Source organism: Nocardia sp. PLKS1-43 (genome assembly GCF_059510335.1).
The window spans coordinates 115343-173013 of record NZ_JCAJZQ010000013.1; the positions used below are offsets into that span (position 1 = coordinate 115343).

The window sequence follows — 57671 nt, forward strand, 5'->3', positions numbered from 1 at the left end:
TCCCGCCGACTCGCTGCGATGGCCATCACCTTGCGCCAGCAGCAACTCCCGGACCCGGCCCCCGACGAGGCCACCACCGAATTCGCCGCCCGCGATCTCGACGAGGAACTCGGGCAATTGCGGGACCTGCGCGCCGACCTGACGTACGGCGACTTGATACCCGCCGACTAACCCCGGCTCGACCGCCGCCACCGCCCCCGCGCGGTGGCGGCTCGTGTTTCGGTATTCGAGTAATTCCAGGATAAGGCGAGTCGAGTCGAATTCGCCTCGCACAATGAATTGCGGCGACCGCAACGGCGAGAGGAATTCCCGTCGCATATTTTTCTCCACGCACCGCTTGACATTGTTACCGGTATCGAGCGTTCATAGGTGTGGGAACACCGCCGCCATCACCCGGACCGGGTGATACGGCGGGGTTTTCCGTCCCGGCCGGGACATGACCCGAACACCCACGAATTCCCCACTTCTCAGGGAGAAAACTGTCATGTCCGCACGAAACAAAACCACCACCAAACGCCCCACGAAAACCACCACCACGCGCGGTGCGAAAACCACCACCAAGCGCCCGGCGAAAAACGCCACCCCGCCAACTCCCGAACCGGCCGCCGATGCGCCCGTGCTGCGCACCGACAGCGAAAAAGCGTTGTGGACCGCGCTGGGGAACCATCCCGGCTTCACCGCCGCCGAACTGGCGGGTGCGGCGGGGCTCAGCGGGTCCACCGCGCGGCGCATCCTGTCCGGCTGGGCCACCAGCGGGGTAGCGCGCCGCGACCGCGACCCGGACAACCCCCGCGCCGCCGAACGCTGGTCACCCACTCCCGCCGACACGGCCACCTCGGCCGACGCGGTGACCGAGCCCGAGACCACACAGCCGGATCCGAGCGACAACGCCAGCACCGCAACCGAATCCGATGACACCGCGCCCGGCGACGCCGCGCCCGCTACAGGCACACCGGCACCGCCGGAACCGGCCACAGCGCGCCGCACGCGCGCCGAAACCACCGCCCCGGCAACCGATACGCCCGACAGCGGGCCCGAACCCGCAGCGGCGCAGCAGGAGTCACCCGAGAAGCTGGCCCCGGGCGCGTTGCGTGGGCAGGTGGAGGACCACCTGCGTGATGCGCCCGAGAAGGAGTTCACCCCGCACGAGATCGGGAAAGCGCTGGGCCGCTCGAGCGGCGCTGTCCACAACGCCCTGGTACGGCTGACCACGCTGGGCACCGCCCGCAAGGTCAGTGACCGGCCCAAGAAATTCGCCCTGGCCGCGGGCCAGTGACCTTCCCGGCGGTGCGCCGGACCGGCAACGACTCCGGACGGCGCACCGCCATGCACCACCGAGTTCGTTTTCGTTTCTCTCACATTTCGAGAAAGGCCCTGATCGTCATGAATGACATCACTCCCACTGCCAGCCTGGCTGCCGTCGCTGTCGCGTTGCATGAGGTGTTCGATGCCTCCGCGCACGCGCCGGACAGTTTCGAGTTGTGGGTGGTCCTGGCCGATGCGGCCGCGCGGCACCTGAGCGCCCACAGCGCGCCGCCGCAATGGCTGCCGGTGTTCACCGTGTACCGCAAACTGCGCACCGAGGCCCGCTTCCACCCCGGCACCGGCCGGGTGGAAATCACCAGCGGCCAGCTGGCAGGCACCACCTATCTGGACTTCGACCGCGCCGCCCGCGCGGTCGTCACCCACCACCCCCTCGCCCAGCACGTGTCCGCCGTGGTCGCGGACCTGCCGACATGGCGGCTCAACAGCGTCCACCACACTCCGGGCCCGCGCGCCCGCGTACGCCACGCCGCCAGCTGACCAACGCCACCATGCGCATCACCGGTGGGGCCGAGAAGAAAATTCTTCTCGGCCCCATCGGCCGCATGTTCCGGACGGGATTTACCGCTATCCGTCCGCCCCGTGTTTTTCGAGTACCCGGCCCGCCTCCCGCGCACCGCGCATCCCCCGGCCCGTGCGGTGCCGCCGCCCGTCGCACGCACCGTCTGGGCGCGGTCCCGAACCACACCGGCCCGACTGCGCCCGCGCGGTGCCACCGTCGCGACCCCGCTGACCTGCTGTGGGGGAATTCCGCACAGTGCCAACCGGTTCCGGATACGCCCCGGTGGTCATCAGTGCGCATCGCCCCCGGTCCTCCGGGGGGTGGGTCGGGTGAATCAGCATGCAACAGTCGAACCAACACCCCAGGAGGGAAAGATCCATGAAACTGCACGGATGGTGCGAGAAATGCCGTAAAGGCAAGCGGGTCACCACTTCCGGCCGCATCACCGCGCAGCCGATCATCGGTCTCTGCGACGAGTGCAGCGAAATCACCACTGACACCTCCGCCCCCGCGCACGTTGAGAGACCGCACCGGCCCGACTCCCCGAAGTAGTAGTCCGGTGCCGAGCTGGACACATCATCGAATAGGCCCGGGGGTGATGGCACAGGGTGGCACCGGCACATGCACTGACCACCACGCCCCGACAATCGACATCCTCGGGCCTGGCACTGCGCGACCGCCACCTGTGGGCCGGAATTCCGACTCGGCCGGGCAGGTGCCGACCGCGTAGGTGGTCGGTTTTGTGGTCGTTGTCGATGACGTATACCCCGAGCACATCAGGGTGGGCACCGGAGCTCGGGAAGGCGTTTCAGGGGCAGGTCTCGGGCCAGCGGGAACATCTTTTCTTTGGGGCAGTTGGCGGGCGAAGTACGCTGTCGCGCAACGCAGAACGTCTTTGCTTCCCTGCTTCTGTGTCGGACGCTTTTGCTACCGTCACTACTACGCTGACAGCGAGCGCGTACTGGGGAGGGGTGATCTGGTGCCGATAGTCGTGGGAATCGTGGGACTGTTTGTCGTTGCGGTGATCGTGCTGGTCGTCGAGTGGGCGGTCTCGAACTGGATAGCGATCGCACTGGTCGCTGCTGTCGTGTTCGGTACGTGGGGCCTGGTGCTGCTGATCCGGCACATCCGCATGAGGCGGTACTTCGCGAGCGAGGAGTTTCTGGCCCACAGGGCCGCGATCGCTTCGTTCGTCGCTGAGCACAACGAGCTTGCCCAGTACGTCGGTGAGATAAGCGGGCGAGGCACGTTCGCGGTCGGTGGGTCGGTCAGTGGCGCGCAGGCACACCTGGCGACTTTCCAGAACACCAGCCGTCACAAGTACCGGCGCGACCGCAATGTCGCCACGTATCAGACGCCGTTCGTGCACAACTGCTCGTTGCAGGTTGTCCGTAACGCGAGCGCCGACCCGATCAAGTACGTCATGAAGTACTTCAACATCAAGGCCACCGAGACCGACTTGGCCGAGGTGGAGAAGCTGGGTGATGGCATCGTTCGCCTCGAGGACGCGATCGCCAACCTCGCGCAGCGCGAGGTCAGCATCACTGCGTCGGTCGACCCGCCGACGTTCATCAGGAAGCGCTACGTCGGCGAGTTCATGAAGCACGTCGGGGTCGAGTTGTCGCCGATCACGGTGCCGTACCCGGTGTACATGTTCGAGTACGTCAGTGCTGGTGGGAACAGCTCGCAGCGTACGACTCTCACGCTCAATCGCGAGACGATCGACGCGATGATCGAGACGATGTCGCAGAAGATCAAGTTCCGCAAAAGCGTGGCGGGGCAGCGGGCGCTGATGACCTCACACCTGCGGACGATGATCAAAGCGCGTGACAACCACACCTGCCGGTACTGCTCGGTCTCGCTCGCGGCTGAGCCTCACCTGCTGCTCGAGGTTGACCACATCATGCCGGTGTCCAGGGGCGGGCTGACCGTGCCTGAGAACCTTCAGACCTTGTGCTGGCGGTGCAACCGCACCAAGTCGAACAAGGTCATCACCGGCTGATCATCGACTGATGACCACGCTCTGCGGCGTTGGTTCTCGGGCGACACCTCCGTCCCGCACCCAGCCGTACCCGGCCGATGGCGACGTCGCTACAGATTCTCATCACTCTTTCGGATCCGAAGATCAGACGAAGAATCCGCGAGAATCCGAAATCTCTCGTGAGAACCTCCACGCAGCGGCTGCTCAGTGCGTCTGGTCGATTCTGCTGTCGAGCCAGTTCAGGATTTGCTGGGCGGTGGTGGTGTAGCCGTTCTGGTGCACGCCCGAGGTAGCGAACCGGGCCGCGTCGCTACTCTGGCGGGCCAGATCCCCGAGCGCGGTGCTGGTGCCGGGTGTGGTGGTGGCGGTGAAGGTGTGGGCGAGCCCGGCCAGGTGAGCACCGGCGTCTCCGGTCAACGCCGAAGCCGCGGTGGCCGCGAGGTCCCCGGCGACAGGGATGACGCCGGACAACCCGAGCGCGGCACCGACGGGGTCGCCGGTGGCGAGTTCCTGGACTGCGCCCCAGGCGATTTCCTGAGCTTGGCCGATATCGGTCGCGATACGCCCGATATCGAGATTCGCCACGATACCCACGATCTGCGAGGCGATCCCGATCCACCCGGAGGTGTCCAGGGGCGCGGCGAGGGCGAGGGCTTGGGAGACCAGGTGCAGGTCGATCTGGGCGGCCATCTGCACCAGCGGCGCGAACTGATTGTTCAAGTCCCCTGAGACTTGGTGCAGGCCGGGCAGATTCCCGCTTGCGATCAACCCCGGCAGCTGGGCGAGGTCGTTCACGATCGCGGGCACATCAGCGGCGAACCCCGCCAGCCCACCCAGGACAGTGACCACCTGCTCCACAACCTCGGACGGGTCGAGCCCGCCGAGCGACCCCGGTGGGACCGGAGTCGAGTCCGGGCTCGCCTGCGAGCTGGCCGCCGGATCCGTTGTCGGGCTGAGGGTGAGCGCCGAGCTCGGCGCGGCGGTGGTGGTGTTGCTGGTGGGTGGGGCGGTGTTGCCGGTGAAGGCGTGGCCGACCGCGGCGAGGGCGGGGGAGGCTTGTGGGGAGGTGGCGCAGTAGATGTCACCGCTGGCGCAGACCGTTCGGACGCGGCCGGCGAGGGCGCCGAAGTCCTCGCCGCGGGGGCCGGCGATGCCCTCGCCCGGCGAGGGCTGCCCGAGTTGCGGGGTGCTCGGGTTGCGGTGCGGGTCGGAGAGCAACGCGACCGCCACCACCCGCGAGGCAGGCAGCGGGCCCTGATTGTGCCCGATCTTCGTAGCCACGTCCCCGGCGACGTCCGCGCCCTGGGAGTATCCGGCCAGCACGACCCGCGTCGACGTGCACAACCCGGCAAGGGTCGTCGAGAGTGCCTGCATGCCTTCAGCTTCCGAGGTGTTGTACGGGGTCGCCGAGGCGAGGTAGGTGAGGGTCCGTACGGAGATGTTCGCCCCGTACCGCTGACGCAGACCCAGGCCGATCGGGCCGAGCATCCCCGTGGACTGCCCCGGCGTCGTGGGCTGGGTCTCCCAGGTGCCCGGCACCAGCACTGCGGTCCACCGGGGACAATTCGTCCCGTTCGATGCGGGGTCGGCAGCGGCCGTGCCGGTGCCGGTGCCCAGCACGGCCACAGCGGCCACCACGGCCACGACGATGCCGATCATGGCACGGATGGCCCGGTGGGCGCGGGCGGCGCGGTGTGCGGGAGAAGGAGTGTGCGTCACGGTGGGGCCTCCAAAGGTGTCGGGAGTTCGGAGCAGGTGCGCTCGCGCCCGGGGTGAGGGCTGCGGGCAGGAGAAGATGGTGAGCGAGGGCGGCGCTGTGCCTGTCGCCGTTCGGAATTCCGTGGCGTGGCCGCGATACCGCGGGAAGGCCGGGGTGTGCGAAGTGGTGCTCCGGTCACTCATCGGCACCACCCCGCACAGTGGGAGCCACCCGCACAGAAGGGCGAGTCGCCCCGAAATAATCCGGCAGAGACCGGTACCCACTCACTTGGACGGGTTGATGCTCGTCGGGTGCGTGGACCATTTGTCCCGCGCCCAGGTAGAGACCAACGTGATGCACGTTCGTGGTGGTGCCGTAGAAGACCAGGTCGCCGGGCTGGAGTTGGTTCTCGGGGATACGGGCGCCGGTGTGGATTTGGTCGTAGGTGGTGCGGGGCAGGGTGATTCCGGCGGTGGCGTAGGCGGCTTTGGTCAGGCCGGAGCAGTCCCAGCCGCCGTTGACGGTGGGTCCGTTGCCGCCCCACACGTACGGTTGCCCGAGCTGGGAGCAGGCGAACGAGATCGCCTTCGCCGCAGCAGGATTCACTGTCTGGACGGTGCGGCAGTCGCCGTTGCCGGGGGCCGGTGTGCTGCGGTAGCGGGCGGCCTGGGCCAGGACCTGGGCGACGTAGTCTTCGGAGTTGTTGTAGGTGAAGATCGCCTTGTGCAGGTCTTGGGGTGCGCCGGAGTCGCACAGGTAGTAGGCGGCGGCGTGGATCGCGTCGCTGGGGTCGTACCGCGAGGGCGGGCTCGCCCCGCCGGCCGGGAGCCGGTGCCGGGTGGTGACGGCTGCGAAGGTCGGTTGCAGGAATTGCATGAGACCAGCAGCGCCCGCGAAGTTCTCACCGGTCTGGACGCCGGGCAGGGTGGAGCGGCCGTGGTCGGTTTCGATCTTCCCGATCCCGGCCAGCACCGACCAGTCCAGGCCGGGGCAGTCCCCGGCCGCGCGTTGATACAGCACCAGCAGGTTCGGGGGGATGTCGGCGCGGGCTTGCGGGCTCGGTGTGCTGCCCTCCCCCGGTGAGCTGCTGGTGCCGGGCACAGGTTGGTTGAGGACCAGGGCGGTGGTGACCACAGCGGCGATGACCACGCAGAGGAACACCACGATCGTCGAGCCTGCGCCGAGGGCTTTGATGAGCATCGCGCGATCGCCTACCGGTGCGGGAAGATCGGTGGGGGCGCGGGGAGCATGACCTGCCCGCTCAGAACAGCGGCGGGAGTGTGCCCGGTGTCGGTGGTGTCGGGTGGTGGGGTGCGGCGCGGCCAGATGGTGGCGAGGTCGTGCAGTGGGAGACGGCCGGCGGGGGTCGAGTCCAGGGGTAGCCAGATCCGGTCGGCTGGGCTCGGCCGGGCGGGCGGGGTGGTGGTCAGGAGGTCGGCGGCGGCGGTGGCGACGGGGACCGCGCCGGGGTCGGGCAGTGATCCAGCGGCGTCGCGTAGGGCGCGGCGGGCGGCGGTCTCTCGGGATGTGGTGGGTACCCAGAGCAGGATCGGGGTGATGACGCCGGTGGAGCGCGCCAGTTCCGCGTAGCCCAGGAGCTTGCCCGCGACGCGGGTCAGGCTGGTGGTGCCCAGGTCGTATTCGAGGAAGAAGTCCAGCCGGGTGTCGGTGTGGGTGTAGCGGGCGAAGCTGTCGGGGCGGGCGAGGTCTCCCCAGAGGCGGCGGCATCGTGTTTCGGACCACCACTGGCTCACCGTCGCGTCGTATGTCTCGGCGGTGGTGGTGAGGGTGGTGAACCAGTCGTTGATGCCGATGGTGTGGGCGAGGTGCAGGCTGTGGGCGATGTCGAGGGGACGGTGGTGCTGGTAGCCCAGCTCGCGGACGTGGACGCCGGTTTCGGCGGCGAGCACCGCGATGCCGGCGGGCGCGAGGACCCAGTGTGCGGGTGCGCTGCCTCGGGTGCGGATGGGCCGGAATCGGTCCACGACGCGGTAGCGGTGCAGCAACGCCAGGCGGTGGCGGGCGATGTCGGGGATGGAGAAGGCGAGCGCGGCGAGTTGGGTGGTGGTCAGGACACGGTGTTCGTGCAGCATGCGCAGGATCCAGCGGTCGCGGTCGGTCAGCCGTGCCACCAGCCGCGTGGTCGGGGTGCCCGGGGCGGGGCGCGGTGCGCGGGAATCGGTTTGCCGGGCGGGGCGGGCAATCATCATGGGAGTCAGGACCTTTCGTGCACACGGGGCAACGGGCCGGGCCTGCTCGCGGACGGGTGTCCGCGAGCGGGGGTGGCTTCACGTCGTGCGGGGGTCGCCGGTGCTGGGGGTGGTGTCGTCCTCGCCGTCGGCAGACGGTGAGGGGGTGTCAGCGGGGGTGCGGGCGGCGTTGGCGGTGTCGGCGATTTCCCGGGCGCGGCCGGGTATCGGTGGCGGTAGGGGTTGGGTGGTGAGGGTGAACGGGCGCGCTTGTTGGCCGTGCACGAGCAGCCGCGCGGCGGCGTGGAACGCGTCGAGGTGGGTCAGGTCGTGCTCGGACAACCACGGGCTGGTGTGGCGAGCCAGCTCGCGCGCGTCGTCCGGAGAGCACGCGAAGATGATTTTGTTGCGGGCGTTCGCGGAGATGCCGTCCCGCAGGTCTCTGGGTAGCTGGCCGAGGTTCTGATGCGCCAACAACAAGGACAGGTGCAGGCCGCGGGCTTCGGCGAGCATGTCCTCCACCGGCGTACTCAGGTTGAGGAAGTTGTGTGCCTCGTCCAGCACCAAACTGGCGTCCGCACGCTCGGCGGCGGGCTGGCGGGCCCGCGCGGTCGCCGCTTGCCAAGTGCGGGCGACGAGCAGGGAGCCGACCAGGCGGCTGGTCTCTTCCCCGAGCGAGCCTTTCGGGAGCCGGGCCAGGCAGATCCCGCCGTGATCGAGGACGTCGGCGAACTCGAGGGTGGAGGGTCCGGCCGCGATCGCGGCGCGCACGAACGGGCGCAGCAGGAACGCGCGCAGCTTGTTCAACAAGGGCCCGATGACCTGGGCGCGTGCGGCGTCGGAGAGTTGCTCGTACCCCTCCCAGAACCCGCGCAGGACGGGGTCGGGGGTGGTGCTGGTGACCCGGGCCCGGAAGCTAGGTTCGGTGAGCAGCCGAGGCAGGTCTGCGAGGGTGGGGGTGCCGGTGTAGGCGCACAGGGTCAGCAGGCTCGCGCGCATGACGTCGTCGGTGCGTGGCCCCCACCATTGGGCGAACACCCGGTGGAACACGGTGACGAGGTTGTCCACGGCCAGGTCCAGTCCGGCCCGGCCGATCCGACCGATGTCCAGGGGATTGACGCACGGCGGCAAGGCAGTGGAGTCGGCGTCGAACAGCACCACGCGGTCGGCGAAGCGGCGCGGCAGCCGGGACAGCACATCGGTGACCAGGTCGCCTTTCGGGTCGATGACGATCATCCCGCGTTCGGCCTCGGCGTCGGCCAGGATGCTGTTCGCCAGGAGGGTGGATTTCCCGACCCCGGTCGGGCCGAGGATGTGCAGGTGGTGACGGGCATCGGCAACCCGGACCGCGACCGGGCGGCGACTCGCGGTATCGGCCACACCGAGCGGCTTGGTGTGTGGGCCGGGTGTAGGTATCTCCGGCGCCGGAGCCAGCGCACGAGCCCCAGCGCGCTGCAAGCCGGGGAGCCCGTCCTCGGTCGGGAGGTGCGCGAGGGTGGCCAGTTCGGGCACCGAGAGCACATCCCCGCGCCCCAGTCGGCGCGTACCGAGGGCTCGGGCGAGCCGCCACTGGTGTCGCCGCCGGTAGAAGTTGTGATCCGCGCAGGCCCCGAACACCGTCGCCAGGGCATCCGCGCGGCCCCGCGCCACTGCCCGTGCCCCGCGCGCACCCCCCGGGCCGACCGCATCGGGCACCGGGATCGAGACCGCGTACCGGATGAGGGTTTCCCAGTGCGGGCCACGCGCTTTCACCGCGGCGGCCCGCGCGGCCGAGTTGTACTCCATCGCGGTCTGCCGGTCCGACGGGGTAGCGCTCGCGCGGGGCGAGCGAGCAACAGGGCCGGGGGCGAGCAGATCCAGAACCTCCCGGGCCAGCGCCACAACCAGGCCGCCTCGGGCGCTGTCGGTGCGGGTGGCACGCGCGACGCGGCGGCCGGTGACCGGGCGAGCCAGGATCTGCACACACGCGCCCTGCCCCGGCCCGAGATCATCAGCGGCGGTGATCAAATCGCGCACCAGGTCTCCGCTGTGCTCGGTGCGGATGGGGAGCGCTTCGCGGCGGCCCAGCCGCAACTCCCCACCGGTCAGCACGCGCCGCGTTCCGGTGGCCGGGGCGGGCAACGGTGGGGCGGGGGTGTCGTCGGTGTCGGTGTGTGCGCCGGGCCAGGCCGAGGCGATCGCCCGCTCCACCAGACCGGGCGGGATACTGCCGGGCACCCACATCCGGATCGCGGCCCCGTCTTCAGGGGTGATGGTGTACTCGAACCCCAGGTGCGGCTGCCCGAACAGGGCGCGCCGCCACGCGGGCCGCAGTTGCCCGATCAGGTGCGCCCACAACGCGGTCGCGGCTTTCGGATCGACCTCGGGCGGGGGCATGATCGTGATCGCGCGAGCCCGCGCCCTCAGCCGGCCCCGCCGCACTCCCGCCAGGACCCGCACCACCGCGAGCCCCCCGATCACCGCCAGCGCCGAAGGGATCGCCAGCGGCGAGATCAGCACGTGCCCGACGCCCCCGGCAAGGGCGTGCAGGGCCGCGCCGGGGGTGAGAAGGAACCGGGCCAGCCACCCGTGGGGTGAGGTCTGCGTGGTCATGCCGCCCGCCCGTGCTCGGTGAATGCTCCTGCGTCTGGTTCCGCGAACGGGTCTGATGTAGGCTCGGGTTTGCACTGAAAAGTATTGAGGTTCAACGCTTTTCCGGCGTCATCGCGTTTCTCCAGGACGATGACATCCTCGTGCGCGATCAAATGCATCGGCAGCCCGGCGCGGCGTTGTTTGATGATGAAGTCGCGCTGGAAGAACGAGCTTCTGGCGACGAGGTCCCCGTCGGTGAGCCGTCCGAGCAGGGCGACGCAGCGTTCGACGGGAGTGAGTCCGGCCAGGGTGCCGCAGGTGATCAAATGCGCGGGCAGGTTGATCAATTCGGCGTGCTGCCGCCACGGGCGCGCGGTGATCACCACATGCCCACCCGGGGCGAGGAATTCGGCCGCGCCGGACAGGATGCGAGTGAATCCGGACAGCAACCGGCCCAGGCCCACGTTGGCGAGGTTGCCGCGGTCCAGGACCGAGCCGTAGCGGTGGTCGGTCTTGTGGACGCCTTGTCCGGCGCGGACGCGGACGTGGCCGTGGGTGGAGTCGCCGTAGGGCGGGGAGGTGATCACCAGATCCACCCGGCCGCGTAGATGTTCGGGGAGCAGGGTGGGGAGTTTGCGGGCGTCGCCGGTGTAGACGGCGGCCTCGGCGGTGATCCCGGCCTCGCGAGCCAGCGCGAGGTTGGTGCGGGCCAGCTCGGCCCAGCGGGCCTCGTATTCGACGCCGACCGCGCGGCGGCCCAGATGCACCGATTCGACGAGGGTGGTGCCGATCCCGCACATCGGATCCAGCACGAGGTCCCCGGGGCGGGTGTATGCCTGCACCGCGTGCTGGACGATCGCGGGCAGCATCTTGGCCGGGTGCTTCACGCTGTCCGGGTGATACCGGCCGCGCACGCGCTGGGTGGCGGGGGCGGCTTGGGCGGTCGCCCACACCGACACCGGAGCGGGCCTGGTACCGGTGGCAGTGCTGTCGTTGCTGTGACTGGAGTCGTGGTCGTGGTCGCTCATCAAAGGTGTCCTTTGCACAGGGAGAGGGGCGAACGGGAAACAGGGATCGGCCCGACGGCGCGTGCCGGTCGCGGAATGCTCATCAGCACTGCGGGGCGGCCGGGTTGAGGAACACGAACACATCCGTGTGCGCCAGCGCGTGCGTGCCGTGCTCGGGTGCGGGGGTCTCGGGGTGGGCGATGGTGGTGCCGGTGATGGGTGTGGCGATGATGTGCTGGAGGTAGAGCAGATCGGCGGCTTGCGCGGCGGCCACGACCGCCCCGGCGGGATCGTCCAGGACACCGGATCGGCTGTGGCCGCAGCGAGCGAGCACGAGCAGCAGCCCGCCCTCGGCGAGGCGCTGCGTGGCCAGATCGATGACCCGGCCCGGCAGCGAAGGACGGTCCGGGTCGTCAGCCAAGAGACTCACCAGGACGAGTTCGGCGGTGGTGTGCGCGCCGTGCTGGGGGTCGGTGCCCGATTCGATGCGGGGGCGGCGACCCAGCTCCTCGACGGCGGCCAGGGCGGGGCCGGTGCCCGCCGGGATCGCCTGCAACGGGCCCCGCCGGGCGGTGGCGGGCCACCCGATCAGCAGAACCCGGTCGGCGGGCGCGGAGAACTCCCGCACCGCACGCGCGAGGATCGGGGCGGGCCAGCGATCGGCGGGATCGATCGGGGTCACTCCGGTGGCCCATACGGTCGAGGGCACGGCCACCACCCCGGTGGTGCGGGTGGCGTGGCCGCGGTGAGGGCGGGGGGAAGGAGACGACGAGTACGCAGTCATAGCAAGGGTGCTCCAGACGGGATGGGAGAGAACGGTTGTCTATGAGATAAAGGTCGAAAAAACAGCCATTCTTGGACAACGCCGATCCAGAAATTTCCCAGCAAATATCGCGAGGGTTGACATCGTCCTCCGAGCCTCGGTTACTCCGGCCTCTTCTGATGAATCGTTCGAGCATCAGGAACGCCTGGCGCAATGCGTCGGGAAAATTTTTCTGAAATTCTTTTTGGGATGGTTGCCGGTGGCGTTTCAGGTCACACCCAAACCACACCCGGACAACACCCAACTCACACCCATTCACACGTAACCACTGCTAGGTACTGTCTCATCGGGAAGATGAACCGCCCCGGTGGCGTGGTCGCCAAATAGTTGCTCTGCCGGGTTGGGTGTGTTTTCGGTGTTGTTTCGGTGTGGCGCGGGTGTTGTTTCGGTGTGCTGCGGGTGTGGTTTGGGTGTGCGTCGACGCTGTACTTGCCCGGTCGAATCTTTTTCCGTTGTCGATCGAGCAGGGAGTAAATGGTGACGAGTTCGGAATACCGGAATTCTGCACAGCGACGGCCCATTGTTTCGGGGTCGCCTTTGACGGTGGTGTGGTCGGCATTCGACCGGGTCGCCGAGGACCCCGTGCCCACCGATCCGCGACCGGTGCCAGCACCACTGGAGGTCCCGGCCGGGACGTGGGGGCAGGTGCGGGATCTGCTGCTGGATCCCTCGGCAGGTACCGAGACCGTCGACGAGATCTGGCGGTGGCTGATCGAGCGCGCCCGCTCGCACGGGGCCGACGCGATGCTGGTGTGCGCGGGCCTGGCCGCGCCGATGCTGGCCCGCATCGCGGACAAGTTCGCCGACCCGCACAGCACCCACCGGCACGACATCGAGTCCGAGGTCCTGACCACGCTGCTGACCCAGCTGCACCGGATCGACCTGGATCGCCCGCTGCTGTGGCGGCAGCTGCGGTGGGCAGCCCTGCACGCCGGATGGTGCTGGGCCCAGGAACACAAGGTGCTCATACCGGTCGACGACCCCCAGGAGTGGGGCGAGCTCGGCGGGTTGGTGACACCGGAAGGGCACCCGGAGTTGGTGCTGGCCGCCGCGGTCGCCGAGGGAGTGATCACCGCCGAGGCCGCGGAGCTGATCGCGCTGACCCGGTGGGAGCAGCGCCCGATGAACGAGGTCGCCGAAAACCTGCGCGGCACGTACTCGCACTGGAAAGTCCGCAAACAACGCCAGCGCGCCGAAATCGCCCTCATCCCCTGGCTGACCGCACGGATCGCAGACCCGCATCCCGGCCCGGCCGGCGTAGTGAACGCCTCCTGGTCCGGGCGACTACCGGAGTCCACGACCCCGCCGACATCCGGCACCAGCCGCCCCGCCCAGACAGCTTCGGCAGCCGAACACCAGGAGGCACGGCGATGCGCATAACCCGACTCCCCGAAACCCTCACTACCCTCGCTGGCCGGGAACGGCTCGGCAGAATCCGGCGTCGGACGTTCTTGATCCTGGCGACACTCGCGACGCTGACGCTGATGCTTGCGTCGGCGGGTCCGGCGGCGGCGCACACGGTGTCGGTGCTGGCGATCGTGACCTCGCTGGATCAGGTGATCGACAACGCCCGCACCTGGCTGATCGGCATCCTGGCCGGGGTGGCGACGGTCTGCCTGACCGTCGCGGGTGTGCGGTACGTGATCGCCTCGGGTGATCCGGCCGAGATCGAGAAAGCCAAAGCCGCCCTGCGCGCAGCCTGTCTGGGTTATGTGCTGGCGATGCTGGCCCCGGTCGTGGTCTCGGTCCTCAAATCCATCGTGGGAGCCTGACCATGGCAACCCCGACACGTCCCCGAACCACGCGAGCTGCCCGCCGGTCGCAACGGGTGCGGGCCGCGGTGGCGGTGATCGTGCTCGCAGCGACGCTGATCGCCGCCGTCGGCACCACGACTGCGGTGGCGCAACCACCGACCACGCCGCCGCCGACCACGCCCTCGGCCCCCTCGACGCCCGCGCCGCACTGGCACGTCGAACCCCCGACGCCGACACCTGTGTCCCCCACCTCACCGGACCCGCAGCCTCCGACCGACCCGGGCATCCAGACTCCGGACAGCACCTCCGGCGGGCAGGCGGATTGCGGGGTCAGCAACATCTCCGGATGTGTCGGAGAGGCGATCGACGGGTTCTTCCAGCATCTGGTCACCTTGGCCCTGAACCCGATGCTCAAGCTGATCTCCCACACCCTGCTCACCACACCAGACCTGACCGGCCTGCCACACGTGCGCGAATTGTGGACGTCCTCATGGCAGCTGGTGCTGGCCTTGTACGGGCTGGTCGTGATGGCCGCCGGGGTCCTGGTGATGGCGCACCAGACCGTGCAGACCCGGTGGGCGCTGCGGGAGCTGGCTCCCCGGGTCGTGCTCGGATTCCTCGCCGGAGCCTTCAGCATGCTCCTGGCGACCGGCGCGATCCGGGTCGCCAACGCGCTGGCCCGAGCACTGTCGAGTAACGGTGTGGACGCCGATTCGGCCGGTGCCGCATTGGCGCAACTCGCCACGCAAGGCACCCAGGGCGGGACCTTCGCGATCCTGCTGGAACTCGCCCTCGTGGTGATGATCGTGCTGCTGATCCTCTCGTACGTAGTGCGCGTTGCGGTCACCGTGATCCTGGTGGTCGCCGCGCCGCTGGCGTTGATGTGCCACGCCCTGCCGGGGATCGAGGCGATCGCGGCGTGGTGGTGGCGTTCGTTCGCCGCGTGCCTTGCGGTCCAGGTGGTGCAGTCCCTGGTGCTGGTCACCTGCCTGCGGGTGTTCCTGGCTCCGGGCGGGTGGGGATTCTTCGGCCCGAACGCTGACGGGCTGGTCGATGTCATGGTGGCCCTGGCGTTGATGGGGGTGCTGGTCAAAACCCCGTTCTGGCTGCTGTCGGCGATGAAGATCGGGCACGGTCGCACCTTCGCGGGCTCGATCGTGCGCAGCTACCTCACCTACAAAACCCTCGGCCTGCTCAAAGGAGCCACCACACCCGCACGCACCGCCACCCGCACGAAACCCGCCCCGGCGCGTCGCGCACCCAAGCCCGCCGACCCGTACGCGAGGGTGCGCGCCACCCGGGACGGGCAGCTGATGCTTCCGCTGGAAGGCGTGCACCGGGTCAAACGCAAACCCAATCCTGCTGCCGCGCAACCCGCCTCGGCACCCAAGCCGACGACGGCTCGTGCCCCCCGGGGCAAACAGCTTGCGTTCGACTTCACTCCACCGGACCCGTACCGGGGGATCCGGCCCGGCCGGGGCGGGCAGTACCCGCTCCCGATCCCGGTGACGAGGGTGCCGCGCGCCCCGGTACCGCGCGCCCCGGTACCGCCCGAACCAGCACCCCCGCCCGCGAAACGGGCAGCCACACGCGCTGCTCGCAGCAAGCAGCTCACGTTCGATTTCAACCCACCCACGCCGCGTGATCCCTACGACCGGGTCCGCCCACTGCGCAGCGGGCAGTACCCGCTGCCCATCCCGGTGAACAGGGTACGGCCCGCCCCCGCCCCGGCATCACCCGTTCCACCACAACCCCCAGCGGCGGGGGCGAAGAAGTCCTCGGGGCGGCAACTGCATCTGCCGCTGCCGGACCTGCCCGTCCGCCGCCGCGCACCCCGCACTCCTGGAAGGAGGCAGCCATGAATGCCGTGCGTATTCCCGCTGATGTCGAACGGCGTGATCGTTTGATCGGCCCGTTCACCGCGCGTCAGCTCGCTATCCTCGCCGTCACCGCCGTGCTGCTGTACCTCACCTGGATCAGCACACGCACGATGCTCGCGCCGCTGGTGTTCCTGGCCGGTGCCGCCCCGATCGGCGTGATCGTCACGGTCGTCATCTCCACCACTCGCGACGGCTTGCCCGTCGACCGGCTCCTGCTCGCCGCGATCGGTCACCGCGTTCGGCCCCGCCACTTCGTGCGCAACCCCGGCCGCGTCGCGGGGGTGCCGCGCTGGGTCACCGACCGCACCGTGCCGGGACCTCGCCCGCCGGTCCCGGCCGCGTTGTCGGCGCAGACCCTGCGGTTGCCACAGGCGGTGACCAGCAGCACCGGCGGGGTCGGTGTGGTGGACCTCGGCGCCGACGGGCTCGCGGTCATTGCCGCGGCGAGCAGCGTGAACCTCGCGCTGCGTACCCCGGCCGAGCAGGACAGCCTGGTCGCGCAGTTGGGTGGCTGGCTGCACACGCTGCGCCAGCCGGTGCAGATCCTGATCCGCTCCGCACGCCTGGACATGACCGCACACCTGGTCGGCCTGGACGCCGCCACCGACGACATGTCCCCGGAGCTGGCCACCGCCGCACGCGATCACGCCGATCACCTCGCCGACCTGGCCGCCACCGAAGACTTGATCCAGCACCAGGTCCTGCTGGTCTGGCGCGAACGCATCCAACCCCCGACCGCCCCCGCTGCGTCGACGGCGCTGTCGTGGCTGTTCCCGGGCCATCGACGCGCACGCGGACGAGCCTCAGCCGCGGCGCATCGGGCTGCGGAGTCCCGGCTTGTGCGTCGCCTCGGGGAAGCCACCGAGCTGCTGGCCCCGCTCGGGGTGAGCGTGACCGCCCTGGACCAGGACCAGGCCACCGCCGTGCTGGACAGCTGCTGCAACCCCGGCAGCCTCGTCGCGGGCTCGGCCGAAACCGCCGGCCCCGGCGAAATCATCACCACCGGCCACAGCGAGTACACGGGCGCGGTCGACCTCGACATCGTCGAGGACGGCGAATCGGGGGGAGAGGCATCGGGTTTCGGGCCGGAGTCGCTGGCGATCCGGACCCGGCACCTGGAAGTCGGGTCGGATTGGGTCGCCACGCTCGCGGTGACCGGGTTCCCCCGCGAAGTCACCTCCGGGTGGCTCACCCCACTGCTGTCGCACCCCGGACGGCTCGATATCTCCGTGCACGTGGACCCGATCGACCCGGTCACCGCCGCCGGGCGGCTACGCCGCCAACTCGCCCGCCTGGAATCCTCCCGCCTGCACGACACCAACCGGGGCCGGTTCGCCGACCCCCAGGTGGATGTCGCGGTCGAAGACGCCGCCGACCTGTCCGCGCGGGTGGCCCGCGCGGAGGCCCGCCTGTTCCGTGTCGGGGTGTATCTGACGGTGCACGCGGAGTCGGAAGCCGAGCTGGCCGACGAGGTCGCCGCGGTGCGCGCGCTGGCCGCCAGCCTGCTGGTGGACACCAGTCCGATGAGTTTCCGTGCCGCGCAAGCCTGGGTCACCACCCTGCCGGTCGGCCTGGATTTGATCGGGATCCACCGCACCTTCGACACCACCGCGCTGGCCGCGGCGTTCCCGTTCGACTCCCCACAACTCCCGGCATCCGATCCGATCGCTGCCACCCAGCCGCGCGGGGTGCTCTACGGTCGGGACGCCGCATCGGGGTTGGTGTTCGTGGACCGCTTCGCCCCCGAGGCGCACAACCACAACATGGTCGTGCTCGGCCGCAGTGGCGCGGGCAAGTCGTATCTGGTCAAAACCGAGATCCTGCGCTCGCTCTACCGCGGCATCGAACAAATCATCATCGACCCCGAAGACGAGTACCGCCGCCTGGCCGACGCGGTCGGCGGCGCGCACCTGCGCCTCGGTGCGCCCGGGGTACGGCTCAACCCGTTCGACCTGGAAATCCGTACCCGCCACGACGGCCGCCGCACCGCCCCCACGGATGCGCTTACTCGCCGGAAGCTGTTCCTGCACACCCTCATCCAGGTCCTGCTCGGTGAACAGACCCCAACCCAGCGAGCAATCCTGGATACCGCCCTCACCGCGGCCTACGCCGCGGCCGGCATCACCGACGAGCCCGCCACCTGGACTCGGCCCGCACCCACTTTGAGCACGCTGCGCGAGCAGCTGGCCGCGCTCGACACCCCAGCTGCGCACGAGCTGGCTGCCGGGCTGCACCCGTATGTCGGCGGGGGTGCGTATGCCGGGCTGCTGGACGGTCCGACCACGACCGAACCCGGCGGCGGGCTGGTGGTGTTCTCGCTGCGGGATTTGCCCGAAGAGCTCAAGACGATCGGGATGCTGCTGGTCCTGGATGCGACGTGGCGGCGGGTGTCCGACCCGGCCACCCGGCGGCCCCGGATGGTCACCGTGGACGAGGCGTGGCTGATCATGCGCCAACCCGCCGGGGCGGAGTTCCTGTTCAAGGCGGCCAAGAGTTTTCGTAAACACTGGGCCGGACTCACCGTCGCCACCCAGGACAGCGCGGATGTGCTGTCCACCGAACTGGGACGCGCGATCGTGTCCAATGCCGCCACTCAAATTCTGCTGCGCCAAGCTCCCCAAGCGATCGACGAGGTCGGGGCCGCGTTCAAGCTTTCCGATGGCGAGAAGCAATTCCTGCTGTCGGCCGCGCGGGGAAGCGGCCTCCTGGCTATCAGTGGCACCGATCGTGCCGTATTCGGATCCCTGGCCTCACCGGCCGAACATGCCCTGATCACGACAAGCCCGGAATACGACCTTCTGCACGAGCCCGGCGACATCGACGACGAGAACGACACCGATATCGATATCGAGCAGGAGATGGAATCGGTGAGTGAGAGGTGGTCCGATGCTGAATTTGTTCCAACCCAGGAGATGAACAGTGATATTCGATAAATATCAAGAGTCGACTGCTGCGCTACCTTTACCTCGCTTCAAAGATGGTGGTGAATCGGACTCCCCGGCAGTTCATTTCGCGGTATCGACGATGGATGATTGCGGTAAGGTCGGGGACCGCTCTGCGCTCCGCCATCTCGGCTGGCGTTGCGGGCAGGCTGTCGGTTTCTCCATCGTCGACGGCACAATCTCTATCTCGGCGCGTCAATGCAGTCGATACGTATTGGAACAGCGGGATTATCTACGAATTCCTGCGGATGTCAGGACTTGTGCGCGGATCGACCGTGATGATCGTCTGCTCTTGGTAGCTGTCCGTGAGTTCAGCGCTCTGTTGATATTTCCACCGGTCCAGGCAGTCGCCGCCCTGAAGGCGATTTCCCCGGTTGTTTGGCGGCAGCGATGACCACAGGCGAGATCGAGGCAGCGCGGCTACTGCTGAGCCGGCTTGGGTTGCGAGCGGAAGATCTTCTCAGCGGCGCGGGAGATCAGAACCGTCCAACACCAACATTCGCGGACTACATTGGACGCCTACAAACCGCCTGCCCTTCAGGAACGTTACGAACATACGCCCCCTACTGGCGACGTATCACAGATTCCTGGGGTGACCGTCCTGTCACCGAACCCTCTGCCCTCGAGATCCGCGAAATGATCGAACAGTGCAAACGGGATGCAATCGTCCGGCGGAACTCGCGAGGCGGTCGTTCGGCAGCAGAGCATATGGTGGGCGCGCTTCGCGCGCTGTATCATCAAGCGCAAGCTGATGGTTACCTCAATGCCGTCAATAATCCTGCCAACCATATCGTGAAGCCGCGCAGGTTGCCCAGCAACCGTCACGCTCTTTCTAACAGCCGTCTGGCCGAAATCACTCGGGTCGTTACTACAACTGGAAACGATCCTGATCTCGATACCCTGATTCTCCGTCTGCATATCGAAACGGCCTGCCGCCGTGGTGGTGCGCTTTCGCTACGTCCATGCGACCTCGACCGCGAACAGTGTCTGGTAAAACTCCGAGAAAAAGGTGACACCGTTCGTTGGCAGCCGGTGTCACCCTCGTTGATGCAAGCGCTTCTTCGTCACTGCGAGCGCGGTTCTGCACGCGATCAGCAACTGCTGCGATACCGCAACGGACGACCCATAACCAGCCGTCGCTACGACTACATCTGGAACAGGGTCGGCAAACACCTGCCGTGGGCGGCAACTCAACAGATCACCGCCCATTGGCTTCGACACACCACTCTCACGTGGGTCGAACGTAATCGTGGGTACGCGGTTGCCCGAGCTTTCGCTGGTCATAACGATGGCGGCGCAGGCAATGCCGGTGCCACACTTACCTATGTCAGGGCGTCGCTCCACGAGGTCGCCGAAGCACTCACCGCGATGACCGGCGAGCCGCATCCTCTTGTTACTGAACGCAACTCGGGGATCGGATCTGTGGCCGCGTGATCATCGCCGCTTCAGGCCTCCGCCACCAGAGGATGCGGCTCGCCGGTCAGGATGGCCAGTGCTGCGGCAACTTCGTGAATATTGGCTTTGACGTACGTGGCGGTCGTGCCGCCGGTCTTGCCTGAGTGCCCGGCGTATTCGCGGGCTACGGCGTAGCTGAAGGTGCGCTCGACCCAAGTCAAGGTTGTGTGGCGGAGCCAATGCGTGGTGACGCCCTGAGTGGCCACCCAGGGGAGTTCTTGGCCGATGCGGTGCCAGAGGTGGTCGTAGCGCCGTCTGGTGATGGGTTTGCCGTTGCGGTAGCGCAGGAGTTGTTCGGATTGTGGGCTGTGGCGTTCGTGGCCATGAGCGACGAGGTGGCTCATCAGGGTGGGGGAGACCGGCTGCCAGCGGTCGGTTCCATCTTTCTCTCGGAGGTAGATCAGGCACTGGGTGGTATCGAGATCGTGCGGACGTAGTGAGAGGGCTCCGCTTCGGCGGCAGGCTGTTTCGAGGTGCAGGCGCAGGAGCAGGGCGTCCAGGTCGGGGTCGTCACCGGTAGTCGCGGCGACGTGGCAGATCTGGGTGAGTTGGTCCGAGGGGATGGCGTAGCGGTGCGATTTGCGGCGTGCGGGAAAGGTGAGTTTGCGGGCGGGGTTGTCGCTGGGGCGAATCCAGCCTCTGTCTTCGGCGTGCCGGTAGACGCAGCGGACGGCGGAAATGAAGTGTTCGACGGCGCTGGTGCCTCCGCGGGATGCGCGGTTGGTGCGGGCGTTCGAGCGGATGGTGTGTGCCATTGCATCGAGTTCGGCTTTGGTGACATCGTCCAATCTCCGGTCACCCCACTGCTGTTCGAGATGGTTGAGGTGGGTGCCGTACGTGCGTCGGGTACCGGCTTCCAGAGTCGCGCGCACCACCGGGACGATTTCGCCGAAGGTGGGTACGGCCGAGACTGGGCTGACGAGATCGGCGGGTGATAGGCCCATCTGGCTGAGTAGCAGGCGCGCGGCGGCGACTGTGTCGCTGGTAGTGGCGGCGGAATGTGGAGTGGGCATGGGTTCACCGATCCAGGAGTGTCAGGCGCGCGGCCAGGAGCTTGCCGAGCGCGGCCGGTGGATGGACCAGAAGCTGTCCGCGACTGCGGCGTCCGGTCAGCAGAACGCGGTGGCCGATGAGAAGACCGACTCGGCGTCGCTGGCGGAAAGGGACACGAAAGTAGCCATCGGGGGTGACACACACCGGGCCATCCGGGGACGGACCGACGAGTAGGACGTCATCCAGGGCCTGGATCTGCAGCTGCGTCCCGGGTGTCCAATCGAGCGCCGCCATCACATACCGGTCGAGGACTCTGCCGGCCTCTCCGAGCGTCGAAACGCCGTACAGGATGTCGTCATCGGGTACGGGGATGGGTTCCGGCGGACCGGGCAGTGAACCCCGGATCAGCTGTTCCAGTGGTGCCTGCGGGGGAATGAGCGGGGGAATCACGGGCGGCCCCGTTCCCGTCCGGTGTCCGGTCCGCTGGGGCCGTCGGTCGCCGATCTTGGCGGATCTGTCAGAAGTTGTCGCAGGTGGGTGCGCATTTCCCAGGTCACCTCCGTGTGTTCGAGTGCGCTCGAACACACGGCACGCAAACCCGGCGAATCTGCCGGGAATCTGTGCGCGAGAGGGGACTTGAACCCCTACGTCCGTCAGGACACTGGAACCTAAATCCAGCGCGTCTGCCATTTTCGCCACTCGCGCGTGCTGGTACGACCGTCCAAACTCTACCGGGCGGGGCGGCTGGAGCGAAGTGCTGGATCGGCGTTTCGTACTCGCGGGTAACACCACCTGGAGTTATAACGATTGTATAACGGTCAATATGAGGGGTCCTCAACTTTTCTGAACGGGGGTTACTGCCGCCACCAGCGGGTTCAAACGTGAGGGAGGGTCATGTTTGGCGGCATTCTTGTACGCGTGTACCTGAATACTCGGCGGTAGTCGTGGGGGTACGGGGCAAACGTGAGGATTTCCTCATGATTTTGTGCCATCCTCGCCAGTGATCAGTCCTCAGGGCCGAGGAGTGCGGTGTGCACACCAGGTGCGGCTCCGAGTGCGGGGCGAGCCACCACGAGTAGGAAGTCGAACGTCTTGACGATCAACGAGAGCACCGGGACCGGATCTACCGCCAAGGTTTCCGGGGGGGTTCCCGATACGGGTATCAAGTCGTCGCTTGTGGACCGACTGCTGGCGGGGGAGGCCTATGCGCTGGCTTTCGGCGGTCAGGGTGCGCAGTGGCTGGGTGAGCTCGAGGAGATCGGGCGTGACAGTGCCCTGGAGCCCGAGCTGACCGCGCTGGTGAACGAGTCGGCGGCGCTGCTGGAACCGGTGGCTTCCCAGCTGCTGGTGGTCCGGCCGGTCGGATTCGACCCGGTGGCCTGGATGCTCGAGGACGAGCTGGCCGACGAGGACTCCGAGCAGGCCTCCGGCGCGCCCTCGCCGCAACTGCTGCGCTCGGCCGCGGTCTCCATGCCGGGCGTGTTCCTGAGTCAGGTCGCCGCGCTGCGGGCGCTGCGGCTGCAGGGCCTGGATGCGGCCGGGCACGCGCCGGTCGCGGTGGTCGGCCACTCGCAGGGCCTGCTCGCGGCGAAGGCCGCGCAGGAGCACGGCGCGCGTGATGCAGAACTGCTCGCCATGGCCCAGTTGATCGGTGCGGCGGCGACTCTCGTGGCGCGCCGTCGCGGCCTGATTCCGGTGGGCGAGAAGTCGCCGATGGTCGCGGTGTCCAACGTCGATCCCGAACAGCTGCAGGCGATCGTCGCCGAGGTGGCCGAGGGCGTGGATCCGGCGGTGGCCGCGGTGCTGTCGATTCGCAACGGTCGCCGCCGCGTGGTGCTGTCCGGCACTGTCGCCCAGTTGGACCGGGTGCGGCAGCGTTGCGCGGAGATCAACGACGAGCAGACCCGCGATCGCGACGCCAAGAAGCGCGGCGGTGCGGTGTTCGCCCCGGTGTTCGAGGACGTCGAGGTCGAGATCGGCTTCCACCACCCGGCGCTGGCCGAGACCGTGGAGCTGGTGTCCGGCTGGGCTGCCCAGTGCGGTATCGACGCCGACCTGGCCGGTGAACTCGCGCGGCAGATCCTGGTGGATCCGGTGGACTGGGTGTCCATCGTCGAGAGCGCGGTTTCCGAAGGCGCGCAGTGGATTCTGGATCTGGGCCCGGGTGACCTGCTGACCCGTCTGACCCAGGGATCGCTCAAGGGCACCGGCGTCGGCATCGTCGCCGCGGCGACCAGGCCCGGCCAGCGCGCACTGTTCACCCCCGGTGCGGCGCCCGCGGTCGCCGCGGCCTGGAAGACGTTCGCGCCCAAGCCGATTCGGCTGCCCAACGGGCGGGTCGTGGTGGAAACCTCGTTCACCCGGCTCACCGGCCGCTCGCCGATTCTGCTGGCGGGCATGACGCCGACCACGGTCGACGCGAAAATCGTCGCGGCGGCGGCGAATGCGGGCCACTGGGCCGAACTCGCCGGTGGCGGCCAGGTGACCGAGCAGATCTTCGCCGATCGCGTCGCCGAACTGAAGACCCTGCTGCACCCGGGACGTGCGGTGCAGTTCAACTCGCTGTTCCTGGACCCGTACCTGTGGAAACTGCAACTGGGCGGAAAACGCCTGGTGCAGAAGGCTCGTGCGGCCGGCGCCCCGTTCGACGGCGTCATCGTCACCGCCGGAATCCCGGAACTCGACGAGGCCGTCGCGCTGATCGAGGAACTCACCGAGGTCGGCATCAGCCACGTCGCGTTCAAGCCGGGCACCGTCGCGCAGATCCGCGCCGTGCTGCGGATCGCCGACGCGGTGCCGGACTACCCGGTGATCATGCACATCGAGGGCGGGCGCGCCGGTGGCCACCACTCCTGGGAGGATCTGGACGATCTGCTCCTGGACACCTACGCCGAACTGCGCAACCGCGCCAACGTCGTGGTGTGCGTCGGCGGCGGGATCGGCACCCCCGAGCGCGCCACCGAATACCTGACCGGTCAGTGGTCGCGGGCGCACGGTTACCCGGAGATGCCGCTGGACGGCGTGCTGGTCGGCACCGCCGCCATGGCGACCCTGGAGGCCACCACCGCACCCGAGGTCAAGCAGCTGCTGGTGGACACCCCCGGCACCCCGGAATGGGTCGGCGCGGGCACCGCGACCGGCGGAATGGCCTCGGGCCGTAGCCAATTGGGTGCGGACATCCACGAGATCGACAACGCCGCCTCGCGCACCGGCCGTCTGCTGGACGAGGTCGCCGGTGACGCCGACGCGGTCGCCGAGCGCCGCGAGGAGATCATCGCCGCGCTGAACGGCACCGCCAAGCCGTACTTCGGCGACGTCGCCACGATGACCTATCTGGAATGGCTGGAGCGCTACGTCGAGCTGGCGGTGGGCCTGGATCGGCGCAAGGACTTCGACTGCGGAACGGACCTGGGCGAGGCGATCACCGACGCGACCAGTTCGGTCTGGCTGGACATCACCTGGCGGGACCGGTTCGCGGAGATGGTGCGCCGCACCGAATCCCGGCTCAATCCCGCCGACCGCGGCGAGATCGCAACGCTATTCGCGAGCGATGACGCGTTCGAGACTCCGGTGCAGGCGATCTGCACGCTGAAGGAGCAGTACCCGGCTGTCGCCGAGGCGGTGCTGCACCCCGCCGACGTGCCGTTCTTCGTCGCGCTGTGCAAGACCCCGGGTAAGCCGGTCAACTTCGTGCCCGTCGTGGACGGCGACGTGCGCCGCTGGTGGCGCTCGGACTCGCTGTGGCAGGCGCACGATCCGCGGTATTCGGCCGATCAGGTGTGCATCATCCCCGGCACGGTCGCGGTCGCGGGCATCACCCGGGTGGACGAGCCGGTCGGCGAACTGCTCGACCGTTTCGAACAGGACACCGCGTATTCCCTGCTGCGCGAAGGGATTACACCTCGGGCCGTGGACGGTCGCCGTCGCGCCGAGGTCGTCGCCGGTGTCATCGATCTGGTCCTGGCGGCCCCCGACGTGCAGTGGGCCGGTCGCACCACCCCGAACCCGGTGCACCGGCTCGGCGATCCGGGTGAGTGGACCGTCGACGAGCAGGGCGTGTACCACCGCTCCACCGGCGCGGCGCTGACCGCGGTCGAGGGGCCCGACGCCGACAACGCGTACGTCGAGCTGAGCGTGCCGCTGGCCCGGCTGACCGGTAGCGCGGCGAATTCCGGTGCGAGCGTGCGGATTCGGCTGACCGTGCCCGCCTCGGCCTACAACGGCGGTGCGCCGGTCGTGTCCGAGGACGACGCCGAGGCCGCGATGTCCGCGCTGCTGGCCGTCGCCGCCGGACAGGCGCTGCCGGAGGTCAAGTCGGCCGACGGCACGCATGTCGCACACGTCAACCTGGCCTGGTCGCCGGATCTGATCGCGGACCACGCCGGCGTCACCGGCTCGGGTCTGCCCGCGACGCTCAGCACCATCGGCCGGACCGTGCCGGACGTGCTCGTGGGCGCCTGCTGGCCCGCGGTCTTCGCGGTGCTGGGCGCGACCCGCACCGCACAGGGCGGCAGCGTGATCGAGGGCATGCTGGATCTGGTGCATCTCGATCACCGGATCGAACTGATCGGTGAACTCCCGGACGAGCACGCCGTGCTGGCCGTGCGCGCGGAGTCCGGTGCGGTGCTCGACACCGACCTGGGCCGCGTGGTCGAGGTGAGTGTCACCGTCGGCGTGATGCGCGATCACGGACTGGACACCCCGGTCGCGGCAAAGCTGGTGGAGCGCTTCGCGATTCGCGGCCGCAACGGCAGCGGTGAGCTCACCGATCCGCCGCGTGCGGCAGGGACGGTCTCGGACGACGCGACCGACACCCCGCGCCGCCGTCGCCGCGACGTGACGATCCTGGCTCCGCGCGCGATGGCCGCCTTCGCCGCGGTCTCCGGCGACCACAACCCCATCCACACCTCCGACAACGCCGCCAAGCTGGCCGGTCTGGGCAGCCCGATCGTGCACGGCATGTGGCTTTCGGCCGCCGCGCAGCACGCGGTGTCGGCGATCGATCCCTCCTCCCCGCTGCCGCCGCGCAGCATCACCGCCTGGACCACCCGATTCCTGGGCATGGTGCGGCCGGGCGCGGAGATCGACGTGCGCGTCGAGCGCGTCGCGGTGGACGCGGGCAGCGAGATCGTCGAGGTGTCCTGCCGTATCGACGGCGATCTGGTGATGACGGGCACGGGCCGGCTGGCCGCGCCGAAGACCGTCTACGCCTTCCCCGGACAGGGTATTCAGGCCAAGGGGATGGGCCTGGATGCCCGGTCGCGTTCCAAGGCGGCCAAGCAGATCTGGGAGCGCGCCGACAAGCACACCCGCGAGGCGCTGGGCTTCTCGATCCTGGCCGTGGTGCGGGACAACCCCACCTACCTCAAGGCGCGCGGGGTGGAGTACCGGCACCCGCAGGGAGTCCTGCATCTGACGCAGTTCACCCAGGTCGCGATGGCCACCCTCGGGGTGGCGCAGGTGGCCGAGCTGCGTGAGGCGGGCGCGTTCGTCGAGGGTGCGATGCTGGCCGGGCATTCGGTCGGCGAGTACAACGCCCTGGCCGCCGTCGCGGGCGTCCTGCCGCTCGAGGCGGTGCTCGAGGTGGTGTTCCAGCGCGGTTCGGCCATGCACGAGCTGGTGCCGCGGGATGCCCAGGGCCGCAGCGATTATCGGATGGCCGCCATCCGCCCCTCGCAGATCGGGCTGCCCGACGCCGAGGTGATCGACTGGGTCGCGGAGATCGGCGAGAAGGCCGGGGAATTCCTCGAGGTCGTCAACCTGAACCTGCGCGGCGCGCAGTACGCGATCGCGGGCACGGTCAAGGGGCTGGAGCGGCTCGAGGACGAAATCGAGCGCCGCCGTGCGGAATTCGGCGGTAAGCGGGCGTTCATCCTGGTGCCCGGCATCGACGTGCCGTTCCACTCGACCGTGCTGCGCAAGGGCGTTCCGGAGTTCCGCGGCAAGCTCGAGGAGCTGCTGCCGCAGGAACTGCATCCGGAGGTGCTGATCGGGCGCTACATCCCCAATCTGGTGCCCCGGCCGTTCTCGCTGGATCGCGAATTCATCGCCGAGATCGCCGATTACGTGCCGTCCGAGCCGCTCGCGGCAGTGCTGGCGGACTGGGAGAGCTGGTCCGCGCGGCCGTCCGAGCTGTGCCGGGTCGTGCTGGTCGAGCTGCTGGCCTGGCAGTTCGCCAGCCCGGTGCGCTGGATCGAGACCCAGGATCTGCTGTTCGGCGATCCCGGCCAGGGTGGCCTGGGTGTCGAGCGGTTCGTCGAAATCGGTTTGGCCGCAACGCCGACCGTGGCGAACCTGGCGACCAACACCCTGAAGCTGCCGCAGTTCGGCACCGCGAAGGTCGAGGTGCTCAACATCGAGCGCGAGGCCGGTGTGGTGTACTCCACCGACACCGATCCGGCGCCGGTCGACGAGCCGGAAGAGGTCGCGGCACCGGCCGAAACCGCTTCCGCCGCAGCGGCTCCCGCAGCTCCGGCGGCCGCCCCGGCAGCTTCGTCCGGCGGTCCGCGTCCGGATGACATCGCCTTCACCGCCGCCGACGCCACCCGCGTGCTCATCGCGCTGTGGACCAAGCTGCGGATGGATCAGATCGGTCCGGTGGACACCATCGAGGGCCTGTGCGACGGCGTGTCCTCGCGCCGCAACCAGCTGCTGGTCGACCTGGGTTCGGAACTGTCCCTCGGCGCGATCGACGGCGCCGCGGACGCCGATATGGGCGCGTTGTCGGCCACGGTGGACCGCCTTGCCCGCACCTACAAGCCGTTCGGTTCGGTGCTGTCCGACGCGATCGGCGACCACCTGCGCAAGGTGTTCGGGCCGTCCGGTAAGCGGCCCGCCGCGATCGCCGAACGGGTGAAGAAGGTCTGGGAGCTCGGCGACGGCTGGGCCCACCACGTGACCGCCGAGGTGTCCCTGGGCACCCGCGAAGGCACGTCCATCCGCGGTGGCGACCTGGGCGGGCTGGTCTCCGGCGCACTGGGCGACGGCGCCGCCGTCGACGCCGCGATCGACGCGGCTGTGCAGGCCGTGGCCGCGCGTCGCGGTGTGGCGGTCTCGCTGCCCGCGGCCGGTGGTGGCGGCGGCGCGACCGTCGACGCGGCCGCCCTGGGCGAGTTCACCGAGCAGATCACCGGACGCGACGGCGTGCTCGCGACCGCGGCCCGGGTGGTGCTGGATCAGCTCGGCCTCACCGATCGGGTCTCCGCGCCCGAGGCGTCGGATGAGTCGCTGGTGGATCTCGTTGCCGCGGAACTGGGTTCGGACTGGCCGCGGCTGGTCGCCCCGGCCTTCGACGGCCGCCGCGCGGTACTGATCGACGACCGCTGGGCGACCGCTCGTGAGGATCTGGCCCGGCTGTGGCTGGGCGGCTCCGGCGAGGACGATGTCACGGGCTTCGTCGGCGCGGGTGAAGCCGTTGCCGCGCAAGCGAACTGGTGGCGCAAGCGCGCGATGGGCGAGGCCCGCTCGGTGCTGGCCGCGCAGTACGAGCGCATCGCCGAGGCCGCGCTGAACACCGCAGAGCCGGGCGCGTGGTCCTCGGAGGTCGCCGTGATCACCGGCGCCAGTAAGGGTTCCATCGCCGCGGCCACGGCCGCGCGGCTGCTCGCCGGCGGCGCGACCGTCATCGTGACCACCTCGAAGCTGGACGACGCTCGCCTGGGCTTCTACAAGCAGCTCTACCGCGACAACGCCCGGCACGGCGCGTCGCTGTGGGTGGTGCCCGCGAATATGGCCGCCTACGCCGACGTCGACGCCCTGATCGAGTGGGTCGGCAACGAGCAGATCGACAATGCCGGTGGCGCGAAGGTTCTCGTCAAACCGGCGATGACCCCGACGCTGCTGCTGCCGTTCGCCGCGCCACGCGTGGCCGGTGACCTCTCCGACGCCGGCGCCCGCGCCGAGATGGAGATGCGGGTGCTGCTGTGGTCGGTGGAGCGGCTGATCGCCGGGCTGTCCGCGATCGGCGCGGATCACGACGTGGACGCGAAACTGCATGTGGTGCTTCCGGGTTCGCCCAACCGCGGCATGTTCGGCGGGGACGGCGCGTACGGCGAGGCCAAGGCCGCCCTGGACGCGGTGGTCGCCAAGTGGCGTGTGGAGAAGTCCTGGTCGCAGCGGGTCACCCTGGTGCACGCGCTGATCGGCTGGGTGCGCGGCACCGGTCTGATGGGCGGTAACGACCCGCTGGTCGAGGCCGTGGAACAGGCCGGTGTGCAGACCTGGTCGACCGAGGAGATGGCCGAGCAGCTGTTGCGGTGGTGCACCGGACAGGCCCGCGTGGTCAGCGAATCCGGCCCGCAGCAGGTCGACCTGACCGGCGGTCTGGCCCGCGCCGAGCTGGATCTGCCCGAGCTGGCCAAGCAGGCGCGCGCGCAGGCCGAAGCCGAATCCGCCGCACAGGAACAGGATTCGGCTCCCACGATCGCGGCGCTGCCCTGCCCGCCGACGCTCAGCTCTGCGCTGCCGACGCCCGAATGGGGTTCGGTCACAGCGGATCTCAGCGATATGGTCGTTATCGTCGGTGCGGGCGAGCTGGGCCCGTACGGTTCCGCGCGCACCCGCTTCGAATTCGAGGTCTCCGAGGAACTCTCGGCGGCGGGCGTGCTGGAGCTGGCCTGGACCACCGGTCTGGTCACCTGGGAGAACGACCCGAAGCCGGGCTGGTACGACACCGAATCCGGTGAGTACGTGGACGAATCGGAGATCGCCGAGCGCTACCACGACACCGTGGTCGAGCGCTGCGGCATCCGCCGCTACGGCGACGACGGCGCCATGGCCGAGAACACCGCGCCGCTGCTGACCTCGGTGTTCCTGGACAAGGATCTGACCTTCGTGGTCAACGGCGAGGCCGAGGCGCGCGCGTTCTACGCCGCGGATCCGGAGCACACCGTGATCACGCCGGTCGCGGATTCGGGTGACTGGCAGGTGATCCGCCAGGCGGGCACCGAGATTCGGGTGCCGCGCCGGGCCAAGCTCTCGCGCACGGTCGGCGGGCAGATCCCGACCGGCTGGGATCCCACCAAGTGGGGCATCTCCGCCGATATGGCCGCCTCGATCGACCGGGTCGCGCTGTGGAACATCGTGTGCACGGTGGACGCGTTCCTGTCCTCGGGCTTCAGCCCGGCCGAGCTGATGAGCTGGGTGCACCCGTCGCTGGTGGCCAACACCCAGGGCACCGGTATGGGCGGGATGTCCTCGATGCGCTCGCTGTACATCGACAACCTGCTCGGCGAGCCGCGGGCCAACGACATCCTGCAGGAAGCCCTGCCGAATGTCGCTCTGGCGCACGTGGTTCAGTCCTACGTCGGCAGTTACGGCGGGATGATCCACCCGGTCGCGGCGTGTGCGACCGCGGCGGTCTCGGTCGAGGAGGGCGTGGACAAGATCCGCCTGGGCAAGGCCGATCTGGTGGTCGCCGGTGGTTACGACGATCTCGGTATCGAGGGCATCGTCGGCTTCGGTGACATGTCCGCCACCGCGGACTCGGCGGCCATGAGCGCCAAGGGAATCAGCGATCGCTACTTCTCCCGCGCCAACGACCGTCGCCGTGGCGGATTCGTCGAATCGCAGGGCGGCGGAACGGTTCTGCTGGCCCGCGGTGACGTCGCGCTGGAGATCGGGCTGCCGGTGCTCGGTGTGGTCGCCTACGCGCAGTCCTTCGCCGACGGTGTGCACACCTCGATTCCCGCGCCCGGACTCGGTGCGCTGGGCGCGGGGCGGGGCGGCCCGGAGTCCCGGCTGGCGGCCGCGCTGCGCAAGCTGGGCGTCACCCCGGACGAGGTCGCGGTGGTCTCCAAGCACGACACCTCCACGGGCGCAAACGATCCCAACGAGTCCGAACTGCACGAGCGTCTGGCCACGGCGATCGGACGATCGGAGGGCGCACCGCTGTTCGTGGTGTCGCAGAAGTCGCTGACCGGTCACGCCAAGGGCGGCGCGGCGGCGTTCCAGCTGATCGGCCTGTGCCAGGTGCTCGAACAGGGCGTCGTCCCGCCGAACCGCAGCCTGGACTGCGTCGACGAGAAGATGAGCGAGTATCCGCACCTGGTGTGGGCGCGGGAGCCGCTGCACTTCGGAGACCGGTTCGCGCTCAAGGCCGGTCTGGTCACCTCGCTGGGCTTCGGGCACGTCTCGGGTCTGCTGGCGATCGTGCATCCGCAGGCCTTCCTCGAGGCGATCGACCCCGAGCGTCGCGAGGACTACCAGCAGCGGGCGCAGCAGCGTCGGCTGAACGGACGTCAGCGGTTCGCCGAGGCGATGTGCGGCGGTGCGCCGATGTACGAGCGTCCGGCCGACCGGCGGCTCGGCGGCGACGGCACACCGGCCAAGCAGTCCCGTCAGCTCGAGGCCGACGTGCTGCTGTCCGAACAGGCGCGCCTGGGGTCGGACGGGCTGTACCTGGCCCAGGGCGGTTGCGGCACGGGCGCACTCGCACAATAGCGACAACCGGCTCGGCGTCGTCCGTCTCACGAGGCGGATGACGCCGAGCCGCAACGCATATCGACTCGTTTCCGCCGCGACGGCGCGCCGATACCGTAAGGTCGGCGGGTGGTCGCGGCGGAAACGCTCGCAGCGCGATCGGTATCACGTCGCCCGCATCTCACCCCGTACTACTACGAGGAGTTCGTACGCCTTGACGATCCTGGGTATCGGCTTGGACCTGGTCACCATCTCCGAATTCGCCGAACAACTCGAGCGCGCCGGAACCACCATGCTCCGGGAGAGTTTCACCGCCGGTGAGCGGCGCTACTGCCAGAGCAAGGGCACCGATCCCGCGCGCAGTTACGCCGCGCGCTGGGCCGCGAAGGAGGCGGTGCTCAAGGCGTGGGCCACCTCTCGCTTCGCCCGCAGCCCGCAGATCGGCGACAATCCCTATCCGCTGATCGAGGTCGTCAACGACGCCTGGGGCCGGCCCAGCATCAAATTGCACGGCCTGGCAGCGGAATTCCTGCCCCGGGTCCGGGTGCACCTGTCACTGACCCACGACGGCGACACCGCCGCGGCGATGGTGGTGCTCGAGGATCCGGGCGAGCTGGCCGATCTCATCGAGCGTTCCTAGCCTCGGCTCCGGAGCCCAGCCCGGCGCTTTCGGGTCGCTGTCGTGATCCGCAGCGCCGCGGCCATGCCGGGCTCGCGCATCGGAAGCGGTCGCGGCCGGCGGCGTCTCAGGACTCCGCTTGCCGTTGCCCGCCGGTGCGGGATTCCTTCTCCGCCACCAGAAGATAGGCGACCATCAGGCGCTTGAGTTCGCCGACGGCGTCCTCGTGCCGCAGGCCGTCCTGCACGGAGAAGTTGAGCATCGAATAGACCACGTGCACGAGTACCTGCGCCATCATCGAGCGGCGGGCGCGGGGAGTGCGCGGCATCAGCGGGCGCAGCATCTGCTGCACGACTTCCGCGAACTCCTTCTCGTGAATGGTGCCCGTGGCGCGGGTGGAGGGGGTGGACTGCATGGCCAGCCACACCTCGCGCCGGGACGGGTCGGTCATCCACAGATCGGCCATGTGGTCCACGAATTTGTTCATGTGCCGCAGCCAGTCCATCGAGGGGATCTCGCCGTTGAAATCGGACAGCTCGCGGGTCACCGCGACCAGGTCCTGTCGATTCAGCTCGCACACGATGACGTATTTGTTGGCGAAGAACTGATACAGCGTGCCGATCGGCACCTCCGCGCGCGCGGCCACTTCCTCACAGGTGAACGATTCGAATCCGACCTCTACCAGCAGCTCCCGCGACGATTGCAGCAGGGCGTCGAACTTGCGTTTGCTGCGCTCCTGAGTGGGGCGGCGCCGGGGCATGAGTTCCTGTGGATCGTCCTGCAACTCCAACGCAGGGTCCGGGCGTCGGTTGGACCTCGTTGCCGTGCGCGCTTCCACCACGTCCACCAGGCTAGCGGTAGCGACACGCGGATGACACGCGGCTGCGCCATTGGATTCCGGTTTCGTTGCGGCTCACGACCCATCCGGGCCGGATGTCGTGACGAAGACATACCGAGTACGCGTGCATCTCGCGACTCCTCCGCTCTGCATCCCGCGTTCGCGTCCCGCACCTCGGCGCGCGGTGGGCAGAGCGCGTATCGCAGGAACCCGGCTTCACCGGCACGTCGAAAGGCATGATCTGTGGTAGCACGATCTGTGGTCACCTTCGGTGTTTGCACCGAGCGCGGCGCGGTCCACGCGGTAGCCCTGGCCGATGGGGACGGCGCGTTGTCCGATCGGCTGCTGATCCAGCGCACCTTCACCATCGGCGACGGCCGGAGCGATCTGGCCCGGGCGGTCGAGGCCGCGCTCGAGGCCTTGGCCGAGGAGACCGACGCCGATCAGCGGGTCGCGGGGGCGGCGGTCACCTATCGTGATTCGGCCGAGCGGCGCGCGATCGTGACGGGCCTGGCCGCCGGTCCGTGGCACAGCGCGTCCATGGTCTCGGCCAAATCCGCCCATCTGGCCCTGGCGCGGGCGATGCCCTGGACCGACGAATTCGACCATCTGCTGATCTGCGAGGTGATCCGGGGATACCAGTGCTTCTCGCTGATATCGCCGGGCCGGGACCGGGTGGTGGCTTCGATCGCGGCCTCGGGATCCGCGCTGAGCGAGGAGTCCCTGCGCCCGGCGGTGACCGCTGCGTGGGATCAGTTCGATGCGGCGGGGGTGCGGCCCGATGCGGTGGTGCCGATCGGTTCGGGCGCGCGTACCTCGGTGGTGCAGGGCAGCTTGGCCAGGGGATTCGGGGTGCCGGTCGTTTCCAGCCGGAGGGGATCGGCCGCCGCGGCGGTGGGGGCCGCGCTGGCCGTGCAGCCCGAACCCGAGGTGGTGGTCCGCCGCCCGCGGGTGACCCGCGGCGCCGCGCTGCTGGTCACCACGGCCAGCGTGGTCGCCGGTGGGTTGATCGCGGGCGGTGTGTACGAGGTGACCTCGGATTCGCGCACGAGTGCCGCTCCCGAGCTGGCCGATGCCTCGAACGCGACCCAGCAGCCGCATCGCGCGGTTCCGCCGCCGCAGCCCGCCGCGGGGCCCGCTCCCGCCGCTCCCGCGAAATCGCCGCGCCCGCAGCCGCTTTCGGGCCACTCCGTACCGAGCGCCGATGCGCCCGGCGGAACTCCGATCGATCCGGCGCGAATGCTGTGGGGTCCATCCGGGGGCCACCGGACGGACCAGCAGCAGCCGTCACCCGAGCTGATGAAGGTGACCCCGGGTCCGGCCGACGCCGGTCCCTCGACCGAGTTCCCCCCGCTGCCCGAGCCGAATTCACCGGTGGTCGGACCCAATCAGCAACTGTTGTTCCCGGGCGAGGCGCCGCCGCCTCCGCTCACCTCAGCGGAATTCGCCTCGTGGTGGAACAACCACTGGCGCCTGATGCTGGCCTGGGCCGCCCAACTGATGCCACACCCGACGCCGCACTCCGCCCCGCCCCCGAGCCCTGCTCCGGCGCAGCGCATGTGAGTCCGCGGCCGTGAAATACGTGGATGCCTCGTGGACGACGCATCCGCGAACAACGGTGCGGCCCGGATGTTTCCGGCGTCCGGGCCGCACCGCTTCGATCTGGAGCCAGGCTCCGCGCCGCATCCTCGGAAGCAATACCCGCCGGCGCTGTTGTCCGCAGTAACCGGCTGGGCTGTCTCACTTCTCGGGCGTGTACTCGGCGTATCCGTTCAACTTCGGGAACGTAACGGCTGTGATCTCGTGAGACGTCCGGTCGCGAGCCGCGTGAGCCGTACCGGTGCCTACCGTGAGTGCTGGGCTTACGCCGACGAGGACAGTCGCCAGCACTGCACCTAATCACATATTCACTTGTCCCCCAGGGCATTTCGTATAGCGGTTACCTGTTGGAGCGCGTCACGGAACCGGGTGATCACCTCAACCGGCAACGGCTGTGCCGCGGCTCCGGAGTCATGCACGTTCCCGGTTCACTACGTTGGTCGAGCATCGTCGCGGGCTCCCGTCACCGTTTTCGTGGCCAGAGCAGCAGGGCGAAGAATGCCACCAACGGCACGGCGAACGCGACGACCAGGCCGGTCATGCCACACCGGGCCCTTGCGAATCGCTGTCCAGAAGATCGAACGCCGGACCGTCGTCATCGGACTGTCGGGGTTGGTGGAATTCCAGGTAAATCCCGGTGCCCGGCACGTCGTCGGGGCTCTCCGCTATCTCGAACACACCGCCGGGAAACACATAAAGCCTTGTGCCCCTGCACGGTTGGTCTTCTTCCGTGCTCATCGCAATCCCCGTCGTGAGTCGTGGCGCCGCAAGCGAGAACAGCCATGTGGACGTTTTGTCCGCTGATTTGGGTAGGCACCCCGTAGCCGGTACGGCGCGACGCCATCCGCGGAGCTGATCGGCTCCGGCGGAGCCGCCGCACCCGCGTCATGCCACGGGGGCCACCACCGAAGCTACGAACTCGCCGCCAGCACGTCCATTGTCATGCTCAAATATGCTCAAATCGATAAGTACCTAGCGGATGGGGGCAAGCCTGATGGATAATCGAAGATTATCAAGCATGTACCAGCATGGCCTGAATGGAGGATCAACCATGTTGTTGACGTTTCTCGGCAAGGGTGGCAGCGAAGGCGGGGGATGCCCGAGTCTGTACGCCACCGACAGTGGTACATATGCCGTCCAGGCGTGGAGGACCGACACGCCAGAGGTTTTCGAGATCCCACACCTGCTGCTCGGGTTTGCTGAACCGAATACGTTCATCGGTGCCACGTTGACCGACACCGGCCGGGGAACGTTCCGGCTCACCGGCCGACCGATCAACGATACCGAAACACTCGCACAACTCGATTTAGCCGAGGACGAGGCGGCGATCGAGGTGCCGAAGCTGAAAAGGAGTTTCTACGGCAATGCTGCTAGTGCAGGGTGAGGCGTTCAACGAATTATTCCGAGAGGCAAAACGGGAGGCGTTTCACCTCGAGGTCAGAGACGACTACTACCCGACCGGGTATCCGCCTCTTGTTCGGTTCCTGAACAACGAACCCGAAGACTACGCGTGGTTCCGGCCTTGGCTCGATCTCGTTGCAGATACGGTGAGCCGGGGTGTAGCAGTCAACCGTGCCCGAGTCGTCACGGAACCGCACAACGATTACACCAGGTATGCGAAACACGTTGCCCGCCTCAATGTGGAGGCGGGTGAAGATGTCCGGTACCTGCCGCGCCACCGGATGAATGCCGGTGAACTGACCGCGGACGACTGGTGGATATTCGATGACTCGACCGTGGCGTTCAACGTTTTCGAACCAGGCGACAACGGTAAGTGGCTCGGCGGCAGTATGACGACGGATCCGTGGATAGTCGATTACATCCGCACGGTCAAGGAGCGGGTGTGGTCCATGGCTACCCCGTTGGCCGAATACAATGAGCCGTGACTGGTTCACTGGAACAAGCCAAAGAAGCTCTCGGAGCTCGTCTCCGAGAGCTTCGTCTCGACGCCGGGCTCTCCGGTACCGAGCTTGCCCGCCGCGCGGGCTGGCATCAAACCAAGGTGTCGAAAATCGAGTACGGCAAGACCAAGCCGACCGATGCCGATATACACGTCTGGTGTGTCCATACGGGTGCGGAAATCCAGCTGCCCGATCTTGTTGCCACCCTTCGGAATATCGAGGCAGCCTGGCTCGAATGGAGACGGGTTCTCGGAACCGGGACCAAGCGGAGGCAGCAAGCTTCTATCAAGCTCGAAGCCGAGACGGAGATCATGCGGGTGTACCACCCGTTTCTGATTCCGGGTCTACTCCAGACCGCAGAATACGCCGGGAGCGTGTTGCGCAGCGTTGTCGAGTTCCAGCAGGTTCCGAACGATGTGGACGAAGGCGTGACCAAACGGATGGAACGGCAACAGATTCTGTACCGGAGGGAACACCGGTTTCATTTCGTCATCGCTGAACAGGCGTTACTGACCACGGTCGGCACCGATCAGATAATGATCGGCCAATTGGACCGACTGTTGGCTGTCCAAGGCATGCCGAGGGTGACGGTGGGGATTGTTCCGGCCGGGGCACCGTATCGGGTATCTATGACGAACTTCGCTATTTTCGACGACACGCGCGTGATGGTCGAGACCGTGACGGCCGAGCTGACGATTACACAGCCGAGAGAGATAAACCAGTACGGCCGGGCGTTCGATGTGCTGGCTGGGCAGTCGGTCACCGGGGATGCTGCCCGGAAGTTGATTCGAAGGGCTATCGACTCTCGGCGGCAGGAATGACCGTCGAGTCTGCGTAGGCTCGGAAAACGGGTTGGACGGCAGGCTGACGCGCCGGTCTCATGTCGCAGTTCTGAGACACCTCCGGCGGGCGCCGCGTTGACGTTTCGTCTACGACACATCCGCGAACAACGGTGTGGCCCGGCCGTTTCCGGGTCCGGACCACACCGCTTCGAGCAGCGCGCTATACCGACAGATCGCGCCGCAGCTTGGCGACGTGTCCGGTGGCTCGCACGTTGTACTGCGCCAGTTCTATCTTGCCGTCCTCGTCGACCAGGAAGGTGGAGCGGATCACGCCGGTGATCTTCTTGCCGTACATGGTCTTCTCGCCGAAGGCGCCCCATGCGCTGAGCACCTCACGGTCCGGATCGGACAGCAGTGGGAAGGTGAGTTTCTCGTTGTCGCGGAATTTGGCGAGCTTGGCCGGTTTGTCCGGCGAGATGCCCACCACGTCGATGCCCGCGCCGCCGAGTTCGGCCAAATTGTCGCGGAAGTCGCAGGCCTGCTTCGTGCACCCCGGGGTGCTGGCCGCCGGGTAGAAGTAGACGATCACCTTGCGGCCGCGATAGTCGGCCAGGGACACCGGCTTACCGTCGGCGTCCGGGAGGGTGAAGCCGGGCGCGATGTCGCCCGGAGCGAGCCGGGAATTCTCGGTCATGCCACAGCACGGTAGCTCACTCGTACACCGCTCGGGACCGCAGGCGGTGACGGATACTTCGGCGCTCGGAGTGTCGGCGGATAGACTCCACGGCAGCGACGCACGCCCACCGGACGAATCACAGGAGATATAACGTGGCGAAGGATACCGAGAGCATCGAGCGGGAGATCGAAGCCGCGCGCAACCGGCTCGCGAACACACTCGATGAACTCGCGGTTCGGGCCGACCCGCAGCGGATCGCCGACAAGACCAAGCACGCGGTGCTCGCGAAGTTGAACGAGCCCAAGGTGAAATACGGCCTCATCGGTGCGGGCGCGGTGGTCGTCGCGGTGACGCTGGTGAAGATCTTCCGGCGCTGAGGCCGACGATCTGCGCCGCCCAGGCGAATCGGGCCCGAACGACGAACACCCGGTGTGGCATTGCGCCACACCGGGTGTCGTGTATCCGGGGTCGGATTACTGCGTGGGGCAGGCCATTCCGGTGCCGTCCGGGTCCAGGTACGGGGCGTAGCCCGGTTCGCCGCGGAACAGCGGCGCCTTGCCCGCCTTGCGGACCTCGGCGCAGTTCTTGTACACCGGGCCGCCCGCGGAGCCGGTCTGGGTCAAGCCCGCGGATCCGGTGGAGCCGATCAGGTCGTCGATGCTCGAAGACCCGGTGCCCGCCGAGCCCGACGGGATGTTGGGGCTTCCGGCAGATGCGGAGGGGGCCAGCGGGGCGGCGAGCGCCAAGCCCGTGCCCACGGTCACGATGAGCCTGCGAACGTTCATGTGTTCCTCGATAGTAGCTACGGATGATTGGGGCGGGACCCGACCGGCACTCCCCGTAGTGCTCGGGCCGGGCTTGCGAGTCTACTGTTCTGTCGGCGTGGGCCGTTGTCAACCTGGTGTCCCGAGTGCGCCCGGATCTCCCAGCCGGTTCACAGGGTGCCCACGCGCCGGAATCAGCCGCCGGGCGGCTCGGGCGGCGGCGCGTGCCACGGCTTGACCGGCGGTTTCACCCACAGGATCTTCTCATCGGAGTAGCTGCGTTGCGCCGCAGGGTGATTCGGGTGGCGCTGAGCCCAGGAATCCTTCTCGTCGAGTAACCGTGCTGTCAGGGACCAGGTTTCGTCGGTGCTCGGCGGATTGGTGTCCGCGGCGCGGGCGAGTTTGCGGCGGGTTGCCGGGGGCAGCGCCAGCAGTTCGGACCCGGTGATGTCGCGCTGCCAGATGTAGGCAGCCAGGCGGCGTGCCTTCTCGGCGCGGCCCTTGGCGGCGAAGTCGGAGTGCGCGTAGTCGGCCATGTCAGGGGTGTGCCAGGCCGTGGCGGTAGGCGTAGCGGACGGCGTCGGCGCGGTTGCGCGCGCCGATCTTGGCGAAGGCGTTGTTGATATGCGTTTTGACGGTCGTCTCGGAGATGTAGAGCGATCGGGCGATCTCGGCATTGTTCAGGCCCTGCCCGATCAGGCCGACCACCTCCGCCTCCCGCGCGGTCAATCCGTCCGGCTTCGACGTTGCGGCCGTGGTGTTTTCGCGTGCGGGCCGGGATTGCCCGGCGGTGGTGTCGGACAGCGCGGCGACCAGGCGCTGGGAGACGGTGGCGTCGAAGGTGGACTGCCCGGCGGCCGCGGCGGTGATGGCGGCGGCGATCTCGGCCCGGCCCGCATCCTTGGTGAGATAGCCGCGCGCACCCGCCCGCAACGCGCCGAAGATGGATTCGTCGTCGGCGTAGGTGGTGAGCACGATGACCGCGGTGCCGGGATGTTCGGCGATGATCCGGGCGGTGGCGGCCGCACCGTCGAGTACGGGCATGCGCAGATCCATCAGCACGACGTCGGGGGACAACTCGCCCACCGCCCGCACCGCCTCCTCGCCGTCGCCGGCCGAGCCGACCACGCGCACCCCGTCGACGAGTCCGAGCAGGGCGACCAGACCCTCGCGCATCACCTGCTGATCGTCGGCCACCAGCACCCGGATCCGGGTGCCGGGTTCATCGCTCATGCTCTCCCTTTCGCACCGCCCGGTCAGCCGGGTACCTCCGCCGTAACCACCCAGTCGCGGCCGTCGCGTCCCGGGCCGGCGGACAGGGTGCCGCCGACCAACGCGATGCGCTCGCGCATTCCGGTCAGACCGTACCCGCCGTCCTCGTCGCGCGCCCGCGATGGCTCGGCCGGTTCGGCATCCGCGACAATCGGATTGCGCACCGACAGCCGCACTCGTTGCGGAGCGAAGCTCAGCGCGACGGTCACCGCCGCGCCGGGTGCGTGCTTGGCGGCATTGGTGAGTGCCTCGCGAGCGGTGCGCAGCAGCGACACCACCGCGGCCGATTGCACCACCCGTGGCTCGCCGTCGACCAGCCAGTCCACGCTCATCCGCCGGTCCCGGCGATAGCCCTCGACGAGTCCGCGCACCGCCTCGGGCAGTGGGGGTACGTCCTCGCGCAGCGCGGCGACCGCGCCACGCGCCTCGGTGAGCCCGTCCCGGGCGAGGCGGTGGGATCTACGCAGATGCGCCAATGCCCCGGTGACATCGCCCTTCTCGCTGAGCAGGCCCTCGGCGACCTCCAGTTGCACGGTCAGCGCACCGAGGGAGTGCGCCAGCACGTCGTGCATCTCCCGGGCGATGCGGGCGCGTTCGTCCAGCGCGGCGGCGCGGGCGTGTTCCTGCTGGGCGCGGCGGGTCTGTTCGAGCAGCATTTCGGTCTGGTGGATCTGCAGCCGGTACTGGCGGCGATACAGGCCCATCAACAGGACTATCACGAGTATCGCCACGGGAGTCAGCACGTGGGCGGTGAGCTCTCCGGCGAGCAGATCGCTGATGACCAGCACCACGGCCGCGGCGGCCACGGCGGCCAGGATCTCGCGGGTGCTCACGGCGATCTGCCGTGCGAACACGCCGACCGTCACCCACAGCTGGATCACCGGGGCGCTCACCGAGTTCGAGTCGGGCCACGGTCCGGTGGCGACCGCCGAGAGCAGCATGCAGCCGATCAGCGCGGGCACCACCAGACGCGGGCGGCTGTCACCGCAGACCTCGTAGATCAGGAAGACCGCGTATGCGCCGCCGAAGACGATCCACAGCCAGACGGGTACCGGGCCGCGGTGATTCCACAGCAGATTGGCCGCCAACAGCAGCCCGCCGACGATCCGGAACAGCGGGCTGTTCTCCGGATCGGTGCCGAGTAACCGTCGCGCGGCACGCAGGAGTCCGGGCCCCATCACTCTCCTCACGAATCGGTACCGCCCAGCATTGTCGCCGATCACCGGCGGCGCAGCGCGGCGGCGGCGTGTCATACGCCGCCGGTGCGGCGGGCACCGCTGAACCGGGCGGATGTGTCGACCCTAGGCAGTGCCGCGCCGCGCGAGAACCTGCCGCCGGTGGAGTCCGCCGGGTGGAGATGGCCGCACTACACCCCGGGGTGGAGACGGCCGATTCCATCCCTCGGTCCACGCGGTGCGGGCCCGCCGCGAAATAGCTTTGTCCACATACCAGTTCGGCGATCAGCAGGGAGATTCCGATGACCCAGCCCGTAACCACCGGCGATCACGCATCCGGCGAGAGCCCCACCGCCGCAACCGATTCCGCATTCGGGGCGGACCGCGCCGGGCGGCTCCGGCGGATCTCGGCGAATCTGTGCCCGGTGGTGATTCCGATGGGCTCGTACTATCTGCTCACCGGGCTCGGCCACAGCAGTTTCGTCGCGCTGCTGTGCTCCACGGTCCTGTCGGCGCTGTGGGTGGCGGTGCCGGCGGTGGCGCGCGGCCGCTTCGACGGACTGGCCGGATTCGTCCTGGCGATCAACGGTCTGGGACTGGCGCTGGCGCTGGTGAGCGGCAGTGACCGGATGATCCTGGCCAAGGATCCCATCACCGAAACGGTGATCAGCCTCGTGTTGTTCGGCAGTTGCGTGTTCGGGCGTCCGGCGATGTTCGGCATCGTCCAGCGCCTGCGCGCGTCCGGCGCGGATCAGATTCGGGCCTGGAATACGCTGTGGCGCCAGGACGCCGAGGTCCGGCGGATCTTTCTGCACTCGACCCTGGTCTGGGGCGGCGCGTTCGCGGCGGCCGCGCTGGTGCGGTTCACGATGATCGCCACGCTGCCGACCTCGACGGTGGTCGGGCTGGGGAATCCGGTCGAATGGACCGCGCTGGGCCTGGCCTTCGGCTATTCGATGCACGTCCGTAAGCGAATGGACATCAACGCGCGGATCGCCGCTGCGTAGCGTCCCGATCTTTCTTTCATGACAATCCAGCGGGTTTCCAACATTGTATCGGCAATTGCAATCAAAGAAATTGCCGATACAATGATCGCAATTCGCTGCCGATTTCCTGGTGAGTTTATGCCGAAGGGCTCGGATTTCCATTTGAATTTCACCTTTCCGAAATATTGGTGCGGCCTGATTGACCGGTGAGGATCGGTGGGCCTGCGCCGAACGCGCAGGACCACCGTGGTCGAAGAAAGGTTTGAGGTCGTACCAGATGAGGAAATTTGCTGCGAGTGCAGCGTTGGTGGTGAGCGCCGTCGGAATCGCCACGGCGCCCGCCTATGCCGCCCCGGCCGTACCGGCGGCCCCGGCTCCCGCGTCGTCCATTCGGATTGTGCCGAAGTCGTTCGGCAATGTTCCGGCGACGCAGACCGCGGATATCAACGGCATCCGCTACACGGTGACCCGTGACGGTGGCGCGGCCGTCGTCCAGGCCGCGGACGCGACGTTCGAGAAGGTCGGCGACAGCCTGGCCGTGTCGAATGCGAAGGGCGCCGTTGTCGACTCGGTTCCGCTGGTGTACCGCAAGGACGACACCCAGTTCCCGATCAAGGCCGACATCTCCGCGCACCAGGTGCGGCTGACCCCGCAGACCACCGGCGGGACTCCGGTCGCGCACCCGATCTCGCAGGGCCGACTGCAGAGCCTCGAGCCGGTCGCCCAGGTGAGTCCGAAGCAGATCGACGAGTCGTTCACCCCGCGTGATCAGCAGGAGTTGTCGGCGTTCGGTTCCCGCGCCACCATCTCGAGCCTGATCGGCGCCGTGGTCGGCGCGCTGATCGGCGTCACCGTCGGCTGTGTCGCCGGCGGCGTGGTCGGTTCGGTGTCCACCGCGATCACCACTCTGTTCGCGGGTGTGCTGCCCGGCGCGATCATCGGCTGCATCGCCGGTGTCGCGACCGTCGGCACCGTGGGCACGCTGCTGGGCACCATCCTGGTCGGCGGCCCGATGATGCTGTGGTCGGCGTACCAGTACTTCAGCACCATCAACGAGCCGTGCACCACGCCCGGCGCGTACTGCACCAACCCGGCCGCCCCGCCGGCCTCGAAGAAGTAGTCCGCGGACCGAAGTCACGGGCGGGTCTCCTCTTCCGCGAGGCCCGCCCTTCGGTCTCCGAAACGCCGCTCGCCCAGCGAAATTCATGCGCGGTATCGGCAGGCCGGCACCCACCTCTGCTGAATTGCGTCACCGGAACGGGTCCGCGGAGGTGTACTGCGCGCCGAGCGCAATCGGTAGTTGCCGACAGGACGCGTGGCATTCAGCATTCGGCCCGGCCCGGCCCGGCACCCGGCAGGCCATTGAAAGTCGTTCGCGGCGGGGCGATTCGGCGTGCGGAGCTGCGCTGCGGCGGCGTTCCGGGCACTGGCGCCCGGGTACGGACGTACCACTCTCCCGGATGGTTCTGGGTATGGTCGGGCGGGGGCGGGCGGTGAGGAGGGTCGAGGGAGATGAGTGAGCCGAGCGGGTCGGTGCAGGTCGCCGACGCGGCGGATTCGCGGCGCGGAAGTACGCGGCTGATCGTGGTGCTGGGTGCGTTGTCGGCGTTCGGGCCGATCACGACGGATCTGTACCTGCCGAGTCTGCCGCAGGCGGCCACCGCGTTGCACGCGAGTCAGGCCGGAATCCAGTTGTCCCTGACGACCTGCCTGATCGGGTTGGCGCTGGGACAGTTGCTGGCCGGCCCCCTCAGTGACCGCTGGGGCAGGCGACGTCCGATGATCGCCGGGATGGTGGTGTTCACCGTCGCCTCGGCGCTGTGCGCCGTCGCGCCGACCGTCGCCCTGCTGGACGCGGCGCGGCTGTTGCAGGGGCTGGCCGGTGCCGCCGGGATCGTCATCTCGTTCGCGATCGTCCGGGACAGCTGGTCCGGAACCCGAGGGGCGCGGGCGTTCTCGATTCTGCTCGGGGTCAGCGGCGCGGCGCCGGTCGTCGCGCCGGTCGCGGGCGCGCAACTGCTGCGGGTGATCGATTGGCGCGGGCTGTTCTGGGTGCTGGCCGTGCTGGGCCTGGTCTTCGTGGTCATCGCGATCGTGGGAGTACCCGAGACGCTGCCGCCGCAGGCTCGGCACCGCGGCGAGCTGACCGCGACGTTCGCCACCCTGCGCCGGGTGGCGGTCGTGCCCGAATTCGCCGGATTCGCCCTGGCCGGAGCGCTGTCATTCGCGGCGATGTTCGCCTACATCTCCGCGTCCTCGTTCGTCTTCCAGACCCTGTTCGCGCTCAGCCCACAGGTTTTCGGCCTCGTCTTCGCCGCCAACGGCATCGGGATCGTGCTGGCCAATGCCCTGAACGTCCGTCTGCTGCGACGCCGGCCGCCACGCCGGGTCCTGGATCTGGGCCTGGCCGGGGTGTGCGCGGGCGCGATCGCGGTGCTGATCGTCGCGCTCGCGCACGGCGGTCCCGTGGCCATCGAGATTCCGCTGTTCGTGATGGTGTCCTCGATCGGTCTGACGATGCCCAATGCGGCCGCCCTCGCCCTGGAACGCTTCGGTGACGTGTCCGGAAGCGCGTCGGCGTTGGTCGGTTGCACCCAGTTCGTCCTCGGCGCGATCGTGGCTCCGCTGGTCGGCCTGGGCGGGCGCAGCGCCGTCCCGATGGGCGTGGTGACCGTGACCGTCGCCGTCCTCGCGGTGGTCGCCCGCGCCGGGCTGGTCAGCTACGGCAACCGCGCCGCGGCCGGGTCGCCCGGTCACCGAACGTAGCGCAGCAGCGCGGCCGCATGTGCGCCGTCGGGCAGGTCGTCGGCGCGCACCGCTACCACTCGGCCATCGGAAAGCAGTGCGCGGCGGGAGATTTCGTCGAGGATGCCCGGCGCGTCGACCTCACCGGTGGACGCGAAGATGAGTGATCCGTCATCGCCGACGGTGCCCGGGATCGGGGTGTCGATATCCACCATGAGGGTCTGCACCGAGCCGTAGGTCGCGGCGCGGGCGATATCGGACAGATCCGAGGTGGCTCGTCCTTCACCGCGACGTCGCTCGAATTCCGCACGCAGCTCGGACAATTCGCCGGCGTAGTGCCCATCGAGCACGGTGCGGGCGCGGGTGGCCAATTCCGCGTCGGACAGATGCTCCGGATTGCCGGCGATCTCCTCGGCCAGCAGGCCGGGATAGCTGTTCACCGAGCGGTACATCGAGGCGGTCGGCTCGGCTGCGGCCAGGATCAGCGGAATATCCCTGCCGGACAGCACATTTCGCAACGCTTGATCCACCGCGCGGCAGAATTGCCGGATCCGGACCTTGCGGCCCTCGGTGCCCTGGAGTCGTCCGTGCGGGCTGCGGCTCATGCCCGGCTGGGCGATGTGGTCGGTCAGGCTCGCCGGCAGCCCGGGCACCGGGACGTCCTGTGCGGGCTCGTCCGGGGTCACCTCGACCAGGCGCACCGCGTTCTCCGACAGCGCCAGTACGAAGGCGTCCTGCGGAAAGGTGATGGTGCGCAGCAGCGGTTTGATGTCGAACCGATCCCCGACCGTGGCGCCCGCCTCGAGCCGATTGGGCACCCGGAACGTCCGCGTCCGCTCGGGCGTCGCGAGCACGACCAGCGTGCGGGACTGATACCGCCAGTACTCCTGGTCGTCGATCAGATCCTCGAACTCCTCCTCGAGGGCCACCCGGGCCTGTTTGTCGGTGACCTGTTCGAGCGCCCGCCGGGCTTGGTTCTCGAACGCGACCCGATTCATGTCCGGCGTCGGCGTGCTCACCTCGGTGGGCGTGTAGACCGAGACACACCATGGCTCGGTCGTCGATACGAGGTCGAGGATCTGACCGCGGGTCGGAATATCGGTGTGCTGCATGCGTCGTATCCTCCGTATCTCGGCGTCGGCGGGTGCGGGCCCGTCGGCGGATCAGAGCAGGCCGGGCCATCGTGGCCGAAAAATTGCCGAAGACCCATTCGGGAAGGATATTCAGCGCTCATGCCATTTGCGAAGAGTTCGCTGGATTTCGAACGGGTCACGATTGGCCCGGAGCGAGCAGAAAGCCGGGGCGGGTGCGGATTCGAACGCGGCGCGATGCGGGCCGCCGACCATGCGGTCGACGGCCCGCATACTGTCTCCCCGGGCGCGGCGCTACTCGTCGATCCGGATCGCCAGCGCGGGGCACACCCGGGCGGCCTCACGCACCGCCTCGTGCTGGTCCTGCGCGGGTTCGTCCTGGAGCAGCACCACGACGCCGTCTTCGTCGCGCTGGTCGAACACGGCTTCGGACAGCATCACGCACTGGCCCGATCCGACGCATTTCTCCTGATCCACAATGACTTTCATGCATTCTCCTTACCAGGCGACGGGGAGGGAGTGGACGCCGTAGACGACCATCTCGTGTTTGAACTGCACGTCCTCGATCGGAATCGCAAGGCGCAGTGTGGGTATCCGCTTGTACAACGTGCCGTAGACCACCTGCAGCTCCATCCGCGCCAGCGGCTGCCCCAGGCACTGGTGCACGCCGTACCCGAATGCCACGTGATGCCTGGCCTTGCGGTGGATGTCCAGGACGTCCGGGTTCGGGAAGGCCGAATCATCGCGGTTACCAGCGTCATTGGCGAGGATGACGCCCTCGCCCGCGCGCACCAGCTGTCCGCCGACCTCGACGTCCTGGAGGGCGACCCGCCGGCGTCCGCTGTGCACGATGTTCAGGTATCGCAGCAACTCCTCGACCGCGTTCGCGATCAGCGCCGGATCCTCGGTCTCGCGCAGTTCGGCGAGTTGATCGGGATGTTCCAGCAGCGCCAGGGTGCCCAGCGCGATCATATTCGCGGTCGTCTCGTGCCCTGCGATCAACATCAGCACGGACATGTCCGCGGCCTCGTCCACGGTCAGCTCGCCCGCGGCGACCTGACCGCTGACCAGTCGCCCGATCAGGTCGTCGGTCGGTGACTGCTGTTTGACCGCAATGAGTTTGCGCAGATATTCGCGCAACGCCTCGTTCGCGGCGACCGCCTCTTCGGCGGGCGTGTTGCGGGAGACCATCTTTCGGCTGCAGTACTGGAAGAACTCGTGATCCTCGTACGGCACACCGAGCAGTTCGCAGATGACCAGCGAGGGCACCGGCAGGGCGAAGGCGGTCACCAGATCCGCGGGCTGCGGACCGGCGAGCATATCGTCGATCAGCCCGTCCACGATCTGCTGCACGCGCGGTCGCATGGCCTCGACCCGCTTGACCATGAAGTTGCGGGTCAACATCTTTCGCTGTCGATCGTGTTCGGGATCGTCCATCGCGATGAACGCCCGGAAGGTACGCCGCCGCGCGTTGATCGCGGCCGACTGATGCGGATAGCCCTGCTTGGTGGTGTCGGCGCTGAACCGCTGATCGGCCAGGACGGCGCGTTGCTCGTCGTAACCCGTGACGAGCCAAGGTGTTTCGCCGCTCCAGATGCGCACCCGGGAGACCGGATCGAGTTCGCGCAGCTGCGGCGGCGGATCGAACGGGCAGCCGGTGGCTCGCGCCATCGGGAACGCGGGAAGGGCTTCGGTCATGGTGACCCCCTGACAGAGTTACTAAACAATCGTTCACTAACTCGGCCAGGATAGATCCCGTTGGTTCTGCTAAGCAACGATTAGCGAGATGTGAAGGGAGTCAATCGATGACGAGCGAGATGAGCTCGTCGACGAAGTCCGTCACGGTCTCGGCCGGCTGCGCGCCCTGGCTGGCGTGCCACAGCGCGACCCGGCCGTGCGTGCCGACGAACACCACCACCGCGGCCCGCTCCGGTGGCAGCCGCAACCGCACCCCGGCCTCGCGGCAACGCTCGAACGCGGTGATCACCTGCTGAACGAACTGCATCAGCGGGCCCGGACGCGCGGCCTGCGCGGGCCGGTTGTCGATCATCAGGCGGTAGTGGCCGGGACTGTCCAGCGCGAATCGGCAGTATGCCTTCATCTGCGCGCGCACCCGGTCCAGCACCGCGTCCGGCGGCAGTTCCGCCTGCGCGGCGGCCATCGCCGCGGCCAATTGCGTTGCGTCGTACTCGATCAGGCCGTCGACCAGCGCGGATTTGTCGTTGAAGTGCTGATAGATGCTCGCCGGTGAGATTCCCGCCGCGCGGGCGACGCCGCGGATCGTGAGCCCCTCCTCACTGCCCAGATCGGACAGCAACCGCGCGGCGGCCTCCAGTATTTCCAGCCGCAGGCGCTCGCCCTGGCCCCAGGGGTTGCGTGCGCGTTGCGAGGTCTCACCCACGCGAGCACTGTAACCGTTGTCGGTGCTGGTGAGCCCGACCGTGCTCACCAGCACCGGCTGGGGTCCGGGCCGGTCGCCGGAATCATCGGGTCAGGCCGAGTACCGCCGCGGTGAGGCCGAAGTCCGGGCCCAGATCCTGAACCCGTCCGGTCCGGCAGCCATCGGCCCGCAACTCGACCCGCTCGCAGAAGGTGCTGACGATCTCCCCGCCGGCGGTGCCGATGAGCGCGTGGGCGCGGCCGAACCGGCCGTCGCGATCGACCAGCCGATCGAGGTTCTGCAGGGTCAGCGGTGCGACGTCCGTGGTCTCGGTGAGCTCCGAAGCGTTGGCGCGCAGTTGGTTCGTCACGTTCGTCAGACCGGTCAGGCCGGCGGCCAGCCGATCCTGATAGCCGCCGAAGGTGCTGCTGCTGTCGGCCAGGAACGACTCGAGTTGATCCAGGGTCGCATCCAGGCCGGGGGACTGCTGGGCGAGCATCGTGGACATCCGGGTGACGTTGTTCCCGAATTCCCGCACGGCTCGGTCGTTGTCGGCCAGCATCGAGGTCAAGTCGTTGAGCTGGACGATGATTCGCGATATCGCGTCCCGATTGCCCACGCCCGTTCGCAGGGCGTCGGTCAAGGCCCGAAGGGTGTCGCGGATCTTCGCGCCCTGGCCGTCGACCACGTCGTAGAGCAGGGTGCCCGACAGCGGGCCCTGCGTGGTTCCCGGCGGCGGGGCCAGGGCGGCGGTGAATTTGTCTATGGTTTGCAGCAGGGTGTCCAGTTCGACCGGGCTGCGGGTGGATTCGATGGTCAGGTGCGCGCCGTCGGGCAGGGCCGGGCCGCCGGTGTAGGCGGGGGAGAGTTCGATGTGCCGATCGGTCACGATGGATTGCGATATCAGGGCGGCTGTGACGTTTTCGGGGATCGTGACGCCGGGATCGATACTCAGGTGCACCTCGGCGTACCGGTTGTGCGGGACGACCTTGTCGACGGTGCCGACCCGCAGGCCGAGCACGGTGACCGGATTGCCCGCGAACATGCCCGGGATACCGCGGAAATCGGCCGTGATGCGGGTCGGTCCGGGGCGCCCGGATATCGCCGAGCAACCGGCGCACACCAGTGCGGCCACGCCGATCAGCACCGCCGCCGCGCACCGTATTCCGTATCTCATGGTGCTGCTCCTCGGGGCGGGGACGGCTGGTGATCGAGGTATCGCCCGGTAGCAAGCCAAGGTAGCAGCGTTGTGCCGCGCCGGCGGCGCAGTTGAACAATTTTCTGGACATCTGTATCGCCGACGGCGATTCATTTGTGCCCGAGCGCGATTGGGCGACAGAAATGTGATTCCGGGCACAATACCCGGCAAGGCTCCGGCTAACGCGGGGTCATTCCTCGACGGTGACCGTGAGTCGCGGTTTGGCGGTATCGGCCTCGCCGGCGACCATCTGCCAGACCGAATCGATCATCGGCGCCAGCAGCAGTTCGCCGAACTGTCGCACCAACACCGCGACCACCTGGGTCGATTCGCGACGCGAGGTCGAGGCCAAACCCGCCTCGCGCAGCGCGACGACCTCGCTGCGCACCAACTCCACCTGGCGCTCCAGGAATTTCAGCCGCGCCGGCTCCGGTTCCAGGACCGCGCGGCGGATGTAGTTCACCACGGCCGGGTTCTCGCGCAGCATCTCGCGCACGGCCTCGTCCCGGGCGCCGGCGACCTCGCCGGGCGTTCCGGTGTTGGGCACCGAGTGCACGGCCTGGTAGAAGTACTCGCTCACCAGCTGGTCGACGGCATCGCGCAGGCCCGCCTTGGTCTTGAAGTGATGCTGGACCAGGCCCAGCGTAACGCCCGCCTCGGCGGCGACCGCTCGCAGCGACACCCGGGACTCGCCGTACTGCGCGAACAGATCCATGGCGGCATTGCGGATCCGCGCCTTGGCGGTCAGATCCTCGTTCGTCGCGCGTGGATTCAGCATCGGTCCTCAGCTCATCCGGGTCTGGCGGACATCTTACGTCGTGTAGTAGCTCAGTTCCGCGGTATTTTCCGGTGCTATTGACCGGTGGACAGTACAACTGTACTGTCCGTTGCTGTGAACGACCGGGGTCTCGCCCCCGCGCGCCGGAAAGCAGAGGGATCGCCCATGTCCGAACTCTTCCCCGACTACCGTCCCTCCTGGGAGACCGACCAACATCGCGAACTGCGCAAGCACGCGGCGGCCTTCTTCGGCAAGGAGAGCGCGCCGCACCGCGAACGCTGGAGCGCGCAGCACATGGTCGACCGCGAGTTCTGGAACAAGGCCGGTGCGGCGGGTCTGCTCGGGCTGGATCTGCCGGAGGAATTCGGCGGCGCCGGAGGCGATTTCGGTATGCAGGCGGTCGTGCAGGAGGAGCTGGTCTACGCGCACGACAACGGTTTCGGCTTCTCGGTGCACTCGCCGATCGTGTCGCACTACATCTACCAGTACGGCAGTCCGGAACAGCGGGCGAAGTGGCTGCCGGGCATCATCGCCGGTGAGCTGGTGCTCGCCGTCGCCATGACCGAGCCGGGGACGGGTTCGGATCTGCAAGCGGTGCGCACCACCGCGATTCGCGACGGCGACCACTATGTGGTGAACGGTTCCAAGACGTTCATCTCCAATGGCACGCACTGCGATCTGGTCGTCATCGTCGCCAAGACCGATCCGTCCAAGGGCGCCGCGGGCGTGTCGCTGATCGTGGCCGAGACCCGGGATCTGCCCGGGTTCGAGCGGGGCCGGGTGCTCGAGAAGATGGGGCAGCACGCGCAGGACACCCGCGAGCTGTTCTTCTCCGATATGCGCGTGCCGGTCGCGAATCTGCTCGGTGAGCAGGAGGGGCTGGGCTTCTATCAGCTCATGGAACAGCTGGCCCGCGAGCGGCTCATCATCGCCACCATCTGTTCCGCGCTGGCCGAGGCCGCGGTGCTCGAGGCGCTGCGCTATTCGCGCGAGCGGGAGGCGTTCGGCCGCCCGATCGGCAAATTCCAGCACAACGCGTTCACCCTCGCCGAGGTCAAGACCGAGGCGCTGGCCATCAAAACCCTTGTGGACTACGCGATCTCGCAGTACGTCGGCGGGCAGAACGATCCGGCGACCGCATCCATGGCCAAATTGTTCGCCGCCGAGACCGCCGACAAGGTGGTCGACAAATGCCTCCAGCTTTTCGGCGGCTACGGCTACATGATGGAATATCCGATCGCCAATATGTACACCGGCTCGCGGGTGAACCGGATCTACGGCGGCACGAGCGAAATCATGAAGGAAATCATCTCCCGGTCGCTGTGACCGAGCCGGGTCACCGCCGCGGGCTGCACTGGGCGGGATCGGCGAGTTCGCCACACGGTGTGCCGCCGTGCGAGCGGATGATGTCCTTGCCCGCGCGGTCGGTGAGATACCGCAGGAATGCCGCGGCGAGCGAGTCGTACGGCAATTCGCCGTTGCTGTAAGCGTATTCGACGCCCCAGAACGCGTAGCCGTGCGCCAGCACCTCGTCGCGGGTCGCCTGATGCCCGTCGATGGAGACCACGGCCACCCCCGGATATCCGGCCGCCTCGGTGTAGGAGGAGTAGCCGACCGCGCCGGGAATATCGGCTACGGCCTCGAGCATGTCACCGGTCAGCGGCACCTCGCAGGCCGCCGGACCGGGCGGATTCGTGACCTGGATGGTCCGGCAGCTCGCCTCCGGCAGGGTGACGGAGTTGCCGCCGAGCAGCTGTTGCCCGAAGGTCTCCCGAGTGCCGGAACCGAAGGCGCGGTTGATCAGTCGCACCGGCAGGTCGGGGCCGCCGAGCTTGTTCCAGTTGCCGATCCGGCCCTCGAACAGATCCCGGATCTGCTGTGCGGTCAGATTCGGCACGCCGAGATCGCCGTGCACGATCACCGAGAACACCGCCATGGCCAGCGGGCGCGGCAGTAGCGCGGGATAGCCGACGCCCTTGGGACCGTCGGTGATCGCCAGCAATCCCGGATCGCCGTGGCCCTGCTTGTCGACGGTGGTGAGCCCGCGTTCGCTGCCGTCGAATGCGAAGGTGAAATTCGCTGCCGGGCAGGACTTCCGGTAGGCGGTGGCGGCATCCCGGATCACCGGCTCGAAGGCCGAGGACCCCACGAGAGTGAGCCGGCCCGCGAGGCAGTCCGGCGCGGGCGGATTGTTCCCGGCCAGCGCGACGCCGAATTGCACGACGATCACGATCACCAGGAACCCGATGAACGCCAGCATATTCCGGGACAGCCCGGTGCGGCTCTGGCTCGTGCGGACCCGTCCACCCTTGAGCTTGCCGTGCAGTGAGGGCTCCGGATACGGGCCGTCGCCGGAACCGCGCGAGAGAATGGCGAGGATCTTGTAGTGGTCCCGCCGGTTCATCGGCACCTTCGGCAGATCGATGATGCCCAGGTCCTGCGCTTCGTCCGCACGCGCGGCGATGCCGCGGCCCGGCTCGAGATAGGAACCGAGCACGGTATCGCTGAGTTCGGTCACCGCCATTCCGGCGATCCGGCGATGCGGAAAATGCAACCGCAACCCGACCCGTTCGTCGTCGGGCATCGCGTAATCGGCGGAATCGATGTTCGTGACGCCGTCGTTCTCCACCCGAATCAACACGATCGACAGGTCCCGCAGATGCGTATCGGCGGTACCCCCGTCGGGCTCCAATTGTTCCAGGACGCCCGGAAATACCGATTTCGTCTCCCCGGTCAGGGGAGTGTCCATCTGCACGCGATAGCCCAGGCGCTTGCGCCGCATGATCACGAATTCCCAGAAGAACGCGACCAACGACACCACGAGCGCGATGACCGGCAACCCGATCTGCACCAGATAGCTGTCCACTCGGATCTGTCCCCCGAATATCTCGATGTGCAGCCATCTTCGCTCCGGGTTTCCGCGAATTGCCCCTCCGCCACCAAAGTTGGGCAACAATTCATCGTTCGGATGGTTCGGGCAACGCTCACCGCGGACACGGCGGATCACGCGTCGTGGAACACCAGGCCCAGGGTGTGGCGGTGGCCCGAACGCACGACGCTCACCCCGTGGCGCATCGGTGCGGCGGACCACCCCCGCGCCCCGCGCACCGGGCGCTCGCGAGTGGTGAAGATCAGCCCGTGGCCGTGCGGTAACAGGGTCGCCGAGCCGCGGGATTGGGCTCGCGGACGCTGCTCGACCATGAGGAATTCGCCGCCGGTGTAGTCGCGGCCTGGTTCGTCCAGCCCGATCACCACTTGGAGTGGAAAGATCATGTCGCCGAACAGGTCTCGATGCAGGGCGTTCCAGTCTCCGGGACCGTAGCGTAACAGGATCTGCGCGGATTTACGCTGGCCGGCCTTGTGGCACAGAGCGATCCAGTCCTCCAGGCTCTCCGGCCAGCTCCCCGGACGGCCGAATTTCGCCGCCCAGTCCCGGGCGATGGGAAGGAGTTTCGGATAGAACGCCCTGCGTAGTTCGCGGACCGGTTCGGGGAGATCGTGGTCGAAGTAGCGATATTCGCCCGAGCCGAAGCGATGCCGGGACATGATCACGGTGCCGCGGAACAGCTCCGGGCGGTCGTAGAGAGCGGCCAGGGCTCGGCATTCCCCGGCGCGCAGCAGTGGTCCGGTGAGCGCGTATCCGCACTCGTTCAGCTCGTCGGTCAGCGCGGGCCAGTCCTGGTTCCCGACCCGGTCCGCGAACTCGCTCGAATTATGCTGTGTGGTAGTCATATTCGAGTTCCAGAAGTGTTCGCTTGTTGTCCAGGCCGCCCGCGTAGCCGGTCAGTGCGCCGTTCGCGCCGACGACCCGGTGACACGGCCGCACGATCAGCAGCGGGTTCGCGCCGATCGCCCTGCCCACCGCGCGCACCGCCGCGCGGGACGCGCCGATCCGCTCGGCTATCGATCCGTAGCCGACGGTCGTTCCATAGGGGATCTCTTCCAGTGCGCGCCACACCCGGCGCTGGAAATCCGTTCCCGCACCGGTGTATTCGAGATCGAAAGTCGTGCGGTTGCCCGCGAAGTAGGCGTTCAGCTGGGTGATCACCTCGGCGAAGGCCTCCGGTGCGGCGGTTCGCTCGCCCACGGCCGTAGCGGATTTCCCGCCGCTCATGGACACCGAACCGAGCGCGAGGCCATTTCGGCCGAGCTCACCGGTCAACAACAACTCCCCGACCGGGCTGGTCATCGTCGCGTACACGGCCATCGCAATTCCTCTCACTCGTCGCCTGGTGTCCCTGTCGACGACTCTGCCCGAGTCCGGCGCCCGGTACCGGCGGTAATCGGACATGGCATTCGGTGGCGAGTTGCCTGTTCGCGGGCCTGCCCACGCGGAAATTGGACGAATCGGCGATGATGATCGACCGGCCGCGATCCGATCAGCCGGCGGCCGCGCGCCCGGGACGGATATCGATCTCGCCCTGCGCCAGGAGCGCGGCAAGCCGACGCCACCGGCGATGCCGATGCCGGAACATGACGTGCACGAACATTCGCACGCCGAATCCGCGCAGCCCGTCCTGCACCTCGATCTCATCGGTGTAGCGGCAACGGTTTTCGCCGATCGGCTCGAAGGTCAGGTGATGATTCCAGATCCGCACCGGACCGCCCCACTCGTTGGTGTAGATCTCCCGATCCGTCAGCCGGACCAGTCGCAGATGGTGCCGCCACGCGGGAACCACCCCGAACCACCAGAGCCGCGCCACGCCCTCGACTCCGGGCTCGACTCGATCCGGAATCTCCAGCCGTGGCACCGAGATGATCGGCGCCACGACGAAGGCGAACAGCTCCGGTGTCCTGGCCAACCCGCATGCCACCTCGGCCCGCAACGGGAGTTCGGTACTTAGGGTAACCTTACTCATGCTTGAATGATGACCGCTGCCACCGCCGTTCCGCAAGGGTGCCGACCGGATCGGCGAACTCTGCGTCAGGGGGCCGGATTCGTGTGGCTCGAGAACGATTTCGATTCGTCGACCGGGGTGTTCTGCGCCGCGGACAGCCACCACCGACCGTCGCGTTCCACCAGGACATACATGGCGACCTCGGAGAATGCTTCCGGGTCCAGGGCCTGTCTGCGGATCTGGGTGACGACCACGCCCGGGGCGGGGCTGTTGGCCGCCACGACCTCGAAGCGGGACGGCGGTGCGACGGGTTCGCTCCGGCCCATCATTCGGCGGTGGATCGCGTTGATCTGGCCGTAACCGACGACCAGCGCGCCGAAAGGGCTGCCCCACAACACATCCGCGGCGAACGAATTGTCGTAGCGGTCGGCGTCGGCACTCTCGCCCGCCTGCTGTAGTTCCGCGGCGAGGTCCGCGGCGACGGCTCGTGCGATCGCGTCGGCGGCCGGGTCGTGCACGTTCGGTCGAGTACTCATGTGATCCTCCGCTGCTCCGGTTCCGACCACAGCCTGCAAGCTCGAGTGAGGTTGAGGTCAAGCCGGTGTGAGCGAGGTGGCCTCTCGTACTCGGCTACTGGTTTCGGGCCGAATCGATGCGGTCGAGAAGCCACCGTGGCCCGGTCGTGCGTGCGCCGAGCGCTTCGACGCGGGCGCGCAGGCCGCGGTCCGCGGTGACGACCAGCACCCGTGCCGGATCGCTGTGCTCGGCGGTGACCGCGACGATCGCGTCGTCGCCCGAGCCTGCGGCACGCACCACCCCGAGGTGGCTGAACTCGCTGTCCCGCACCGCATTTGCCGCGCCTTCCAGGACGACGACCACCTCGCACGAGTGCGGAAGCGCAGCGCGTAGCGCCGCCAATCCGGTCAGCAACCGGTGGGCCGCTCCTGCGCGGTCACGCCACCAGCCGTCGGGCCGGGTGCCGACGACATTGGCCGCGTCCACGACGAGCAACCGCACCGAATCGTCCACCACGCCCCTCAGTCTCCACCAGGGGCGGCCGGGCGCGACCAGCGGGCGATCGGGCTAGCCGTGCCGGGGCGGCAGCGGCGGGAGCTCGAGATTCTCCCGGAAGGTGGCGCCCACGTAGTCCTCGCCGACGATGCCGCGCTTGCGCAGTTCCGGCAGCAGTCCGGCGAGCAGGAAATCCCGGGTGCACGGATCTGCGAGTCCGCCGAGGTTCACGACGTCGAGAACGCCCGCGGTATACCGTTCCTCGATCGCGTCGGCCAATTGTTCCGGGGTGCCCGCGGCGGCCCAGTGCCCGGTGTCCTTGGCGGCGATGATCAACTCCCGCAACGTCTTTCCCGATCGCGCGTAGCGACTGAAGATCTCCACCCGACCGCGCCGCCGGTGCACCGAATTCACCTGCGGCAGTAGTTGTTCCGGGATCGGCTTGTCCAGCGGCAGATCGGTGAGATCGACTCCGCCGCCGAGCATGTCGGCCAGTGCGTGCCGTCCCGCATCGAAATCGGTGGCCTCCTCGCGTTCGCGCACCAGGCGCAGCGCCTCGGCCTCGGTGGCTCCGTAGGTGGCGTGTAACGAACCGAAGATCAGCGGCAGCCCGTCGGCGCGGCCCAGTTCCGTTGCGCGCGTGCGGATTCGCTTGGTGAAGGTCAACGCGTCGTCCAGCGTGCCCAACGAGGTGAACACCACTTCCGCATACCGGGCGCCGAGCTCCACCCCGCCCTCGGATTGCCCGGCCTGGAACTGCACCGGCCGGCGTTGCGGCAGGGGCGGGATGTTGAGTGGGCCCAGGACCGTGAAGTGCGGGCCCGCGTGGTCGATCGGACGGACCGATTCCGCGTCCAACCTCGCCCCGCCGTGCCCGTCCGAGGTCAGCGCGCCGGGGCCCCAGCTGTCGAACAGCGCGTTGACCACCTCGATCGACTCCGCCGCGCGCGCGTACCGCTCCTCGGGACCGGGCAGCTCGCCGGGACCGTAGTTCTCCTCGCCGACCGAGGAGGTCACCGCGTTCCACGCCGCGCGGCCGTTGCTCACGTGATCGAGCGTGCCGAACAGGCGCGCCAGGTTGTACGGGTGGTGGAATGTGGTGGTGACGGTCGCGATCAGGCCGACGTGCGCGGTGACCGCACTGAGCGCGGACAGCACGATCAGCGGTTCCTGCGCCCCGATCGCCCCCTGATTGCCGAAGCTGAGCAGATCGGCGGCGAACAGCGCGTCGAACCGGTGTTGCTCCGCGAGCCGGGCGATCTCCAGCAGATCGGTGAGCGTGGATTTCCCCGGATCGATCGCCGCCGCGTAGACCTGCGAAGATCCGCTCACCCCGGTCACGATCTTCAGCGGCCGCCGCCGGTCGGTGCTTGCCATACCGCGACGCTAATCAGGCACGCCGGTATCGCCCACGGGTTACGCTCAACGAGATCCTTTCTCGCACTGCGTCTTCACTGCGCGCACGCCGCCGCGGACGCAT

50 protein-coding genes and 1 tRNA gene (1 of these 51 cut by a window edge) are annotated in these 57671 nt (G+C 68.2%); 23 read left to right on the plus strand and 28 right to left on the minus strand.

Annotated features, from left to right (window positions below; translation table 11 throughout):
• The 4 genes from AC5WS7_RS33050 to AC5WS7_RS33065 form a co-directional block, all read left to right on the plus strand.
• On the plus strand, positions 1-171 hold the 3' portion of the coding sequence (locus AC5WS7_RS33050; protein WP_495958540.1) for a hypothetical protein. Its footprint begins 777 nt before the window's first position; only the last 171 of its 948 coding nucleotides appear in the window; the start codon falls outside the window, past its left edge; it ends in the stop codon at positions 169-171.
• Between the two features lie 313 nt (positions 172-484).
• Complete coding sequence (locus AC5WS7_RS33055) at positions 485-1276, plus strand: hypothetical protein (protein WP_495958541.1); 792 nt, start codon at positions 485-487, stop codon at positions 1274-1276.
• Between the two features lie 107 nt (positions 1277-1383).
• Entirely contained in the window at positions 1384-1803 is a 420-nt protein-coding gene (locus AC5WS7_RS33060) for a hypothetical protein (RefSeq protein WP_495958542.1), read from the plus strand.
• A 1088-nt stretch (positions 1804-2891) separates the two neighbouring features.
• The gene (locus AC5WS7_RS33065) at positions 2892-3827 is read left to right on the plus strand and encodes an HNH endonuclease (protein ID WP_495958644.1); all 936 of its coding nucleotides are present in this window, start codon (positions 2892-2894) and stop codon (positions 3825-3827) included.
• A gap of 183 nt (positions 3828-4010) precedes the next feature.
• On the opposite strand, the gene AC5WS7_RS33070 is transcribed toward AC5WS7_RS33065, so the two are convergent.
• From AC5WS7_RS33070 to AC5WS7_RS33095, 6 genes are all read right to left on the minus strand, one after another.
• Positions 4011-5525: a cutinase family protein gene (locus tag AC5WS7_RS33070; protein ID WP_495958543.1), complete on the minus strand. Its 1515-nt coding sequence runs from the start codon at positions 5523-5525 to the stop codon at positions 4011-4013.
• Positions 5526-5700: 175 nt separating this feature from the next.
• On the minus strand, positions 5701-6705 hold the full coding sequence (locus AC5WS7_RS33075) for a C40 family peptidase (protein ID WP_495958544.1): 1005 nt from the start codon (positions 6703-6705) through the stop codon (positions 5701-5703).
• Positions 6706-6716: 11 nt separating this feature from the next.
• A complete protein-coding gene (locus AC5WS7_RS33080; protein WP_495958545.1) occupies positions 6717-7715 on the minus strand; it encodes a replication-relaxation family protein in 999 nt (332 codons plus the stop codon).
• 78 nt (positions 7716-7793) lie between these two features.
• Positions 7794-10286 (minus strand): type IV secretory system conjugative DNA transfer family protein, encoded by a 2493-nt coding sequence (locus tag AC5WS7_RS33085; protein ID WP_495958546.1) that lies wholly within the window; start codon positions 10284-10286, stop codon positions 7794-7796.
• Entirely contained in the window at positions 10283-11293 is a 1011-nt protein-coding gene (locus tag AC5WS7_RS33090; RefSeq protein WP_495958547.1) for a TRM11 family SAM-dependent methyltransferase, read from the minus strand. The genes AC5WS7_RS33085 and AC5WS7_RS33090 overlap by 4 nt, the downstream gene beginning before the upstream one ends.
• An 82-nt stretch (positions 11294-11375) precedes the next feature.
• Positions 11376-11981 carry a hypothetical protein gene (locus AC5WS7_RS33095; RefSeq protein ID WP_495958548.1) on the minus strand — a complete coding sequence of 202 codons (606 nt, stop codon included), beginning with the start codon at positions 11979-11981 and terminating at the stop codon, positions 11376-11378.
• A gap of 657 nt (positions 11982-12638) precedes the next feature.
• On the opposite strand from AC5WS7_RS33095, the gene AC5WS7_RS33100 reads away from it, so the two are divergent.
• Genes AC5WS7_RS33100 through AC5WS7_RS33125 form a run of 6 tightly spaced genes read left to right on the plus strand, consistent with a single transcriptional unit; the run spans position 12639 to position 20105 of the window.
• Positions 12639-13475, plus strand: coding sequence for a hypothetical protein (locus tag AC5WS7_RS33100; protein WP_495958549.1), 837 nt, complete (start codon positions 12639-12641; stop codon positions 13473-13475).
• Positions 13466-13867, plus strand: coding sequence for a pilin (locus tag AC5WS7_RS33105; protein ID WP_495958550.1), 402 nt, complete (start codon positions 13466-13468; stop codon positions 13865-13867). Before AC5WS7_RS33100 ends, AC5WS7_RS33105 begins: the two co-directional genes overlap by 10 nt.
• Positions 13868-13869: 2 nt before the next feature.
• On the plus strand, positions 13870-15711 hold the full coding sequence (locus AC5WS7_RS33110; protein WP_495958551.1) for a TrbL/VirB6 family protein: 1842 nt from the start codon (positions 13870-13872) through the stop codon (positions 15709-15711).
• Positions 15708-18662, plus strand: coding sequence for a TraG/VirB4 family ATPase (locus AC5WS7_RS33115; RefSeq protein WP_495958552.1), 2955 nt, complete (start codon positions 15708-15710; stop codon positions 18660-18662). The genes AC5WS7_RS33110 and AC5WS7_RS33115 overlap by 4 nt, the downstream gene beginning before the upstream one ends.
• Positions 18649-19065 (plus strand): hypothetical protein, encoded by a 417-nt coding sequence (locus AC5WS7_RS33120; protein ID WP_495958553.1) that lies wholly within the window; start codon positions 18649-18651, stop codon positions 19063-19065. The genes AC5WS7_RS33115 and AC5WS7_RS33120 overlap by 14 nt, the downstream gene beginning before the upstream one ends.
• Positions 19062-20105, plus strand: coding sequence for a tyrosine-type recombinase/integrase (locus AC5WS7_RS33125; RefSeq protein WP_495958554.1), 1044 nt, complete (start codon positions 19062-19064; stop codon positions 20103-20105). The genes AC5WS7_RS33120 and AC5WS7_RS33125 overlap by 4 nt, the downstream gene beginning before the upstream one ends.
• Before the next feature lie 11 nt (positions 20106-20116).
• On the opposite strand, the gene AC5WS7_RS33130 is transcribed toward AC5WS7_RS33125, so the two are convergent.
• Entirely contained in the window at positions 20117-21139 is a 1023-nt protein-coding gene (locus AC5WS7_RS33130; RefSeq protein ID WP_495958555.1) for a tyrosine-type recombinase/integrase, read from the minus strand.
• Here AC5WS7_RS33130 and AC5WS7_RS33135 point away from each other — a divergent pair.
• Complete coding sequence (locus AC5WS7_RS33135; protein WP_495958556.1) at positions 21138-21353, plus strand: hypothetical protein; 216 nt, start codon at positions 21138-21140, stop codon at positions 21351-21353. The two genes, AC5WS7_RS33130 and AC5WS7_RS33135, sit on opposite strands and share 2 nt — an antisense overlap.
• A gap of 387 nt (positions 21354-21740) precedes the next feature.
• Here the strand turns inward: AC5WS7_RS33135 and AC5WS7_RS33140 are convergent.
• A tRNA-Leu gene (locus AC5WS7_RS33140) sits at positions 21741-21824 on the minus strand.
• Positions 21825-22211: 387 nt separating this feature from the next.
• Between AC5WS7_RS33140 and AC5WS7_RS33145 the strand changes: the two genes are divergently transcribed.
• Together AC5WS7_RS33145 and acpS are read left to right on the plus strand one after the other, a co-directional pair.
• The gene (locus tag AC5WS7_RS33145; RefSeq protein WP_495958557.1) at positions 22212-31559 is read left to right on the plus strand and encodes a fatty acid synthase subunit beta domain-containing protein; all 9348 of its coding nucleotides are present in this window, start codon (positions 22212-22214) and stop codon (positions 31557-31559) included.
• 193 nt (positions 31560-31752) lie between these two features.
• Positions 31753-32178 (plus strand): holo-ACP synthase AcpS, encoded by a 426-nt coding sequence (gene acpS, locus AC5WS7_RS33150; RefSeq protein ID WP_040820002.1) that lies wholly within the window; start codon positions 31753-31755, stop codon positions 32176-32178.
• Positions 32179-32284: 106 nt separating this feature from the next.
• On the opposite strand, the gene AC5WS7_RS33155 is transcribed toward acpS, so the two are convergent.
• Complete coding sequence (locus tag AC5WS7_RS33155; protein WP_495958645.1) at positions 32285-32917, minus strand: TetR/AcrR family transcriptional regulator; 633 nt, start codon at positions 32915-32917, stop codon at positions 32285-32287.
• A gap of 321 nt (positions 32918-33238) precedes the next feature.
• Here AC5WS7_RS33155 and AC5WS7_RS33160 point away from each other — a divergent pair, with 321 nt between their 5' ends.
• The gene (locus AC5WS7_RS33160) at positions 33239-34558 is read left to right on the plus strand and encodes a DUF7159 family protein (RefSeq protein ID WP_495958558.1); all 1320 of its coding nucleotides are present in this window, start codon (positions 33239-33241) and stop codon (positions 34556-34558) included.
• Positions 34559-35131: 573 nt separating this feature from the next.
• On the opposite strand, the gene AC5WS7_RS33165 is transcribed toward AC5WS7_RS33160, so the two are convergent.
• The gene (locus AC5WS7_RS33165) at positions 35132-35332 is read right to left on the minus strand and encodes a hypothetical protein (protein ID WP_495958559.1); all 201 of its coding nucleotides are present in this window, start codon (positions 35330-35332) and stop codon (positions 35132-35134) included.
• 313 nt (positions 35333-35645) lie between these two features.
• Here AC5WS7_RS33165 and AC5WS7_RS33170 point away from each other — a divergent pair, with 313 nt between their 5' ends.
• Genes AC5WS7_RS33170 through AC5WS7_RS33180 form a run of 3 tightly spaced genes read left to right on the plus strand, consistent with a single transcriptional unit; the run spans position 35646 to position 37316 of the window.
• On the plus strand, positions 35646-35978 hold the full coding sequence (locus tag AC5WS7_RS33170) for a hypothetical protein (RefSeq protein ID WP_495958560.1): 333 nt from the start codon (positions 35646-35648) through the stop codon (positions 35976-35978).
• Entirely contained in the window at positions 35959-36480 is a 522-nt protein-coding gene (locus AC5WS7_RS33175; RefSeq protein WP_495958561.1) for a DUF6879 family protein, read from the plus strand. Before AC5WS7_RS33170 ends, AC5WS7_RS33175 begins: the two co-directional genes overlap by 20 nt.
• Positions 36477-37316, plus strand: coding sequence for a helix-turn-helix domain-containing protein (locus AC5WS7_RS33180; RefSeq protein WP_495958562.1), 840 nt, complete (start codon positions 36477-36479; stop codon positions 37314-37316). Before AC5WS7_RS33175 ends, AC5WS7_RS33180 begins: the two co-directional genes overlap by 4 nt.
• Before the next feature lie 181 nt (positions 37317-37497).
• On the opposite strand, the gene bcp is transcribed toward AC5WS7_RS33180, so the two are convergent.
• A complete protein-coding gene (gene bcp / locus AC5WS7_RS33185) occupies positions 37498-37971 on the minus strand; it encodes a thioredoxin-dependent thiol peroxidase (RefSeq protein ID WP_495958563.1) in 474 nt (157 codons plus the stop codon).
• A 134-nt stretch (positions 37972-38105) separates the two neighbouring features.
• Here bcp and AC5WS7_RS33190 point away from each other — a divergent pair, with 134 nt between their 5' ends.
• Positions 38106-38330: a DUF3618 domain-containing protein gene (locus tag AC5WS7_RS33190; protein ID WP_040820017.1), complete on the plus strand. Its 225-nt coding sequence runs from the start codon at positions 38106-38108 to the stop codon at positions 38328-38330.
• A gap of 96 nt (positions 38331-38426) precedes the next feature.
• Here AC5WS7_RS33190 and AC5WS7_RS33195 read toward each other — a convergent pair whose 3' ends face one another.
• The 4 genes from AC5WS7_RS33195 to AC5WS7_RS33210 form a co-directional block, all read right to left on the minus strand.
• Complete coding sequence (locus AC5WS7_RS33195) at positions 38427-38738, minus strand: excalibur calcium-binding domain-containing protein (RefSeq protein WP_495958564.1); 312 nt, start codon at positions 38736-38738, stop codon at positions 38427-38429.
• 173 nt (positions 38739-38911) lie between these two features.
• Positions 38912-39253, minus strand: coding sequence for a hypothetical protein (locus AC5WS7_RS33200; protein ID WP_495958565.1), 342 nt, complete (start codon positions 39251-39253; stop codon positions 38912-38914).
• A gap of 1 nt (position 39254) precedes the next feature.
• A complete protein-coding gene (locus AC5WS7_RS33205; protein ID WP_495958566.1) occupies positions 39255-39950 on the minus strand; it encodes a response regulator in 696 nt (231 codons plus the stop codon).
• Positions 39951-39973: 23 nt separating this feature from the next.
• Positions 39974-41167, minus strand: a complete 1194-nt coding sequence (locus AC5WS7_RS33210) for a sensor histidine kinase (RefSeq protein WP_495958567.1) — start codon at positions 41165-41167, stop codon at positions 39974-39976.
• Between the two features lie 299 nt (positions 41168-41466).
• Between AC5WS7_RS33210 and AC5WS7_RS33215 the strand changes: the two genes are divergently transcribed.
• From AC5WS7_RS33215 to AC5WS7_RS33230, 4 genes are all read left to right on the plus strand, one after another.
• Positions 41467-42171: a VC0807 family protein gene (locus tag AC5WS7_RS33215; RefSeq protein WP_495958568.1), complete on the plus strand. Its 705-nt coding sequence runs from the start codon at positions 41467-41469 to the stop codon at positions 42169-42171.
• Positions 42172-42189: 18 nt separating this feature from the next.
• Complete coding sequence (locus tag AC5WS7_RS33220; RefSeq protein WP_495958569.1) at positions 42190-42360, plus strand: hypothetical protein; 171 nt, start codon at positions 42190-42192, stop codon at positions 42358-42360.
• 67 nt (positions 42361-42427) lie between these two features.
• Complete coding sequence (locus AC5WS7_RS33225; protein ID WP_495958570.1) at positions 42428-43270, plus strand: DUF8020 domain-containing protein; 843 nt, start codon at positions 42428-42430, stop codon at positions 43268-43270.
• Positions 43271-43662: 392 nt separating this feature from the next.
• Positions 43663-44916: a multidrug effflux MFS transporter gene (locus AC5WS7_RS33230; protein ID WP_495958571.1), complete on the plus strand. Its 1254-nt coding sequence runs from the start codon at positions 43663-43665 to the stop codon at positions 44914-44916.
• Here AC5WS7_RS33230 and AC5WS7_RS33235 read toward each other — a convergent pair.
• From AC5WS7_RS33235 to AC5WS7_RS33260, 6 genes are all read right to left on the minus strand, one after another.
• Positions 44904-46007, minus strand: coding sequence for a baeRF11 domain-containing protein (locus AC5WS7_RS33235; protein ID WP_495958572.1), 1104 nt, complete (start codon positions 46005-46007; stop codon positions 44904-44906). The two genes, AC5WS7_RS33230 and AC5WS7_RS33235, sit on opposite strands and share 13 nt — an antisense overlap.
• 273 nt (positions 46008-46280) lie before the next feature.
• A complete protein-coding gene (locus AC5WS7_RS33240; protein WP_495958573.1) occupies positions 46281-46475 on the minus strand; it encodes a ferredoxin in 195 nt (64 codons plus the stop codon).
• A gap of 9 nt (positions 46476-46484) precedes the next feature.
• On the minus strand, positions 46485-47684 hold the full coding sequence (locus AC5WS7_RS33245) for a cytochrome P450 (protein ID WP_495958574.1): 1200 nt from the start codon (positions 47682-47684) through the stop codon (positions 46485-46487).
• A gap of 100 nt (positions 47685-47784) precedes the next feature.
• Positions 47785-48387, minus strand: coding sequence for a TetR/AcrR family transcriptional regulator (locus AC5WS7_RS33250; RefSeq protein WP_495958575.1), 603 nt, complete (start codon positions 48385-48387; stop codon positions 47785-47787).
• 82 nt (positions 48388-48469) lie between these two features.
• Complete coding sequence (locus AC5WS7_RS33255) at positions 48470-49543, minus strand: MCE family protein (RefSeq protein ID WP_495958576.1); 1074 nt, start codon at positions 49541-49543, stop codon at positions 48470-48472.
• A 211-nt stretch (positions 49544-49754) separates the two neighbouring features.
• Positions 49755-50342, minus strand: coding sequence for a TetR/AcrR family transcriptional regulator (locus AC5WS7_RS33260; RefSeq protein WP_495958577.1), 588 nt, complete (start codon positions 50340-50342; stop codon positions 49755-49757).
• 165 nt (positions 50343-50507) lie between these two features.
• On the opposite strand from AC5WS7_RS33260, the gene AC5WS7_RS33265 reads away from it, so the two are divergent.
• Positions 50508-51668 carry an acyl-CoA dehydrogenase family protein gene (locus tag AC5WS7_RS33265; protein WP_495958578.1) on the plus strand — a complete coding sequence of 387 codons (1161 nt, stop codon included), beginning with the start codon at positions 50508-50510 and terminating at the stop codon, positions 51666-51668.
• A gap of 10 nt (positions 51669-51678) precedes the next feature.
• On the opposite strand, the gene AC5WS7_RS33270 is transcribed toward AC5WS7_RS33265, so the two are convergent.
• The 7 genes from AC5WS7_RS33270 to AC5WS7_RS33300 all read right to left on the minus strand — a co-directional run bounded on the left by AC5WS7_RS33270 (position 51679) and on the right by AC5WS7_RS33300 (position 57568).
• Positions 51679-53349: a substrate-binding domain-containing protein gene (locus tag AC5WS7_RS33270; protein ID WP_495958579.1), complete on the minus strand. Its 1671-nt coding sequence runs from the start codon at positions 53347-53349 to the stop codon at positions 51679-51681.
• Positions 53346-54074 carry a 2OG-Fe(II) oxygenase gene (locus AC5WS7_RS33275; protein WP_495958580.1) on the minus strand — a complete coding sequence of 243 codons (729 nt, stop codon included), beginning with the start codon at positions 54072-54074 and terminating at the stop codon, positions 53346-53348. Before AC5WS7_RS33275 ends, AC5WS7_RS33270 begins: the two co-directional genes overlap by 4 nt.
• Positions 54055-54549, minus strand: a complete 495-nt coding sequence (locus tag AC5WS7_RS33280) for a methylated-DNA--[protein]-cysteine S-methyltransferase (RefSeq protein ID WP_495958581.1) — start codon at positions 54547-54549, stop codon at positions 54055-54057. Before AC5WS7_RS33280 ends, AC5WS7_RS33275 begins: the two co-directional genes overlap by 20 nt.
• A gap of 172 nt (positions 54550-54721) precedes the next feature.
• The gene (locus tag AC5WS7_RS33285) at positions 54722-55201 is read right to left on the minus strand and encodes an Rv1443c family protein (protein ID WP_495958582.1); all 480 of its coding nucleotides are present in this window, start codon (positions 55199-55201) and stop codon (positions 54722-54724) included.
• A gap of 65 nt (positions 55202-55266) precedes the next feature.
• Positions 55267-55716: a Cif family virulence factor gene (locus AC5WS7_RS33290; protein WP_495958583.1), complete on the minus strand. Its 450-nt coding sequence runs from the start codon at positions 55714-55716 to the stop codon at positions 55267-55269.
• A gap of 94 nt (positions 55717-55810) precedes the next feature.
• Positions 55811-56212: a hypothetical protein gene (locus tag AC5WS7_RS33295; protein ID WP_495958584.1), complete on the minus strand. Its 402-nt coding sequence runs from the start codon at positions 56210-56212 to the stop codon at positions 55811-55813.
• Between the two features lie 51 nt (positions 56213-56263).
• Entirely contained in the window at positions 56264-57568 is a 1305-nt protein-coding gene (locus AC5WS7_RS33300) for an NtaA/DmoA family FMN-dependent monooxygenase (protein ID WP_495958585.1), read from the minus strand.
• Positions 57569-57671: the final 103 nt, after the last annotated feature.

Coding starts and splice junctions, on each gene's coding strand:
- AC5WS7_RS33055 (WP_495958541.1), top strand. CDS start 485: ATGTCCGCACGAAACAAAACCACCACCAAACGCCCCACGAAAACCACC.
- AC5WS7_RS33060 (WP_495958542.1), top strand. CDS start 1,384: ATGAATGACATCACTCCCACTGCCAGCCTGGCTGCCGTCGCTGTCGCG.
- AC5WS7_RS33075 (WP_495958544.1), bottom strand. CDS start 6,705: ATGCTCATCAAAGCCCTCGGCGCAGGCTCGACGATCGTGGTGTTCCTC.
- AC5WS7_RS33080 (WP_495958545.1), bottom strand. CDS start 7,715: ATGATGATTGCCCGCCCCGCCCGGCAAACCGATTCCCGCGCACCGCGC.
- AC5WS7_RS33085 (WP_495958546.1), bottom strand. CDS start 10,286: ATGACCACGCAGACCTCACCCCACGGGTGGCTGGCCCGGTTCCTTCTC.
- AC5WS7_RS33090 (WP_495958547.1), bottom strand. CDS start 11,293: ATGAGCGACCACGACCACGACTCCAGTCACAGCAACGACAGCACTGCC.
- AC5WS7_RS33105 (WP_495958550.1), top strand. CDS start 13,466: ATGCGCATAACCCGACTCCCCGAAACCCTCACTACCCTCGCTGGCCGG.
- AC5WS7_RS33110 (WP_495958551.1), top strand. CDS start 13,870: ATGGCAACCCCGACACGTCCCCGAACCACGCGAGCTGCCCGCCGGTCG.
- AC5WS7_RS33115 (WP_495958552.1), top strand. CDS start 15,708: ATGAATGCCGTGCGTATTCCCGCTGATGTCGAACGGCGTGATCGTTTG.
- AC5WS7_RS33125 (WP_495958554.1), top strand. CDS start 19,062: ATGACCACAGGCGAGATCGAGGCAGCGCGGCTACTGCTGAGCCGGCTT.
- AC5WS7_RS33135 (WP_495958556.1), top strand. CDS start 21,138: ATGGGTTCACCGATCCAGGAGTGTCAGGCGCGCGGCCAGGAGCTTGCC.
- AC5WS7_RS33130 (WP_495958555.1), bottom strand. CDS start 21,139: ATGCCCACTCCACATTCCGCCGCCACTACCAGCGACACAGTCGCCGCC.
- AC5WS7_RS33155 (WP_495958645.1), bottom strand. CDS start 32,917: ATGCCCCGGCGCCGCCCCACTCAGGAGCGCAGCAAACGCAAGTTCGAC.
- AC5WS7_RS33165 (WP_495958559.1), bottom strand. CDS start 35,332: ATGAGCACGGAAGAAGACCAACCGTGCAGGGGCACAAGGCTTTATGTG.
- AC5WS7_RS33170 (WP_495958560.1), top strand. CDS start 35,646: ATGTTGTTGACGTTTCTCGGCAAGGGTGGCAGCGAAGGCGGGGGATGC.
- AC5WS7_RS33175 (WP_495958561.1), top strand. CDS start 35,959: ATGCTGCTAGTGCAGGGTGAGGCGTTCAACGAATTATTCCGAGAGGCA.
- bcp (WP_495958563.1), bottom strand. CDS start 37,971: ATGACCGAGAATTCCCGGCTCGCTCCGGGCGACATCGCGCCCGGCTTC.
- AC5WS7_RS33195 (WP_495958564.1), bottom strand. CDS start 38,738: ATGAACGTTCGCAGGCTCATCGTGACCGTGGGCACGGGCTTGGCGCTC.
- AC5WS7_RS33200 (WP_495958565.1), bottom strand. CDS start 39,253: ATGGCCGACTACGCGCACTCCGACTTCGCCGCCAAGGGCCGCGCCGAG.
- AC5WS7_RS33205 (WP_495958566.1), bottom strand. CDS start 39,950: ATGAGCGATGAACCCGGCACCCGGATCCGGGTGCTGGTGGCCGACGAT.
- AC5WS7_RS33210 (WP_495958567.1), bottom strand. CDS start 41,167: ATGGGGCCCGGACTCCTGCGTGCCGCGCGACGGTTACTCGGCACCGAT.
- AC5WS7_RS33215 (WP_495958568.1), top strand. CDS start 41,467: ATGACCCAGCCCGTAACCACCGGCGATCACGCATCCGGCGAGAGCCCC.
- AC5WS7_RS33220 (WP_495958569.1), top strand. CDS start 42,190: ATGACAATCCAGCGGGTTTCCAACATTGTATCGGCAATTGCAATCAAA.
- AC5WS7_RS33225 (WP_495958570.1), top strand. CDS start 42,428: ATGAGGAAATTTGCTGCGAGTGCAGCGTTGGTGGTGAGCGCCGTCGGA.
- AC5WS7_RS33230 (WP_495958571.1), top strand. CDS start 43,663: ATGAGTGAGCCGAGCGGGTCGGTGCAGGTCGCCGACGCGGCGGATTCG.
- AC5WS7_RS33235 (WP_495958572.1), bottom strand. CDS start 46,007: ATGCAGCACACCGATATTCCGACCCGCGGTCAGATCCTCGACCTCGTA.
- AC5WS7_RS33240 (WP_495958573.1), bottom strand. CDS start 46,475: ATGAAAGTCATTGTGGATCAGGAGAAATGCGTCGGATCGGGCCAGTGC.
- AC5WS7_RS33245 (WP_495958574.1), bottom strand. CDS start 47,684: ATGACCGAAGCCCTTCCCGCGTTCCCGATGGCGCGAGCCACCGGCTGC.
- AC5WS7_RS33255 (WP_495958576.1), bottom strand. CDS start 49,543: ATGAGATACGGAATACGGTGCGCGGCGGCGGTGCTGATCGGCGTGGCC.
- AC5WS7_RS33260 (WP_495958577.1), bottom strand. CDS start 50,342: ATGCTGAATCCACGCGCGACGAACGAGGATCTGACCGCCAAGGCGCGG.
- AC5WS7_RS33265 (WP_495958578.1), top strand. CDS start 50,508: ATGTCCGAACTCTTCCCCGACTACCGTCCCTCCTGGGAGACCGACCAA.
- AC5WS7_RS33275 (WP_495958580.1), bottom strand. CDS start 54,074: ATGACTACCACACAGCATAATTCGAGCGAGTTCGCGGACCGGGTCGGG.
- AC5WS7_RS33280 (WP_495958581.1), bottom strand. CDS start 54,549: ATGGCCGTGTACGCGACGATGACCAGCCCGGTCGGGGAGTTGTTGTTG.
- AC5WS7_RS33285 (WP_495958582.1), bottom strand. CDS start 55,201: ATGAGTAAGGTTACCCTAAGTACCGAACTCCCGTTGCGGGCCGAGGTG.
- AC5WS7_RS33290 (WP_495958583.1), bottom strand. CDS start 55,716: ATGAGTACTCGACCGAACGTGCACGACCCGGCCGCCGACGCGATCGCA.
- AC5WS7_RS33300 (WP_495958585.1), bottom strand. CDS start 57,568: ATGGCAAGCACCGACCGGCGGCGGCCGCTGAAGATCGTGACCGGGGTG.